We start from the raw sequence: 57671 nt of genomic DNA, 5'->3' as shown, positions 1-57671 counted from the left end.
ATCGGTAGCTTCACTTTTGCTAAGATTTTTACTGGTACCGTAGTGTCAATTATTTTAGCTTTCATCATCTTTGGTGGTGTTAAGCGTATCGCTAACTTCACACAGGTCGTGGTGCCATTTATGGCTTTGGCCTATGTCATTACTGCGTTTGTTATCATCCTGCTTAACATCAGTGAAGTACCACGTATTTTTGCCATGATCATTGGTGATGCGTTCACACCAATGGCAGGTATTGGTGCTGCGATTGGTTGGGGGGTAAAACGAGGTGTTTACTCAAACGAAGCAGGCCAAGGTACTGGACCGCACGCTGCGGCTGCCGCGAGTGTTGATCACCCTGCGCAGCAAGGTTTAGTGCAAGCCTTTTCTATCTACATTGATACTTTGCTGGTCTGTTCCGCAACCGCGTTCATGATTCTGATCACTGGTGCTTATAACGTACACGGCGGCGCAGAAGGTGCATTTTTAGTACAGAACATCGCGGCGGATATTAGTGCCAATGGCCCAGTATTTACCCAAATGGCGATTGAGAGCGCACTACCGGGCGTGGGTAAACCTTTTGTTGCGTTTGCTCTGTTCTTCTTCGCCTTTACCACGATTTTGGCATACTACTATATTGCTGAAACGAATATTGCTTACATTCGCCGCACCTTTAAAGTCGATGGCCTGATGTTCCTTCTTAAAGTAGTGATCATCGCAACGGTATTCTACGGCACAGTGAGAACCGCGAACCTTGCTTGGGCAATGGGTGATGTGGGCGTGGGTTTGATGGCGTGGCTAAACATAGTCGGGATTTTGATCATCTTCTTTATGGCTAAACCAGCTATTGCAGCACTCAAAGATTATGAAGAGCAACAAAAACAAGGTGTCGATGAGTATCTTTTCAACCCAGTAAAACTCGGCATTAAGAATGCGACATATTGGGAAGGAAAATATAAACGCAAAACGGGACAAGAACCAACTGTAGAAGAAAGCTCCGTGGGTGTTGAACAACCATCATCCTAACGGATTAGCTAAGCTCATCAGCAAAAAGCATTCAAGGTAAACGTAAAAAGGGTTAGCAAACGCTAACCCTTTTTCTTTTTCATCAACCCGTATTAGGCTGCGATTTCTTGTGTCGTCAACTTTTCGACAACAGCGTTTTGCGCTTTCTTTTCACCAATCGGTAAAATAACACGGCCATATTCATTATTCAGAACTTGAGCCATTGCAAAATAAATCGCACTTGCGCCACAGAAGATGCCTTCAAAGCCAGCAATCGTGCCGATAAGTTCGCTACCAGTGAAATCACGCGCAGCTAGTAAAGCAAATAGAATGGTCAGTGAGCCGAATACCACTTGTTTAGCACGTGGGTAGCACAATGAACCGATAAACATGAAACCAGTGAAAATGCCCCACAACGTTAAGTACCAACCCATAAAGTGAGCAGGGCTTGCTGGTAGTCCCATATATGGCATGACAATCAGGCCAACCAATGTGAGCCAAAATAGACCGTAAGAGGTAAACGCTGTGGTACCAAAAGTGTCACCACGTTTGAAACACATGATACCCACGATGACTTGACTTAAACCACCGTAGAAAATACCCATCGCCAAAATCATAGAGTCGATAGGGAAAAAGCCTGCGTTATGGATATTAAGCAGGATAGTCGTCATGCCAAAACCCATTAGGCCTAGCGGCGCTGGATTGGCCAATTTAGTAGACATTCGCGAGTACCTTAAAAAATGTTGATAAAAATTACGCGCGGATTTTAGTGGAGTAGCACACAAAATGGAAAGAACGTTAACGAAAACTAAGATTGTAAATTTAACTACTTGATTGTTCAAAAAGAGAGCAGAGCAACCGAATTCGATCGTGCTGCTCTCCTTTTGCTAAATGTCACTCTTTATTGACAGTTTATTTCATCCCAAAACCAGTTACTTTGCGTGGGTGATTCCCATACTCCGGGGTTGTTTTTAGCCATAAAACACTTTCCATTATGCGTAATTTTATCGCCATTTTTTGCAACAGTAACCCCTGCAACCCAGCTTGAAAAATCACTGCTTGGTGGCGTAGGCTCTGGCGTGACGGGCGGTTCAGGCTCGGTGACGACTGGCGGTGGCTCAACAGGGTCAGGTGTTGTGGGCGCGGTTGGTTCACCTGTAATAAGCTTCCAAGGATCACCTTGAGTGGGTTCATTACCTTGTGACCACCACTTAGCTTCATAAGTAGCGCCTTTATAGCTCACCTTATCGCCCGTGTTATATACCTTTGTCGCTTCCCAGCCGACGATGCCATCGACTGGCGGCTCTGGTGGCGTACCGGGATCAATCGCATCCACAACACGCACTTGGGGCCAGCTAGAATGTGAACCATAAAAGTTAGTCACACATTTTTCGTAATCACCAGCAACAAGGGCTGAATACGCGGTTTGGAAACCAACCAGTTCACATTCAAACGAGTAGCCACCTGGGCGATCAGAGTAATATTTCCAATTACCATCCCAGTTGGTATACAACACATCCGTCGCACCGTTCAAATTTAAGCTACCGTAAGGCGTTTGCTGCCAACAGGTATTCTTTTCATCAGACTCAATCGGTATTTGATAATGATCGGCTAGCCCTTCCCAGTAGCGAATACGATTAACCGGTTGACCTTTATCTTTGTTCTGCTCACCGCACTCAATGCCACCATTGATAACGTTAATTGTGGTGCCAAAACCATAGCCAATACCGGCATCGCTTTCACGTTGCGAAGGTGTCCATGTACGGTCAATTACGTGCAACATTGCCGGTTTCGGTGCTTGAGGTGTTAAGAAAAACCAAATCGCTGAAGCTAAATTCAACCAAGAATCCGCTACTAATCCGGGGTTATTGAGCAGTACTTTGGCATCACCATCAAACATCACTTCAGAAAAAGCGCCATAGTTGAAATGGTAAGAGAGCTGCTTCGCGCCACGACCAAAATAACCTTGCCCAGCGGCGCACGGCCAACGAGCATTTTGCCAATCATTTTGGCCACAACCGGTTGTGTAACCACTTTGCCCTTCAGACCAACCCATTTCACGCACATGAACCAATGCTTGCTGCCATTCTTCAAGCCTATTCGGATTATCAGATACGTTGTCTTTCGCAATGTGACCACCCGTTTCTTGTGAGAAATGAGCAAAAGCCGTCACAATGGATTTTTTACAAATTGCGTCAGAATCTCGGCCATCCGTATATTCGCCACAAAACGCGGGGAATTTGCCAATTGCCCGTAAGAAGCGTGTGTAGGTGTATTCGGGAGCCGCCATTTGAGTTAAGAAATCCCACTCGTACTGTGGAAAAACTCGTTCAACACGCTTGACGTTTTCAGGGTTAGAACTTAAACCCGGTACTATTGCTTCAACAATCGCATTCGAACGCATTTCTAGTGCTTTCGACCAGATGGCATACATAGGATCCGCTGTTTTGGCTTTTTCTGCCGCTTGCAGCTCTACTTTAGAGACAATATAACCCGCGGAATTTTCAGGGTCAGGTAAGATATTTAACGCGTAACTGTTTGCGGCTAAGACACTGCTAATCAGCACGGCTAAATGCTTTGTTTTCAACATATCAATCCCTTATTTTTTGCTTAGTGGGTACGGTGAAAATAGTATGGATAGCCGAGCCATTGTTGACAGTGAAACTTATTAATTAAATGTCAAAATGCGAGTGGTTTCATCATGATGTAAACCAATTATCGTACGGCGACATCGCCCTTTGAAGGCAAGTCGATAAATATGAAAAAGCCTCAAAAAAGCTTGAGGCTTTTAGAGTTCAATCTATTTTTCATCAGGTTAAGTGAACAACCAATGCCTCAAATTTCTCAAGCATCATCGCACCGGCAATGGCTTAGCGCACATGAGCGTGGCCAGTAAAAAAGTGATGAACTGGGCCGCGACCTTGGCCAACATCCAGTTCATCGGCATAGCCAATGGCTTGCGATATGTACTGCTTAGCCAAATACACGGATTTGTGCAGGTTATTTCCTTGAGCAAGATAAGAAGCGATCGCAGAAGAGAGCGTGCAACCCGTCCCATGGGTATTTTGAGTTGGAAAACGCTTCGCACTGAGTAATTCTGACGAAGATTGCATGATCAAAAGATCGTTGCTGTTTTCATCTTGTTCTAAATGCCCACCTTTTAGCAGCACCGCCTTTGCACCCAACGCTCGTAAATCAGCCACCATACAGCTCATTTCGACTCCAGATTGAGGAACCGGCTTGCCAGTAAGTACTGCTCCCTCAAATAAATTGGGGGTAATGATGTCAGCCAAAGGGATCAACATTTCTTTTAATGTACTGATTGCCGATTGCTCAAGTAATAAATCACCACTGGTCGCCACCATCACGGGGTCTATCACAAGGCTCTTGGGTTGGTATTGCTGCATTTTTTTGGCAACGATCTTGATGATACTGGCATCGGCTAGCATGCCAATTTTAACGGCCACGATCTTCAAGTCGCTAAAGACGGCATCTAACTGGCTTTCGATATGATCAAGTGGAATGGGGAAAATGGCGGAGACGCCTTGAGTATTTTGTGAAGTAATGGCGGTAATAACGGAACACGCGAAACTGCCAGTTGCCGATATCGCTTTGATGTCGGCTTGAATGCCTGCCCCTCCACCGCTATCAGACCCTGCGATGGTGAGTACAACAGGTATGTTTAATAGCGTCGTTTCTTGTGTGTGTTTCTGTATTGGTTGTGCCATGGTCGCTCCTATGACAAGACATACAGGAACTGACTTTGACCGTGGTTTGGAAAGTTCGGTAATCGAATTTACAAAGGTTAGCCGTTGTTATTCGGCTCGTGACAAAGTGCTCATAGTTCCCTACGTCAGTATTAACTGAATCAGGTTCGACGGGTCTCGAATTTCGATCTCAGCCGATGCAGAATCTGCATCGGCTCCCCGACTATTTCGCAGCAATCATAACAGGGCACTCACCGAAGGAGTACGCTTTTTTAGAGGAATTATTCCCACTCAATGGTGGCTGGTGGCTTACCTGAAATATCGTAAACCACACGAGAAATACCATTCACTTCATTGATGATACGGTTAGAAACCTTACCCAAGAACTCATAAGGCAGGTGCGCCCAATGTGCTGTCATAAAGTCAATGGTTTCCACTGCGCGTAGCGATACAACCCAATCGTATTTACGCCCATCACCCATAACGCCTACCGAACGAACAGGTAAGAAAACCGTGAAAGCTTGTGACACTTTGTTATACAGATCAGCGGCATGCAGCTCTTCAATGAAAATAGCATCGGCGCGGCGCAGCAAATCACAGTACTCTTTCTTCACTTCGCCCAACACGCGTACGCCAAGGCCTGGACCAGGGAACGGATGGCGGTAAAGCATGTTGTAAGGCAGACCAAGCTCTAGGCCAATCTTGCGTACTTCATCTTTGAAAAGCTCACGCAGTGGTTCAACCAATCCCATTTCCATATCATCAGGCAAACCGCCAACGTTATGGTGAGATTTAATAACGTGCGCTTTACCTGTTTTAGAGGCAGCCGATTCAATCACATCTGGGTAAATCGTGCCTTGCGCAAGCCATTTCGCATTTTTCAATTTCTTTGATTCTTCATCGAAGATATCAACAAACACATGGCCGATGATTTTGCGTTTCGCTTCCGGATCAGACTCACCTTGCAGTGCGTTGAGGAAACGCTCTTCTGCATTAACATGAATGATGTTTAAACCAAACTTGTTGCCAAACATATCCATTACTTGCTGAGCTTCATTCAGACGCAATAGGCCGTTATCAACGAATACGCAGGTTAATTTATCGCCAATCGCTCGGTGAGCCAGCATCGCCACAACTGACGAATCTACACCACCCGATAGGCCAAGGATCACCTCATCGTCGCCGACTTGCTCTTTAATACGAGCAACCGCATCTTCGATGATAGACTCAGCCGTCCATAGACGCTCACAACCACAAACGTTGAGAACGAAATTCTCAAGCATTTTTAGACCGTTTTTGGTGTGCGTGACTTCTGGGTGAAATTGCACGCCATAATATTTTTTCTCTTCATTCGCCATTGCCGCATAAGGACAAGTTTCCGTTTGCGCTGTTTTGACAAAATCAGCCGGAATTTGCACCACTTTATCACCGTGGCTCATCCAAACGTCTTGCGTTAGCTCAAGGTCGCTAAACAGGGCCGATTCACCCATTAGCTGTACAGCTGCATAACCAAATTCACGTTCCTCAGAACTGGCCACTTTTCCGCCCAACTGTTCAGCCATGGTTTGCATGCCATAACAAACACCAAATACAGGTACGCCAGAATCAAACACATATTGTGGCGCACGCGGAGAGTTGGCTTCAGTCACGCTTTCAGGGCCACCAGAAAGAATAATGCCATCTGGGTTGAATTCACGGATGTCTGCTTCTTCAACATCCCAGCTCCACAGCTCACAATAAACACCGATTTCGCGAACACGGCGGGCAACCAGTTGTGTGTACTGAGAGCCGAAATCTAAGATCAGAATACGTTGGTCATGGATATCTTTAGTCATTTAAGGTCAATCTCAATCATTAATGTAGTGGATGGGGAGCATCGCGCTCCCCATAAGCTTCAAGCTATTCGTGGTTCGTCATTAACCCAAGCGGTAGTTTGGCGCTTCTTTGGTAATTTGAACGTCGTGCACGTGTGACTCTTTCATACCTGCACCAGAGATACGAACAAACTCGGCTTTAGTGCGCAGATCTTCGATAGTGGCCGAGCCAGTTAAGCCCATGCTTGAGCGTAAACCACCCATTTGTTGATGAACGATCTCTTTTAGACGGCCTCGATAAGCGATACGACCTTCGATCCCTTCAGGTACAAGCTTGTCAGCCGCATTGTCAGATTGGAAATAACGATCAGAAGAACCTTGAGACATTGCACCCAGCGAACCCATACCGCGATAAGCTTTATATGAACGACCTTGGAACAAAATAACTTCGCCCGGAGCTTCTTCAGTACCTGCAAACATGGAGCCGACCATCACGCAAGATGCACCAGCAGCAATCGCTTTACAAATATCGCCAGAAAAACGAATACCGCCATCAGCAATCACAGGAATACCGTATTGATCAGCCACTTCAGCTGCATCAGAAATCGCCGTAATTTGAGGAACACCAACACCCGTTACAATACGCGTTGTACAGATTGAACCCGGGCCAATACCGACTTTGACCGCGCTTACGCCCGCGTCAATTAGAGCTTTCGCACCGGCACCCGTTGCAACATTGCCGCCGATAATATCGAGATCAGGATAAGCGGCGCGCGTTTCACGAATACGGTTAAGTACACCTTCTGAATGGCCATGAGAAGAGTCAATCAGTAGAACATCCACTCCCGCTTCCACTAATGCTTTTACGCGCTCTTCATTGCCAGCACCGGCACCAACAGCCGCACCAACACGTAAACGCCCTTGTTCATCTTTACAAGCATTCGGTTTGCGTTCTGCTTTATGGAAATCTTTCGCGGTGATCATACCAGTCAGTTTGAATTCATCATTCACTACCAAGACTTTTTCAACACGCGCTTTGTGCATGCGCTCTTGTACATCCTGACGAGATGCGCCCTCTTTAACTGTGGCTAAGCGATCTTTTGGTGTCATGACTGCTTCAACTTTTTTTGTTAAATCAGTAACAAAGCGAATATCGCGGCCGGTGATGATACCGACAAGCTCATTGTGATCGCTCACCACAGGGAAACCGGCAAAACCATGTTTCTCTGTCAAAGCAATCACATCTTGAATGGTTGCATCAGGGCGAACTGTTACTGGCGCAGTGACTACACCCGCTTCAAAAATTTTGACAAGACGGACTTGTTCAGCCTGCTCTTCAATGGGCATATTTTTGTGGATAAAACCAATACCACCCTCTTGGGCAAGAGCGATCGCAAGGCGAGCCTCTGTCACTGTATCCATAGAAGCTGAGATCATCGGAATGTTCAGTGCGATATTTTTGGTCAGCTGAGTATGGAGATCGGCTGTGTTTGGGAGAACGGTGGAGTGTGCTGGTACGAGAAGAACATCATCGAATGTCAGCGCTTCTTTGGCAATTCTTAGCATTTGCAATATCTCACAATTAAGAGGAGTGAATAAAAGGTAAATCCAAGTTGTCTCAATTTGCCCTAATACACAATGAACAGGATAAATCGATTTGGATTTGATATTGCGGTCGGATTATACGCCCGAGGCAATCGCTTGACCACTCATTTTTTCATTTTTAATTTGCATTCCAACCCTTGATATGTATTATATTGCCGCTAATTTCCATACCCTCGTCTAGGGGATTAGCCTTGCCTTCTTTGACCAACGAAAACATCTACACTGTCTCTCGTCTCAATGCTGAAGTACGCCTGTTACTTGAAAATGAAATGGGCATTGTGTGGCTCGTTGGTGAAATATCGAACTTCTCCGCTCCGGTTTCTGGCCATTGGTATCTCTCACTCAAAGATTCTCGCGCGCAGGTAAAATGTGCGATGTTCAAAGGCAATAATCGCTTTGTGACCTTCAAACCTAAAAATGGCCAGCAGGTACTTGTTAAAGCGCGTCTTTCTCTTTATGAACCCAGAGGTGACTACCAAGTCATTATCGAGAGCATGCAACCCGAAGGGGATGGTCGTCTCCAGCAAGAGTTTGAAAAGCTGAAGATGCAGTTGGCCGCAGAAGGGCTGTTTGCACAATCCAATAAGCGCCCCTTGCCGGAAAATCCTCAATGCGTCGGAGTTATTACTTCAAAAACTGGCGCAGCCCTGTTTGATATTCTTGATGTGCTCAAGCGGCGCGATCCAAGCTTGCCCGTCATCATTTATCCTACACTGGTTCAAGGCGAACAAGCGGCCATTCAAATTGCTCAAGCAATTGGTAGAGCAAATGCGAGGCAAGAGTGTGACGTATTGATTGTGGGTCGCGGTGGCGGTTCTTTAGAGGACTTATGGTGTTTTAACCACGAGATCGTAGCGCGCACAATTGCCGCTAGTCAGATCCCAATTATCAGTGCCGTCGGGCATGAAATCGATGTGACGATTGCTGATTTTGTGGCTGACGTACGTGCCCCAACCCCCTCCGCTGCTGCAGAATTAGTCAGCCGAGACAACAGTAATAAGCGACAAGCTTTCGCCTCATACCAGCACAAGCTACAAAGTGCGATGCGCTATTACACCAGTCAACAAGCGCATCATTTACGCGCTTTGGTTCACGCGCTAGAGAAACAGCACCCCACTTACCGCTTGCAGCGTCAAAGCCAGCAACTTGATGACACAGAAATGCGCCTACAGCGGGCGATACAGCGCTATATTTCGACTCAGCGTGAGCACATTGGCCAGCAATACCATCAACTGCAGTTGCATTCTCCCGTACAAACCTTAGCGAAGCAGCAGCATCGACTAGCCAAAAGCGAGCAACAATTGCTGGACGTAATGGAGAAAAAACTCCTGCGCACAGCACACCGTTTAACGCTAGCTGCAGAGAAGCTTGACGCAGTAAGCCCATTAGCGACACTAAAACGAGGCTATTCGATCACGCGAGATAGCTCAGGCAAAGTGATTCACCGCGCTCGTGATCTAAAAACCGGCGATCAATTGATCACGCGAATGGCGGATGGCGAAGTTTTCTCTACCGTTAATTAATCACTTAATCTTGTGCTTGAAACTCAAATCGAATCTTAGATTTTGATTTGAGCTCATTGCATGAGTTACAGAAAAAGTTTGCCGCGCCACACGCCTGCAATTTCTCCAGCTCAGAATCACACTCAGGGCAAAAACCAATTTTGTTAAAGTGATGTTTGCACTGAGCACAATGGTAACGCCCATCCCACGCCAGTGGATTTTGGCAACAAGGGCAAAGATTTTCCTGCATATAAATCCCATCTCTCTTTGTGTCTTTCACATAACATCTTTCACATAGTGTGATTTTGGTAGATGTTTTATATCGTTCGTTTTAATAGATAGCTCGTTTGCGTAGATAGATCGTGCATGTGATAGCCGACACTTCATCAAACGGCACGTATGGTCTCGGATTATCGAGAGTTCAGCTTTGATCTCTATCACAATACCTTTAGGCTCACCAACCACCTCATACACATTAGGCTATGATCGATAAAAGATCTCAGCCTGATCATTTGCTTTATCTGCTCCGTTCAGCGATCTACTCTCAAAAGAACATTTATATAACCACACACCGAAAGCATAAGTTACATATTCTGCATATGGATTTATAGCGATACAAAATTCCATTTAATAGCTAATAAATCAAAAAAAACAGAATATATTAAAATGATCTTTTGGCGAAATGTTCTACTCATTTTGTTTGATACTTATACAAAGCAGCAACGTTGCCGTGCTCTGTTTTTCACTCAATCATTTTGGTACTGCACTTCATTTCCAGACCGCCACGTTAGTGAGACTCTATCGCCAATGATAAATTTTAGGCAAAAAAATACCCAAGTCTAAGCTTGGGTATTTCAGTTATGAGGAAGGCTACTTGCTGCGTCCTTTCATCATCGTCATTAAGCGTTTACGTTTACGCTCTTGAGATAAGGTCAGCTTATTCACTTTTCCTTCAAATGGGTTATCACTGCTTTGGAACTGGATACGAATAGGCGTACCCATGATTTCTAAAGACTTACGGTAATAGTTCATCAAATAACGTTTGTAAGAATCTGGCAGCTCATTCACCAAGTTACCGTGTACAACGATAATCGGCGGGTTATAACCACCTGCGTGAGCGTATTTAAGTTTTACGCGGCGGCTACGAACCATAGGCGGTTGGTGATCATCGGTTGCCATTTTAAGAATGCGAGTCAATACCGATGTACCAACACGTGTTGTCGCCGATTTATACGCTTCTTGAACCGATTCAAATAGATGACCAACACCCGTACCATGCAATGCAGAGATAAAGTGGATACGAGCAAAATCGACAAAGCCTAAACGGCGGTCTAGCTCTTTCTTGACACGTTCTTTGACGTCGTTATCGAGCCCATCCCACTTATTGACTGCAAGCACTATCGAACGTCCGGCGTTTAGTGCAAAACCTAGCAAGCTAAGATCTTGATCTGAGATATTCTCACGAGCGTCAATGACTAACAGAACAACGTTTGCATCTTCAACCGCTTTTAAGGTTTTGACGACCGAGAATTTTTCAACCGTTTCGTTAATGCGAGTACGACGACGCACGCCAGCAGTATCAATCAATACATACTCGCGCTCATCACGCATCATCGGGATGTAGATGGAGTCTCGCGTCGTTCCGGGCATGTCGTAAACCACAACACGCTCTTCACCGAGAATGCGGTTAGTGAGCGTCGATTTACCGACATTCGGACGGCCAATGATCGCCAGTTTTATCGGCTGATCTTGCAGACGTTTGTATTCAGCTTCGGCTTCTTCTTCGGTGTAATCTAACTTTTCTTCTTCAGCATCTTCAAAGTCGGTTAGATCTTCGATTTCGCCTTCAGCCTGCTCGAGCATTTCCTCAGCAAGTGGATTCAAAGCTCGGTCGATAAGGATCCCAACACCACGGCCATGAGCGGCAGCAATTTGGTACATTTGATCGACGCCCAATTGCCAAAACTCAGCACTTGCAGCATCAGCGTCAATGCCATCCACTTTATTCACGACTAAAATAGCGCGCTTTTCAATCTTACGCAGATGTTGGGCGATCACTTCATCAGCCGCCGTTAAACCAGCGCGACCATCAACCATAAATAGCACAACATCAGCTTCATCAATCGCGGCCAATGACTGTTGAGCCATTTTCGTTTCTACACCCTCTTCACTACCATCAATACCGCCGGTATCGATAACAATGAAGTCGTGCTCACCCAATTTAGCTTGGCCATATTTACGGTCACGCGTTAAACCGGGGAAATCCGCCACCAACGCATCGCGAGTGCGAGTTAATCGGTTAAACAACGTAGATTTACCGACATTGGGACGCCCAACAAGAGCAACAACAGGAACCATACTAACCTCTACAATATTTTCTCTTATGTAGTTATAGGTAAACACTTGCTAGCAAGCATTAAATTTTTACCTATAACCACATCTATTTATTCAATAAAACGGCCCCTAACTGTTACCAGCCAGGAGCCGAATGTGAATTATATCACGATTTATTTTTTAATCGTCAGTTTCTTTACATTGCCATTACGGGTCATGCTGACATAACCATCATCGACAGCGAGAGGACTCACCGCAAAACCGCTCTTATCAACCAACTGTTGGGCAACGAATTCACCACTGCTGCGATCAATCCAATGTAGATACCCTTCACTGTCACCTAGCACAAGGTAGCCATTGATAATCGCTGGTGCAGTTAGCAAACGGTGTTCAAGCTGTTTGTTGCTCCAAAGTTCGGTACCGCTTCTTGTATCCACAGCCACCACATGATCTTTGTCGGTCACCACAAATAATCGGCCACCATCGCTAGCCATGTCTGTTGCTGAAGAGTAATTCCGCTTCCAAGCTGGTTTGCCCGAACGCAGATCAATGGCGATCAACTGGCCATTAAAACCAACCGCATACAGCATGCCGCCAATCACGATAGGTGAGGCATCAACATCGACTAGACGGTCAATTTCAGTGGCACCTTTAGGCATGCCAATCGGTTGTTGCCAAATCAACTGACCACGCTCAACGATAGCGGCAGCAAGACGGCCACCTGAGGTTCCCCAAAAAACACCGCCCGATACCGCAACAGGTTTGCTGTCACCTCTCAACGTTAAATTAGGAACTTCAGTACTGATGGTCCATTTTTGCTCACCCGTCGCTTGGTCTAAACTCACCAAAGTGCCACGACTGGTATTAACAATGATCATGTTCGCATCTGCAGCCGGAGCTGCTAGCACTTCACCGTCGACTTTAACTTGCCATACAAGCTCACCCGTAGCTTCATTAAGCGCAGTGACTAAACCGTTTTCACTACCAATGTAAATTTGGCTATAGGCCGCCGCTATACCGCCGGATAAACGCATAGTGCCATCTTGTTCAAGATCGGTTTTCCACAGCTCTTTACCCGTTTTAGGGTTCAAGGCTTTCACCAAACCATCACGACTAGCAATAAACACTTTGTCGTAAGCGTATTCTGGAGATAACTTTGAGAAGTAATGCCCTACGCCATCACCAATCGATGTGCTCCACTGAGTTGTGGGCGTAAATTCACTCGTTACCATTGGCACAGGAGCCATGATAATGGTGTCTTCTTCACTAGCACACCCTGCAAGTGCTCCAAGCACAACGGCAGAAACGAGCACTTTGTTGAACAACTTTTTCATCAACTTGTGCCCTTATTTGGCAAGATCGTCCAGTTTCATCTGTAGCGTTTGGCTTGCATCGTCAGCTTGTTGTGCTTCCGTGTATGCCGCATAAGCCGCGTCTGTGTCGCCTTTACGCAGTGAGATATCACCACGCAGTTCCGCAATGCGTCCCGCCCACCCTTTCTCTGTGATGGTCGTAAGATCAGCTAAGGCGGCATCAAACTGGCCTTGTTCCGCTTTAATACGGGCCACGCGATAGGTCGCTAACGGTAGAATAGCATCATCTTTGGTGTTTGCTTTTGCCCATTCAAGCTGCGCTAAAGCTTCATCAATTTGACCCGCTTCTACTTGAACTTTTGCAAGTTGTAGTGCGGCTAAGACGGCATATTCTGTACCTTTATTACTATCAATAAAGCTCTCAACAACCATCTCTGCTTCTGCGCCTTTTGCAGCTAACTGAGTTACCGCTTTGCTATAACTTTCAGAAGCGGCTTCTTGCGCAGCAATAACGCTATCTTGGTAGTAACGCCAACCAAACAAGCCACCAAGGCCAATTACAGCACCAAAGATCACGGCTTTACCGTTCTCTTTCCACCAATCTTTTATCGCTTCAACTTGTTGTTCTTCAGTATCGTAGAGTTCCACTTCCTGTCCTCTTTAATAGATGTCTCAAATGCGCTTGCTTACACAAGATGCGTCAGTTTGCTCGCGACTTCAGTTTGAGAAATCGTAATTTGTTCACCACCGATAAGATCTTTGAGAACTACTGTGCTTTCTGCGACTTCATCTTCGCCTAATACCAAAGCCACCGCAGCGCCCACTTTATCAGCACGTTTAAATTGTTTTTTGAAGTTACCACCACCAAAATGGTTCATAACACGCAGCCCCGGAACCTGTTCACGCAACTGCTCAGCAAGTTTCATTGCTGCCATCATAGTGCCTTCACCCGCACTGACCATGTACACATCGACACTGCGACGCACGTCGGTCAGTTCCAGTGTTTCCATCATCAGCACTAAGCGCTCTAACCCCATGGCAAAACCCACTGCCGGTGTCGCTTTGCCACCCAGTTGTTCTACCAAGCCATCATAACGTCCACCGCCACAAACCGTACCCTGAGCACCTAAGCTTTCGGTGATCCACTCAAATACGGTGCGGTTGTAGTAGTCTAGGCCGCGCACCAAGCGCTCGTTAACTTGGTATTCGATACCCGCAGCGGTAAGAAGTTCACATAAGCCTGCAAAATGTTGCTTGGATTCTTCATCTAGATACTCAGACAATTTGGGTGCGTCACCTAAAATCGCTTGAATATCTGGATTTTTAGTATCGAGTACTCGCAGTGGGTTGGTGTACATGCGACGTTTGGCATCGTCATCCAACACCTCTTGATGCTGCTCTAAATAGTCAATCAAAGCGGTGCGGTAATTGGCACGCGCTTCAAGAGAACCAATTGAGTTCAGTTCCAAACGAACATGTTTGTCGATGCCCAATTCACGCCACAAACGCGCGGTCATCATAATCAGCTCGGCATCAACATCAGGGCCATCCAGGCCAAACACTTCAACCCCACATTGGTGGAATTGACGGTAGCGCCCTTTTTGCGGACGTTCATGACGGAACATCGGCCCCATGTACCATAAACGTTGCTCTTGGTTGTAGAGCAAACCATTTTCGATACCAGAACGGACACAACCTGCGGTACCCTCTGGGCGAAGCGATAAACTGTCACCATTGCGATCTTCAAAAGAATACATCTCTTTTTCAACCACATCGGTCACTTCACCGATCGCACGGCTAAATAGATGTGTCATCTCAACGATAGGCATACGTACTTCATTGTAGCCATATGCACTAATCACGTTTTTCACTGTGCCTTCCACTTTTTGCCAAAGTGGAGACTGAGTTGGGAGGCAGTCGTTCATGCCTCGAATTGCTTGAATTGTTTTTGCCACAATACTTACCGTAAGGTCGTTGAGATTAATTTTGTTCGATTTGAGTCACGTTGATTCGGTTCTTCTCATCGAGAATAGAGGCCTTCGCGCGAATTTTCGCTTCGAGTTGGCTGACCAGATCATCGTTATCAAAACGCTCTTTCTGGCGGACGCCGTCTTCGTAGAATGCACTTTTCTTGTTGCTGCCAGCCAAACCAAGATGAGAAGCTTCAGCTTCACCTGGGCCATTAACCACGCAACCGATGATCGAGACATCCATAGGTGTCAAAATATCTTCCAAACGTTGCTCTAACGCATTGACTGTGGCGATCACATCAAACTCTTGACGTGAACAGCTTGGACAAGCGATGAAGTTAATGCCTCGCGAACGAATACGCAGCGATTTAAGAATATCAAAGCCGACTTTGATCTCTTCGATCGGATCCGCAGCCAGTGAAATACGCAGCGTATCACCGATGCCTTCGGCAAGCAGCATACCTAAGCCCACTGCCGATTTAACTGCACCGGCTCTTGCGCCTCCTGCTTCCGTAATACCAAGATGCAGAGGTTGGGCAATCTGTTTAGCCAGTAAACGGTAGGAATCAACGGCGAGAAAAACATCCGATGCTTTAACGCTGACTTTGAATTGATCAAAGTTGAGTCTTTCAAGAATATCGACATGACGCATCGCTGACTCGACTAAAGCGGCCGGTGTTGGCTCACCATATTTCATTTGGATCTCTTTTTCGAGCGACCCACCATTCACGCCAATCCGAATGGGTATGTTCTTGTCACGTGCGCAATCGACCACGGCGCGAATACGTTCTTCGTTGCCAATGTTACCAGGGTTGATACGCAAGCAATCAACGCCATATTCGGCGACTTTCAACGCAATGCGGTAATCAAAATGGATGTCAGCCACCAGCGGGATGGATACTTGCTGCTTGATCAACTTGAACGCTTCTGCCGCGTCCATTGTCGGTACAGAAACTCGTACGATATCAGCCCCGACTTTTTCTAACGCTTTAATTTGAGCGACCGTTGCCGCAACATCGGTAGTGCGCGTGTTGGTCATAGATTGAACAGCAATAGGAGCACCATCACCGATGGGCACATTACCGACATAAATACGCGTCGATGAACGACGCTTAATTGGAGATTCGTGTTGCATAGTATTTTCTAAGGTAAGGTGAATCGAGCGACTTTACCGGAAGTATACCCAGAAAGGTCTACAGGTTCACTTGCAAATGTCATTGAAACGCTTTCAGGCGCGCCAAGAATGATTTGAAACGGAGCTTCACCTTGCAAGGTTACGGTTTGCCCTGATTTTTTAATCCCAGTGGAAAGGGTTTTACCTGCTGCATCTTTCACCTGAATCCAACAATCTGCGCTGAATGTGAGTGTGAGAGGAGCGTATGGATTCGTTGCATCCTGCGGTGGCGTCTTCTCCAATACAGGATCGTCGCTCGCACTCAGGTCGGCTTCGGCTGTATCATCTTCAGGTGAAGGGATAAGTTCTGCAGCCTGAGTGTTGATTTCTACAGGGGCATCCACCGCTTCTGCTTCTACTTGAGATTCGTCAACCGTAGGCACTAATTCAGGAACGGTCGTGAAATCCTCATCTCGCAAACGCTCAACCGATGTCGACGTGATTGATGGTGAACTCTCAACCACAACATTCTCTTGTTCTTGGTTTTGCCACCACCATAATGAGGAAATACCAATAATAATGGCAAAAATACCCCATGTCAGCGTCATAATACGGCTATCGTGTTTCTCTCGCTTGGTTTTCTTTGAAAAACTTTGCATCGGTTGTTCAGCGACAACCGTAGGATAGCAATCATCAAAGGAAGCTAAAATAACTGACTCTTTGATCCCGACGGCCTTCGCATAGGAACGTAAATAACCGCGAGTAAACGTCGCCACTTGGTCCGAGGCGAAGTTATTCTCTTCTAAACTCTGAATGATAGAGAGACGTAACCGCAACCTATCGGCAACTTGCTTTTGCGTTAATCCCAACGCTTCACGCTTTGCCTTTAATAAAGTACCGGGTTGCACCGTGTCTGTTTTTACATCTGCAATAATCTGTTCTTGTTCAGTAGTCATCCGTTTTGTACATCTCATTATGTTATGGCTCGAATGGCACCGTCATCACTTTTATTGTTATTAGTTCGTAGTAATAAAATGGTGCATTCCAACACGGTGAAAAATTTGCATTCATTGATGCAGGCGACAGTTCAAATTTAACATTACGTCAGTTAGCAATTCTAATGGATATTTGACGTTAAACAACATGGCTTTAGGAAAGAAATTACAGCTAGGTCAATATTTTTCATAAAATTGACGTCAAAATCGCGGAAAATTATTTCAAATGGTAAAAATGCACAAAGCCAGAGGAATCTCTGGCTTTGCTTTATCATCCGATTTAGACCGATTTGACAGGAATGACATCGCCACCCATTTGTTTCATTTTGGTCCGTTTGGTTCTATCAATCACATCACCCACTAGCTGCCCACAAGCGGCATCAATATCATCACCACGAGTTTTACGCACCGTCACTGTGTGTTCATACTGCATCAGTGTTTTTTGAAAACGGTCAATACGTGAATTACTCGGTTTTTTATAAGGTGAACCGGGATAAGGGTTAAATGGGATCAGGTTAATTTTGCACGGCGTGCCTTTCATCAACTTAGCCAATTCGTGCGCGTGGTCCATATCGTCATTGACGTGATCCAGCAACACATATTCCACCGTAACCTTGCCACGGTTTGCATTTGAAGTGGCGATATAACGACGCACTGAGGCCAAGAAATCTTGAATATCCCAGCGATCATTGATCGGCATAATTTCGCTGCGTAATTTGTCATTGGGTGCATGCAATGAAATCGCTAATGCAACATCGATTTGCCCTGTCATTTGATCAAGACCAGAAACCACGCCCGAAGTCGACACGGTGACACGACGTTTTGACAAGCCAAAACCTAAATCATCCAGCATGATCTCTAACGCTGGGATCAAGTTTTTCATGTTGAGCAAAGGCTCGCCCATCCCCATCATTACTACGTTAGTAATCGGACGACGACCCGTCTCTTTCTCAAGGCCAATTTCTCTCGCTGCGCGCCAAACTTGCCCGATAATTTCAGACACTTTGAGGTTACGGTTAAAACCTTGCTGAGCCGTTGAACAGAATTTGCATTCCAGAGCACAGCCAACTTGGGAAGAGACGCACAAAGTCGCTCGGTCTTCCTCTGGGATGTAAACCGTTTCAACATCTTGATCTCCTACACGCATCGCCCACTTAATCGTACCATCAGACGAATGTTGTGCTTGTGAAACGATCGGCGCGCGAATTTCACAACGTTGTTGCAGTTGCTCACGCAGTTTCTTGTTGATATTGGTCATTTGTTCGAAGTCATCACAACCAAAATGGTAGATCCACTTCATGACCTGATCAGCGCGGAACGCTTTTTCACTGAGCTCTTCAGCAAAAAATTTACGCAGACCTTGGCGATCAAAATCAAGCAGATTGACTTTTTCAATAGTCATGTGGCCTCTCAACGACGGAAACAATAAATAAGGGCGCGAATTGTACAGCCTTTATGCAGTAACAACAAGGGTTGTACAACCCTTCAATTACTAAGTCATTCAATGCTTGGCGGATTGTTTTTACTCTACAGTTCCCAATCATACGAGTATAAAAAAGCCTCACAACGTGAGGCCTTAATCGAAAGAATTTGGGATAGAAAACGCCAAGATTAACGAGAGAAAATCTCTGATTCAGGGAAGAAAAAAGCGATTTCACGTGCCGCCGATTCAGGACTATCACTGCCATGAACTGAGTTATGGCGCATGCTTAATGCGTAATCAGCACGAATGGTTCCACATGCCGCTTCTTCTGGGTTAGTTTTACCCATTAATTCGCGGTAACGAGCAATAGCATCTTCACCTTCAAGCACTTGAGCCATGATCGGCCCTGAGGTCATAAATTCTTTTAGTGCTGGAAAAAACGCTTTGCCTTCATGCTCAGCATAAAAGCCGCTCGCTTGCTCTTCGTTCAAATGTACCATTTTCGCGGCGATAATACGCAAACCTGATTTTTCGATACGGTGATAGATTTCACCAATCAAGTTACGTTCTACCGCATCGGGTTTAATGATAGAAAATGTTCTTTCTAGAGCCATAAGGTTATCCTTTTTCTTTTGTTTTTTTAGTTATAGTGAACCGCCCAAAACAGAGAGTTGAGCGGTTTTTCATTATTGAGCTTGGTCGGTCAAAATGCGTGCTAATGTACGCACCCCCATTGCCGTTGCACCTGCGGCCCATTTATCGCTTGCTGATTTGCGGTAAGTACCGGCGCAGTCAAAGTGCAGCCACCCTTTTTTGTAATCTTCAACAAAGTAAGAGAGGAAGGCCGCTGCGGTACTTGCTCCCGGTGAATAATCACCTGAGCTGATGTTAGAGAGATCCGCAAAGCTTGAAGGCAACATAGAGCGATGAAACTCAGCCAAAGGCAGAGGCCATAAGCCTTCTTTCTCTTGGTGAGCTGCCACCAATGCCTGCTGGGATAAGCTCTCATCAAAGCTGAGTAGTGCATGGTAATCATTGCCGAGTGCATTTTTGGCGGCACCCGTTAATGTCGCGCAATCAATAATAAGCTGCGGTTTTTGCTCGTTGGCATAAATCAAGCCATCGGCCAACACTAGGCGGCCTTCTGCATCGGTATTCATTATTTCAACTGTGGTGCCATTTTTATAAGTGATGATATCACCCAGTTTCAAGGCGCGTCCGGAAACCATATTTTCTGCACAACACAAAATGAGTTTCACACGTTTATTAAAACCACGCATGATAGCCAAACCAAGACCACCGGTGATCGTTGCAGCGCCCCCCATATCTGCTTTCATCGCCGACATAAAGTTGGACGTTTTTAAACTGTAACCACCAGAATCAAAAGTAATGCCTTTGCCAATTAAGCAAGCAAAAACAGGAGCACTTTCTTTTCCTGTCGGATTGTAATCGAGTTGCAGCATAGCTGATGTGCGCTCGGAGCCACGCCCAACCGCATAAATACCTTCCCAACCTTCGGTGAGTAGATCTTTATCTTTGACAATACGGTAGCTGACATGCTCAGGGGCTAGCGATTTGATGAACTCAGCCGCCATGGTCGCTAACTGACGCGGCGCGACTTCTTCGGCGCTTTTATTGATGATATCGCGCGTCCATTCCGTCGCTTTAATACGATATTCTAACTCGGCTTGATCTGACTCACTCAGCGGTTGCCATTCTAGTGTGTTGAGTTTTTTCGCTTCACGATAACCTTGGTAGAAAGCCCAAATATTTTCTAAGTGCCAACCGTCACCTTGTAGGCTGATAGCTCTGATAGCTTGCCCATCAAGCTTACGTGCCGCGCGCTGAACCGCGCTGAGTTCATGCTCACTCTCAATAGCATGAATTGTGGCACCATTTTCTGAAAACGAAACAATCGCCTTTTCTCCCCACTGAGGCTGGGCAGCTTGTTGGCTGATAAATACGGACATCTTTGTAGACATGGTTTCTCCTTGCCTGAATATGGCCTCACCTGTGCCATTACGATTAAATAACCAAGGGATGTTAGCATTTTGTAGGGTCAAAATGTCAACTTGATAAAAAAACGGACCATTCGGTCCGCTCTTTTTAGTTAAAATTGTTAACTCTGTGATGTTTTACTGAATAACCATCATGTTAGCAATAGTCTTAGTCGATCTCTTCCATCCAACATAGAATAATCGCTTCGAGAATTTTTTCGTTGGAACGGTTTGGCTCATCATCAAACTCTTCCAGTTCCATCACCCACTGGTGTAGATCCGTAAAACGTACATTTTTAGGATCTACGTCTGGGTATTGCTCACAAAGCTCGATCGCAATGTCACGAGAATCGGTCCATTTCATTTTGCTTTCCTTTTACAAACAGTGAACGGGCGTTAATACGCTCAATAGGATTAATGATCTTCAGAAGCCAGATTGAGTGTGTACTTTGGAATTTCAACCACTAAATCTTCGTTAGCGACTCTAGCTTGGCAGCCAAGGCGAGATTCAGGTTCAAGACCCCACGCTTTATCAAGCATGTCATCTTCCAACTCATCACTCTCATCAAGTGAGTCAAACCCTTCGCGAACGATAATATGGCAAGTCGTGCATGCGCAGGATTTTTCACACGCATGTTCAATAGCGATACCATTTTTCAGCGCCACATCCAGTACGGTTTCTCCTGCTTGCGCTTCCAGAACGGCACCTTCAGGACAAAGCTCTTGGTGAGGTAACACAATAATCTTAGGCATAATTTTTCTCTTTAAATATCATCTACCGATTGACCAGCAAGTGCACTGCGAATGGATTTATCCATACGGCGTGAAGCAAAATCTTGGCTGGCTTTGTCTGTCTCTTTAATTCCTTGCTCGATGGCATCGGCGCTATCACCATTACGCAGCACAATTAAATCTTCTATCGCATTCAGAAGGATCTGCTTTTCTGACTCAGATAACAATTCATCACCATCGGCCTGTAAGGCAGAGATCAAACCTTCGATAACGCGATCGGCTTCTACACGTTGCTCTGCCAGAGCGCGAGTCTGCATATCTTGTTTGGCAAACGTCATCGAATCTCGCAGCATATTTGCTACTTCATTATCACTCAGTCCATACGAGGGCTTAACTTGAATTTCCGCCTGAACTCCCGTACTTTTTTCCATCGCTGTCACGGAGAGTAAACCATCTGCATCAACTTGATAAGTTACGCGGATATGCGCGGCACCCGCCGTCATTGGTGGAATACCTTTTAGTGAAAAACGAGCCAATGAGCGGCAATCGTCTACCATCTCACGTTCGCCCTGCACCGTATGGATGCTCATGGCTGTTTGACCATCTTTGAAGGTGGTGAATTCTTGAGCTTTCGCAACAGGAATGGTGGTGTTACGTGGGATGATTTTTTCCACTAAGCCACCCATGGTTTCAATACCCAGCGATAGGGGAATTACATCCAGCAGTAACATTTCTGAATCGGGTTTATTACCCACCAAAATGTCGGCTTGAATTGCTGCACCAATCGCGACAACTTCATCAGGGTTGATGCTAGTTAGTGGTGTGCGACCAAAAAATTCACCAACTAAATCTCGAACCAGTGGCGTACGAGTTGAACCGCCGACCATCACCACTTCCAACACTTCATCTGCAGTAATCTCGGCATCTTTGAGTGCTCGACGACACGATAGTAAGGTTTTTTTTACTAGTGGCGTGATGAGTTGGTTAAACTCATCGCGAGTTAAACGCCCTTGCCAACCCAGCACAGAAACCTCGACACTATCAGTATCAGATAAGGCAATTTTCGCTTCGGTGGCCGCATCAAGCAATGCTCGTTGCTGCTCTGCACTGAGCGGTTCAGCTAAGCCGATTTGGCTCAAAAAATGGTCAGCAATCAAATGGTCAAAATCATCACCACCGAGCGCGGAATCGCCACCAGTCGCGAGTACCTCAAACACGCCTTTCGACAGGCGTAAAATAGAGATATCAAACGTACCGCCACCTAAATCATAAACCGCAATCACACCTTCTTGCGCTGAGTCTAAGCCATAGGCAATCGCTGCGGCGGTAGGTTCATTGAGTAAACGCAGTACGTGCAAGCCGGCAAGTTGAGCAGCATCTTTGGTGCCCACGCGTTGCGCATCATCAAAGTAAGCAGGTACGGTAATCACCACGCCCGCTAATTCACCACCCAACGACTCTTCGGCACGCTGAGCAAGAGATTGAAGAATATCGGCGGAAACTTGAATCGGGTTCTTATCACCTTGAGCCGTTTGCAAAATAGGCAAACCGTTGTCACTGGCTTTGAAGCGATAAGGCAATGTGGGATAACGCGCCTGAATGTCAGCCAGTGAACGGCCGATCAAACGCTTCACAGAAATGATGGTATTAGCAGGATCAACTTGCGCGTGTGCTCTGGCATCAAAGCCTACGCAACGCTCTTGAGCCGAATAGTGGACCACCGAAGGGAGGATCGAGCGTCCTTGTTCATCAGCAAGCGTCGTCGCATTACCGCTTCGAACCGATGCGACTAATGAGTTGGTTGTCCCCAAGTCGATACCCGCTGCGAGTTTATGCTGATGCGGCGCAGAGCTTTGACCGGGTTCTGCAATTTGAAGTAATGCCATGGGTTGGTCCTTATTATCGAACTAGCCGAGTAACTGTTCTTCGACTCTTTCTATTTCATTTTTGAGCTTGGCAATAAATTTAAGCTTGCGAACCGTATCAGCCGCAAGGTTCCATTGAGCCTGATTAAGTTGTTGCTCAACCAAGGTAAGATGCTGTTTATACATCTTGCTAACTCTGTTTTCAAAATCGAATAACGCACTTTCAACATCAGACTGTGAGGCGATGGCTTCAAGCTCTTCTCGCAGCTCCATTTGCTCCATTAAAAACAGCGGATCTTGCATGGTTTGGTGTTCTGCGCGTAACTCTATGCCTTGTTCAAGCAACAAGTATTCTGCGCGACTGATCGGCGATTTTAATGTTTGATAAGCATCATTGATTTGTGAGGCGTTTTGCACAGCAAGCAGGCGATCTCGCTCAGACGCAGTGGCAAAGTTGTCGGGATGAAACTGTTTTTGCAGCGCACGAAACTGAGAAGAAAGAAGGCTACCATCCAGTGCAAACTGACTTGGTAGCCCAAATAATTCAAAATAGTTCATTAACACATTGCTCCTAGTGCTCGACACTAGGCTCAAGTGAGCCTAGTCACGCCGAAAGCCAATCCGTTACACGTTGAAGCTTTCACCACAACCACATTCGCTTTTTGCATTCGGGTTGTTGAACTCAAAACCTTCGTTTAGCCCTTCTTTGACATAGTCAAGCTGTGTGCCATCAAGATAGACGAGGCTTTTCGAATCGATAATCACTTTGACACCATGATCTTCAAACACTTCGTCTTCTTCGTTAACGTCATCAACGAATTCAAGCACGTAAGCCATACCCGAGCAGCCTGTTGTTTTCACTCCAAGACGTAAACCTACGCCTTTGCCTCGGTTATCTAGGAATGCTCGAACGCGATGCGCTGCTGTTTCAGTTAAGGTAATGGCCATACTACAACCTTAGATTCTTAGTTTGAACTTATGGGAGTGAACCATCATTCACTCCCTTAATATTATTGTTGGTGTTTCTTTTTATAATCGGCAACGGCAGCTTTGATCGCATCTTCCGCCAAAATCGAACAGTGAACTTTCACTGGTGGAAGCTCTAGCTCTTCCGCGATTTCAGAGTTCTTAATCGCTGCCGCTTCGTCAATGCTCTTGCCTTTCACCCATTCAGTAACCAGTGAGCTCGAAGCAATCGCGCTACCACAACCGTAGGTTTTAAATTTTGCATCTTCAATGATGCCTTCTGGCGTCACTTTAATTTGTAGCTTCATTACGTCGCCACAAGCTGGAGCGCCAACCATACCACTACCAATGGTTGGATCTTCTTTATCAAAAGAGCCAACATTACGTGGGTTTTCATAGTGATCAATTACTTTTTCGCTGTATGCCATGATAGTTACCTCTAATCCTCTATTTCCTTGGGAATAAACCAGTGCCTTTTAAAGGACTAGTGATGCGCCCATTCAACGGTGTTTAAATCCACACCCTCTTGATACATATCCCATAGAGGAGACATGTCACGTAATTTGCTTACGGCTACGCGGATTTGTTCAACGGCGTAGTCCACTTCTTCTTCGGTCGTAAAACGGCCAAATGAGAAACGAATCGAGCTGTGCGCCATTTCATCGTTCAAACCAAGCGCACGCAGTACATATGACGGCTCTAAGCTGGCCGACGTACAAGCACTACCTGATGATACCGCTAAGTCTTTTAAAGACATCAGTAGCGATTCGCCTTCAACAAAGGCAAAACTAATATTCAGGTTGTGCGGAACACGCTGATCTAAATCGCCATTCACACTCACGGCTTCCATGTCTTGTACACCAGCGAGTAGACGATCACGCAATGCTTTTGCGTGGTCAAAATCTTTTTGCATGTCTTGCTTAGCAATGCGGAATGCTTCACCCATACCTACGATTTGGTGCGTTGGTAATGTGCCTGAACGGAAACCACGTTCATGGCCGCCACCGTGCATTTGTGCTTCAAGACGGATACGAGGTTTACGGCGAACATATAATGCGCCAATCCCTTTAGGTCCATACGCTTTATGCGCAGAAAGGGAGATAAGATCCACTTTCATTTCTTGCACATCAAGGGGAATTTTACCGGCAGATTGCGCTGCATCTACGTGGAAAATTATCTTGCGTTCACGGCAAAGCTCACCGATCGCCATGATGTCCTGAATTACGCCAATTTCATTGTTCACGTGCATGATCGACACCAAAATTGTGTCATCACGCATTGCCGCTTCTAATTTTTTTAGATCAATCAAGCCATTCGATTCTGGCTCAAGATAGGTCACTTCATAACCTTCACGCTCAAGCTGACGACATGGATCAAGCACCGCTTTATGCTCGGTTTTACAGGTAATGATATGCTTACCTTGCTTTGCATAGAAATGCGCCACACCTTTGATCGCGAGGTTATCTGACTCTGTCGCACCGGACGTGAATACGATTTCGCGAGGATCAGCATTAAGCAGTTCAGCAATTTGCTCACGCGCAGTGTCTACGGCTTCTTCTGCCTGCCAGCCATAACGGTGCGATCGCGATGCTGGATTACCAAAAACACCATCCATCGTCATGTACTGAACCATCTTTTCAGCCACGCGAGGGTCAACTGGACAGGTAGCTGAATAGTCAAAATAAATAGGCAGTTTCATTTTCTACTCCAATGTAAACATTGCCGCTATGAGCGGGCATTAAGACCTACGGGCACCGAGCCGATAATCACGGTATTGGTATTTTTATTGGTTAACCCGTGGTTCACCGTCAGGCCCAAGCCTTGGCGGTCAGAAATTTCTAGTACTTCATTATCAATCATTAACTCGCCAAGAGTAATGTTGTTCAGAAAGTCACTAATGCGAGAGCTAAGATCTCGCCATAACGTATGTGTTAAGCAGCGAGTACCACCTTGGCAGTCGGCTCTTCCATTACATTTTGTTGCATCAACTGATTCATCAACAGCGGCAATCACAGTACCAATCGAAATTGAGCAGGCATCTGCACCTAAGCGGTATCCACCACCTGGACCACGTACACTAGCAACTAGCCCCGCTTTACGCAGTTTAGAAAACAGCTGCTCAAGGTAAGAGAGCGAAATGCCTTGCCGTTCGGAAATATCCGCCAGTGGCACTGGGGTTTGTTGCGAATGCAGAGCCACATCTAACATGGCTGTAACCGCATATCTTCCTTTAGATGTAAGTCTCATATCACCGTATCCACATTGATTATGTGGTTGGAATTTTTCCATACCTGACTAAATAGGTCAAGTATTTATTTGACTAATTTAGTCAAGTATTTAACCCTATTATTAATATGGATAATTATTGATTGCTGCGATGCTTCTCAATTGAGGTCAACACACCACGTAATATATTGATTTCTTGAGACTCTGGACGCGAACGAGAAAATAGCCGACGGAGTTTATTCATGATCTGTCCCGGCTGTTCCTTTGAAATAAACTGTGTCTGTATCATTACCTTTTCAAGATGCTGATAGAACATTTCTAATTCGTGATGCAGAGGATACGCTTCTTCTGGCTGGGCTTGATAACCTTTTTTTTCATTATTTAGATAGGCAACACGCACCTCATAACTCAATGTTTGTACGGCCATAGCAAGGTTTAACGAACTGTATTCAGGATTAGCCGGAATGCATACATGAAAATGGCATTTTTGCAGTTCATCGTTGGTCAGCCCGGTTTTTTCTCGGCCAAACACTAAAGCAACCGGGTATTGCTGCCCTTCTTGCGCCAATTTTTCACCACATTCACGTGGTTCAAGCATTGGCCATTCTAAAGTTCGTGAGCGTGCACTTGACCCAACCACCAGGCCACAATCTGCGACAGCCTGCTCTAGCGTATCCACGACCTCCGCATTTAAAGCAATGTCGCTTGCTCCAGCAGCTAGAGCGATCGCTTGAGCGTCTACCTCGCATTGAGGCGAAACCAAAATCATTTTACTTAGGCCCATGACCTTCATCGCTCGGGCAGCAGAACCAATATTTCCTGAATGAGATGTCCCTACTAAAATGATTTTTACATTGTCTAGCATTACGTTGTACGCCACTCTATTTTAAACGACAGAATACTAACATAAACCTGACTAAAATGGTCAGGTCCTTTAGCTACACATGAACAACCGAGCAAAAAATAGCCACTTCCTTTTTAATAAAACTTTGTTATACTGCTGCCCGCTTTTTCGTTCTTTAACATCCGTTGGGAAAACTGTATGCATCCAATGCTAAACATTGCTATTCGCGCTGCGCGAAAAGCTGGTAACCATATTGCTAAATCACTAGAAAATACTGAGAAAATCGAAACAACTCAGAAAGGGACTAATGACTTTGTTACTAACGTAGACAAAGAAGCAGAAACTATGATCATCGATACAATCAAAAGTTCTTACCCAGAACACAGTATCGTTGCTGAAGAAAACGGGCTTATCGACGGTAAAGATAAGGACGTTCAATGGATCATCGACCCACTGGATGGCACAACAAACTTCGTCAAAGGTTTACCCCACTTCGCCGTTTCCATCGCGGTTCGCATTAAAGGCAAAACAGAAGTTGCTTGTGTTTATGACCCAATGCGCAATGAGCTGTTTACCGCTCAACGTGGTGCTGGTGCGCAATTAAACAACTCACGCCTTCGTGTTAAACAGTTAAAAGATCTTCAAGGCACTATTCTCGCTACTGGTTTCCCATACAAACAAAAGCAACATGCCGAATCTTTCATGAAAATCATGTCTGCACTGTTTGTTGAATGTGCTGATTTCCGTCGTACTGGTTCTCCTGCGCTTGATTTATGTTACCTGGCTTCAAACCGTGTCGATGGTTACTTTGAACTGGGTTTAAGACCTTGGAATTTAGCCGCTGGCGAGCTGATCGCTCGTGAAGCAGGCGTTATTCTTACCGATTTCTCTGGCGGTACTGAATACATGAAATCGGGCAACATTGTAGGTTCAAGTGCCCGTGGTGTTAAAGCGATTCTGAAACACATTCGTGATAACGGTAACAGCGCTATTCTTAAATAGGTTGCACTAAATACCATCAACACCGTCAAAATTGATTCAAGCCTCGTATAGCAATATACGAGGCTTTTTTAGTTTCGTTTTATACTTTGCTACTTAGAGTGACCGCGGTGTGGGATGGGGTAGAAAAAAGCCGCAGAATATTCTGCGGCTTTGGCTATTTAAGAAACTTTCAGGCTGCTAAGGAAGTTCGTCGAACTCCGCACCCTCTTTTTCCACTTGAGGTGGAAGTAGGTGCTCACGGGTAATTCCTAATTTCAATGCCAACGCTGATGCGACATAGATAGATGAATAAGTACCCACGGTGATACCGAGCAGTAAAGCGGTGGCAAAACCATGTATGTTCGCCCCACCTTGCACAAAGAGTGCGATCACCACCAGCAAGGTGGTTCCCGATGTAATCAAAGTCCGGCTCAAGGTTTGGGTAATTGAGCTGTTCATGATCTCGGCTGAATCACCTTTACGCAATTTACGGAAGTTTTCACGGATACGGTCAAATACCACAATCGTATCGTTGAGCGAGTAACCGACAACGGTCAGCAAAGCGGCAACAATCGTTAAATCAACCTCAATTTGCATGATAGAGAAGATGCCAAGCGTGATGATCACATCGTGTGCCAGTGACATCACCGCGCCCGCAGCGAGCCGCCATTCAAAACGAACAGAGACATAAAGCAAAATACAGATGAGCGAAGCCAAAATCGCTAAGCCTCCGGCTTCAGCTAATTCATCGCCCACATTCGGGCCAACGAACTCAATGCGGCGCATCTCGACACTTTTTCCTGTCCCCTCTTTAATAGCAGAAAGAATTTGATTGCCTAACGTCTCGCCAACCATGTCAGCTCGTGGACGAAGGCGAACCATCACTTCGCGCGCGGAACCGAAATTCTGCACCGTCGCATCGCCAAACCCTTTCGCTTCCAAAGCACTGCGGATATCTTCAAGATTAGCTGGGTGTTCAAACCCAACTTCAATCAAAGTCCCGCCGGTGAAGTCCAGTCCCCAGTTCAACCACTTGGTTGATAAAGTGAAAATAGACGCACCAATCATTAACAGAGAGAATAAAAACGCAAATTTAGACCAACGCATAAAGTCGATCGTTTTATCTGCTTTTAGAATCTGAAACATAGTAATTCCTAGCCTTAGATCGACAATTTTTTAATGCGTTTACCACCATATAACAGGTTCACAATACAGCGAGTCCCGATAATAGCGGTAAACATTGAGGTTAAAATACCGATAGAAAGTGTGACGGCAAACCCTTTGATGGCTCCAGTACCCACAGCAAATAGAATGATTGCCGTAATCAACGTAGTGATGTTGGCATCAGCAATGGTACTGAACGCGTTAGCATAGCCTTGGTGGATAGCTTGTTGTGGGTTTCGTCCATCACGGAGCTCTTCACGAATACGCTCGAAGATCAGAACGTTAGCATCCACGGCCATACCAACCGTCAATACGATGCCCGCAATACCCGGCAAGGTCATTGTCGCCCCTGGGATCATCGACATCACACCAATAATGAGCACAAGGTTCGCCATCAATGCAATATTGGCAATCAAGCCAAAACCACGGTAGTAAAGCAGCGTAAAGAGCATCACCGCAACCATACCCCAGATGCAGGCTTGAATGCCCATATCGATATTTTGCTGCCCCATTGATGGACCAATGGTACGCTCTTCAACAATAGAGATTGGCGCAATTAACGCACCTGCACGCAGTAAAAGTGCAAGGTTTTGAGCTTCTGCAGCAGAATCAATTCCCGTGATACGGAAGTTACGCCCAAGAGCCGACTGAATCGTTGCTTGGTTGATCACTTCTTCATGCTTATCCAGAATCACTTTGCCATCAGGTGTCCGACGGCCGCTGTCTTTGTACTCTGCAAATACCGTTGCCATAAGCTTGCCAATGTTCTTTTTAGAGAACGCCGACATCTTATTTCCGCCTTCGCTATCTAACGAAATGTTCACTTGCGGGCGACCATATTCATCCATGCTAGAGCTGGCATCCGTGATACTTTGACCACCTAGAATCACGCGTTTTTTCAAGACAACCGGGCGACCATTACGATCAGATTTGATTTCACTCCCAGCAGGAGCACGACCAGAAGCCGCGGCGGCTAAATCAGCCTTGTCATCAACTTCACGAAACTCAAGAGTCGCGGTTGCGCCAAGAATCTCTTTAGCACGAGCGGTATCTTGAACCCCCGGTAACTCAACCACAATGCGGCTGGCACCTTGACGCTGCACTAAGGGTTCAGCGACCCCTAATTCGTTAACACGGTTACGCAAAATCGTGATGTTCTGCTCAACGGCGTAATTTCGAACTTCCTGCAAACGCTGCTCAGTAAATTGAGCAATCAGCGCAAATCGACCGTCAGCCTTAGACGTAGTAAAAGTCATATCAGGATGTTTCGACGTTAATGCTTGCTGTGCTTGCTCTAATTGCTCATCGTCACGCAAAGTGACTTCCACTCGGTCGTTGCCCACTGAGCGAATGGCGCGGTAGCGAATTTTGTCATCACGCAGTTCGCTGCGAAACGCTTCTTCTTGCTGGCCAATCAATTTTTCCATTGCGGCATCCATATCCACTTCCATTAAGAAGTGAACACCACCACGCAGATCAAGGCCAAGCTTCATCGGTGCCGCGCCAATCGATTCCAACCAAGAAGGCGTTGAAGGAGCAAGGTTAAGTGCAACAATTGTATCTTTGCCTAACGCTTCACTCACCACATCACGCGCACTGATTTGAGTATCGGTATCGTTAAATCGAACAAGAATTGATCCATTCTCTAGAGCAATGGATTTATGAGAAAGGCTCTCTTTATCAAGAGCTTTGGTGACAGCATCCAGCGTTGACATATCAACAGAGGCGCCACGCGCCCCTGTAATTTGAATTGCCGGATCTTCACCGTAAATATTTGGAAGTGCATATAAAGCAGAGAGAGTGATGGCGAACACCACTAACAAATACTTCCATAACGGATAACGGTTTAGCACAGCAAGGATCCTTTAGCTGTTATAAAGACTTAAGCGTACCTTTTGGTAGCACCGCTGTAATGAAATCTTTTTTGATCACAATTTCATTGTTCACATTCAGTTCGATAGAGATGTAATCGCTGTCTTCTGCGATTTTAGTGATTTTACCCACTAAACCGCCACTGGTTAACACTTCATCACCTTTAGTCATGGCGGCCATCAAACTTTTATGCTCTTTAACACGTTTGGCTTGTGGGCGGTAAATCATGAAGTAGAAAATAACCGCAAACATACCAAGCATGATCAGCATTTCATAACCGCCACCTTGTGATGCACCTTCACCTGCTGCGTGTGCTACAGAAATTAAACTCATTGAAAACGTCCTCTAAAATATTGTTGTGTAATGTAATTCTAATTGGGCTGCGTTGGCTTAATTTCAAGTTTATCACTTCACAAATCAAGCAAAACGCAGCAAAACCGTTATTGGCCCATTGGTGGAACTTCACGATTGCGACGAGCATAAAACTCCTCAACAAACGCGTCGAAACGATCTTCTTCAATCGCTAAACGAATGCTTGCCATCAGGCGTTGGTAATAACGTAAGTTATGAATAGTATTTAAACGCGCACCCAGAATTTCGTTACAACGATCCAGATGGTGTAAATACGACTTCGAATAATTTTTGCAAGTGTAACAGTCACAATGCGGATCCAGCGCAGTTGTATCGGTTTTATGTACTGCATTACGGATCTTGATCACACCACCCGTCACAAATAGATGGCCATTACGTGCATTTCGCGTTGGCATCACACAGTCAAACATATCGATACCGCGACGTACCCCTTCCACTAAGTCTTCAGGTTTACCGACACCCATCAGGTAGCGTGGTTTGTCTTCTGGCAATTGTGGACAGGTGTGCTCAAGTACACGGTGCATGTCTTCTTTAGGTTCACCCACCGCTAAGCCACCAACCGCGTAGCCATCAAATCCGATCTCAGTTAAACCTTTCACGGAAACATCACGCAAATCTTCGTAAACACTGCCTTGCACGATACCAAATAGCGAGTTGGTGTTCTCTAATTTGTCGAAATGGTCACGTGAACGCTGCGCCCAACGTAAAGACATCTCCATTGATTTTTTCGCTTCGTCGTGCGTCGCAGGGTACGGCGTACACTCATCGAAAATCATCACAATGTCAGAGCCCAGATCTTTTTGAATTTCCATCGACTTTTCTGCGTCCATGAAAATCTTGTCACCATTGACTGGGTTACGAAAATGCACCCCTTCTTCTGTGATTTTGCGAATATCACCCAAGCTAAACACTTGGAAACCACCTGAATCGGTGAGGATCGGGCCTTGCCAATTCATAAAATCATGCAAGTCGCCGTGCATTTTCATCACTTCTTGGCCAGGGCGCAGCCACAGGTGAAAAGTATTACCGAGCAAAATTTCTGCGCCCGTCTCTTTTACTTCTTCCGGTGTCATGCCTTTTACTGTGCCGTAAGTACCTACAGGCATGAATGCCGGTGTTTGCACAGTGCCACGTTCAAAGGTTAATTGCCCACGGCGAGCATTTCCGTTTTTCTTTTTAAGTTCGTATGTTAACTTCACGAAGCCTCCAATGTCAGAGAAACAGTCTGACGTATCATGATTAGGTGCAAGCACCCCTCTAGAGCGGTCGCCAATTCCTAGCGAAAAACGAAGCGGAGCTTCTTCTCCTAGCGTAATGCTAGCACTCGTTAATTGGTGTTCTTGGTGATAAACATCGCATCACCATAACTAAAGAAACGATATTGATGTTTCACGGCATGCGCGTACGCGGCCATAGTATGCTCATAACCTGCAAAAGCGCTGACGAGCATAATCAGTGTCGACTCTGGTAAGTGGAAGTTAGTGATTAAGCAATCCACCAACTGATACTCATAACCAGGGAAGATGAAAATTTCAGTGTCACCGAAAAAAGGAACCAGCTCAGTGCCCTTTTTAAGCGCATCTTGCGCGGCACTTTCCAGTGAGCGCACCGACGTAGTTCCAACAGCGATCACTCGGCCACCACGCGCTTTCGTCGCGTTGACGGCATCGACTACCTCTTGTGGCACTTCAACATATTCTGCATGCATATGGTGATCGTGAATATTGTCGACTCGTACTGGCTGGAAGGTTCCAGCGCCAACATGCAAAGTTACGTAAGCAAATTCGACGCCTTTCGCTTTGATTTGCTCAAGCAGAGCCTCATCGAAATGCAAACCGGCGGTCGGTGCAGCGACAGCTCCCGGTTTTTGGTTGTATACGGTTTGATAACGCTCTTTATCAGCATCTTCATCAGGGCGGTCAATGTAAGGCGGCAACGGCATATGGCCAATCTCGTTTAAGATCTCCAGTACCGTCCTTGACGCTGTAAAATGAATCTCGAACAGCGCATCATGGCGAGCCACCATGTGTGCATGATATTCGTCATGCTCTCCTAAATACAACTCACTGCCCGGTTTTGGCGGCTTAGATGAGCGAACATGAGCTAAAATCGTCTGTTCATCCAACATTCGTTCGACCAATACTTCCAGTTTGCCGCCTGAAGCTTTGCGCCCAAACATGCGAGCCGGGATGACACGTGTATTGTTAAAAACCAATAAATCGCCGGGCTGAACTCGGTCAAGAACGTCTTTAAATGAGCCATCCGCCAGTTCACCGCTGTTACCGTCTAATTGCAGTAAGCGACTCGCCGTACGTTCAGCCGTTGGGTAACGAGCAATCAGCTCATCGGGAAGTTCAAAGTGAAAGTCTGAAACTTGCATAGTTCTTATCTTGTTCGTTTTGAGTGGATGACGTAATTTTTTTAAGCGCCGTAGTATATACGTAAACACCTTCGCTCGTCAGACCCAGATCTAAATTTAATGTAATTAAACATGAAAATGGCACCCAATCTTTACGCATCAATCAAAGTAAAAATAGCGGGAGCTCTCAGATATTTTGCGCAGAAAAAACTATAGTTGAATCAGGTCAATAATAAAAAGGAGCTCGTTATGATCAAAATTGAAGACATGATGACTCGCAACCCCCATACCCTGTTGCGTACACACACGTTAGCCGATGCTAAGCACACTATGGAAGCGTTGGATATTCGCCATATCCCTATCATCGATCCACACAAAAAACTACTCGGTATCATTACTCATCGAGATATTCTTGCCGCGCAAGAGTCGAGCTTAAAAAACATCCCTGAAGATCAATCATATACACTGACAACGCCGTTATATGAGGTGATGCATACTGAAATTATGACGGTTGACCCGCGAGCGGGGTTAAAAGAGAGTGCTATCTACATGCAAAAACATAAAGTAGGCTGCTTACCCGTTGTAGATAAAGGCCAACTAGTGGGCATTATTACTGACACGGACTTTATTGGGGTAGCTGTTACCTTACTTGAGCTACAAGAAGAGAGTGAACCGGACGAAGTCGATATTGAATAACGCTCACTCCCTAATATAAGTACCTCACATAAAAAAGAGCGGCTTACGCCGCTCAAAGATGTTACACAGATAATGATTGGGAAGTATAACTAATTAAAATTGGTCTTCTTCGGTAGAGCCCGTTAACGCGGTCACGGAAGAGCTGCCACCTTGGATGGTATTGGTCATCCGGTCAAAGTAACCCGTTCCCACCTCTTGTTGGTGTGCAACAAAGGTATAACCTCTTGATGCTGCTTCAAACTCTGGACGCTGAACTTTCTCAACGTAATGACGCATACCTTCGCCTTGCGCGTAAGCATGTGCTAACTCAAACATGTTGTACCACATGTTATGAATGCCCGCTAAGGTGATGAATTGATATTTGTACCCCATGTCCGACAACTCTTGCTGGAAACGAGCAATGGTGTCTGCATCCAAGTTTTTCTCCCAGTTGAAAGAGGGAGAACAGTTATAAGCCAGCAGTTGATCTGGGTATTGCGCTAGAATTGCTTCGGCAAATTGGCGGGCTTCATCCAAATCAGGCTTAGCGGTTTCACACCACACGAGATCAGCATACGGCGCGTAAGCGAGACCGCGTGAAATCGCTTGCTCAATCCCAGCATTCACGCGATAGAAACCTTCTTGAGTACGCTCACCTTGGATAAAATCACGATCGTATGCGTCGCAATCCGAGGTCAGTAGATCCGCCGCGTTTGCATCAGTACGAGCAATGACCAAAGTGGTTGTCCCTGATACGTCAGCGGCCAAACGTGCCGCAATCAATTTTTGAACCGCTTCTTGAGTCGGAACCAGAACCTTGCCGCCCATGTGTCCGCATTTTTTTACTGACGCCAACTGATCTTCAAAGTGCACACCGGCCGCCCCTGCTTCAATCATCGACTTCATCAACTCGTAAGCATTGAGTACGCCACCAAAACCGGCTTCAGCATCAGCAACAATCGGTAAGAAGTAATCAATACCACCTTCATCTTCCGGTGATTTTCCGGCCGCCCACTGAATTTGATCGGCACGACGAAACGAGTTGTTGATGCGCTTGACCACCGATGGAACAGAATCGACTGGATAGAGCGATTGGTCTGGGTACATGGTGGAAGCGGTGTTGTTGTCTGCTGCTACTTGCCAGCCGGAGAGATAAATCGCCTCAATTCCCGCTTTGGCTTGTTGTACCGCTTGACCACCTGTCAATGCACCCAAACAGTTCACATAACCTTTTTTGGCACTGCCGTTAACCAGTGACCACAATTTATCAGCGCCACGTTGGGCCAAGGTGTTGGCTGGAGTGATTGAACCGCGCAGGTCAACCACTTCAGCAGCAGTATAAGTACGCTTTACATTTTTCCAGCGTGGGTTGGTTGCCCAATCTTTTTCTAGAGCTTCGATTTGTTGGCGGCGAGTTAATGTCATGGTCTATCCCTCTTATTTTGATGCGCAAGCGCACTGTCATCCTTTTCTCAGCAGTACGACCTATTCTGCTTTTGAAAACAGCTTCACGTTATTGGTTGTCAGTAATTGGTTATTGGTTATTAGTTATTGGTTATTGGTTTCAAATCTCATCAATCTAGGTAGTCATAACCCGGAACGGTGAGAAAATGTGTCAGCTCATCGCTGGTAGTTAAGCGAGCCATCAATTGTGCCGCTTCGCTAAAGCGTCCTTGTGCAAATCGCTGCGTGCCGATTTCCTGTTTCACGACTTCAATTTCTTGCGCAAGATACTGCTCAAAAAGCGCTTTGGTAACAATCTGACCGTTATCCAAGGCTTTTCCATGCTTGATCCATTGCCATATTGACGCTCGAGAAATCTCTGCGGTCGCCGCATCTTCCATCAACCCATAAATGGGGACACAGCCATTGCCGGAGATCCATGCTTCGATGTACTGAAGTGCAACTCGAATATTATGACGCATGCCATGCTCGGTACGTTCCCCTTCACACGGGGTCAATAGCTCATTGGCATAAATCGGCGCATCAGACAGACGCGTAACATCTAATTGGTTACAACGCTCGCCAAGTACTTGGTCAAAGACCGCTTTTGCCGTATCCGCTAAACCGGGATGGGCAACCCAAGTACCGTCATGACCATTATTGGCTTCGAGCAATTTATCGTGATGAATTTTATCGAGAACCAACTGATTTTCTTGGGGATCTTTAGCTGGAATGAACGCGGCCATACCGCCCATCGCAAATGCGCCACGCTTATGGCAGGTGTAGATCAGTAAGCGTGAATAGGCGTTAAGAAACGGCTTTTCCATTGTGACAACTTGGCGATCTGGTAGCACCCGATCCGGATAATTTTTCAATGTCTTGATATAACTGAAAATGTAATCCCAGCGGCCACAATTTAAGCCGACAATGTGTTCTTTAAGCGAGAACAATATTTCGTCCATCTCGAACACGGCGGGTAAGGTTTCAATCAATACGGTGGCTTTAATGGTGCCAGTTTCTAACCCAAAATACTCTTCGGTAAAATGGAAAACATCACTCCACCACTTTGCTTCTTGATAGGCCTGAAGTTTTGGAAGATAAAAATAAGGGCCACTGCCTTTTTTAAGCAATGATTTGTAGTTGTTGTAAAAGTAGAGTGCAAAATCAAACAGCGAACCCGGAATACTTTGCCCTGCATATTTAACATGCTTTTCTTTAAGGTGCAGACCGCGTACCCGACAAATGAGCACCGCTGGGTTATCTTTAAGCTGGTAGCACTTACCATTGTCAGAATTGGTATAGCTAATGGTTCCTTTAATGGCATCACGCAAATTGACTTGCCCATCCAGCACTTTATCCCATGCTGGTGACATCGAATCCTCAAAATCGGCCATGAACACTTTGACGTTAGCATTCAATGCATTGATCACCATTTTTCGGTCGGTTGGCCCCGTAATCTCCACTCGACGATCTTGTAAATCGTGTGGGATACCGAGAATTTTCCAGCTACCTTCGCGAATATCTTGCGTATCCTTGAGAAAATCCGGCAGTTCTCCGTTATCAATACGTGTTTGTCGCTCTTCTCGTGCATCCAGCAGCGAATCGACACGGCTTGCAAATTTAGCACACAGAGTGGACAAGAAGATTTGGGCTTCTGAAGGGAAAATAGCTTGGTGATGTGGGCCAACGGCACCAACAACCTCAAGCTTGGCTTCGTGGTGTTCTTTGCTGAGTGCTAACTCTGTTTCTGGGGTCTGTGCAAACATAACGTTCTTCCTTAAAACCATTCCAACTACATTTGTAATTTAAAAACCACAAATTCAAATGCTCATTTTTTGCTATCCACTGACTTATCTCTACCGACACTTTCTCTCAGTCAATCCAATATTTCAAGCCTAACCAAGCTAGACATAAGTCTTACAAAACCTTATTAAACCTTACATCAACTCATCATTCAGCAAAAGAGACAAAGTTAATGAAAGGTTAAAAACAAAGTTTTATCCCGTTTCAAACCTATGTTTGATTTCCTTGTTAAATATGAAAGTTATTACGTTATTTTATTACACAACTCAAAAAGGCAGATTTTAGTTTTAAACAGACGTTCGAAATGATGTGAGACGCAGTAAGGCTTGAATTTACGACTAACCGAGCGAGACAGATGGCTTCTTTTTAAACGCAAGAGAAAATAGGATGTGTAAAATTGTGGCTGTAAAGATTTTTGATTTTATGAAAACTTCATCAAGAATTGTTTGTAAAATTTTACAAGTTTAAAAACACTAACAGAATAAAAAACTGAAAAAAGCCACATTAAAAGTGACTTTTTGATTTTTTAGGCAAAGGAAAGAGTAAGACTAATTGCTAAAGTAAACCAGAAACCACATCCGCTAACTGCTTAAAAGTGTGAGTTCGCGATGAACTTGGCCGCCAGACTAAACCAATCTCTCGATACGCTTGCTGGCCAGGAGGCTCGATGACCACTAAATTTTGGTTTTCAACTAAGCCATGATTGATTGCCATTTGTGGAATGAAAGTCGTCCCTAAACCATTGGCGACCATCTGCACTAAGGTATGTAAACTGGTTGCGGTAAATGGATTAATTTTCTCTTTGGCGGTCAACTTGCAAGCCGACACAGCATGATCCGTTAAACAGTGCACATTTTCGAGCAAAAACACCGATTCATCAGGCAGGTCAGCATACTTGATTGGCACACGGATGCTATCCATTTGATGACGGCTAATCACCATTTTGAATGGATCAATCCCCACGACTCGGCTCTCCATTTTGCCGATATCGACAGGCAAAGCCAAAATCAACACATCAAGCTCTCCATGACGCAGTGCAGCCAAAAGGTTCGTCGTCGTATCTTCTCGTAATAATAAGTTCAACTTCGGAAAGCGGACATTCACTTCTTGCACTAAATCACACAGTAAAAATGGAGCAATGGTTGGAATACAACCCAGCTTAAGCTGACCTTGCATCTCATCGCCTTGGCAAACCTTGCCGAGTTCCACTAAATCTTGTCCTTTGGCAAGTAACTCTCTTCCTTGGCTAACAACCAGCTCTCCCGCTTGAGTAAACACTAACGGAGCTTTCTTATCCTTTTCATAAAGCGGGCAACCTATTAATTCCTCTAAATTTTGGATCCCTTTACTTAGGGTAGATTGACTAACAAAACAACGTTCAGCGGCATCACTAAAGTGCCGTGTTTCGTAGAGTGTTACTAAATAGTGCAACTGCTTCAAACTGGGCCATTTATTCATCGTTCTACTACTATCTTATTTGAGTGCCGTTTCTGATTCCGTCATTAGAGCTCATCGCTTTTTTCGATGAGACTAATCTATTTATTTCGCTTTTTACTATCCTACAATCTGTACTATAGTTTGTCTCGTTCAAAAACGGACTGGACCAGTGCTCATCACTGGTTTGGAACTAAACCTTATTCTTAGGAGCAAAAAAATGGTACTAGTTGGTCGTAAAGCCCCTGATTTTACTGCAGCAGCTGTTCTTGGTAACGGTGAAATCGTTGATAGCTTCAACTTCGCAGAATTTACTAAAGGTAAGAAAGCGGTTGTTTTCTTCTACCCACTAGACTTCACTTTCGTTTGCCCATCAGAGCTTATCGCTTTTGACAAACGCTTCGAAGATTTCCAAGCGAAAGGCGTTGAAGTAATCGGTGTATCTATCGATTCTCAATTCTCTCACAACGCATGGCGTAATACCGCTATCGAAAACGGTGGCATTGGCCAAGTAAAATACCCGCTAATCGCTGACGTGAAGCACGAAATCTGTAAAGCGTACGATGTTGAGCACCCAGAAGCAGGCGTTGCTTTCCGTGGTTCTTTCCTCATCGACGAAGATGGTCTTGTACGTCACCAAGTTGTGAACGACCTACCACTAGGCCGTAACATCGACGAAATGCTACGTATGGTTGATGCGCTTAACTTCCACCAAAAGAATGGTGAAGTGTGCCCAGCACAGTGGGAAGAAGGCAAAGCCGGTATGGATGCATCTCCAAAAGGTGTTGCAGCATTCCTAGCTGAGCACTCAGACGACCTAGGCAAGAAATAATTCTCCTTAGCCCGCGCTCAACTCGGGTCAATGGTTGGACATATAATAAAGCGTAAAACGCATCGCCAATCAGTTAAGAAGTAAAGTCCTTATCCAAGCCCAAAGCTAACGCTTTGGGCTTTTTCGTTGTCGTTCATTTAGCGAAAATGAGGCAGCATTGGTTGGTAAACTTTACCCCTATTTCTCACCTCAATCACACAGACGTCACTACTCTAACTTGCTAACATTAACCAAATTTTTCCAGCAGGATTTTACTATGAATATTCAAGTTGAAGTGTGTATTGATAATATTGAATCGCTACACAACGCCATTAAAGGCGGGGCTACTCGCATTGAATTGTGTTCGTCGCTCGCATTGGGTGGACTGACGCCCAGCTTTGGTTTAATGAAAAAGGCCGCACAAATATCGAGCGTTCCTGTTTACGCGATGATTCGTCCGCGTCAAGGCGACTTTCTTTATGATCAGGATGATCTCGATTCGATGTTGATCGATATCGAGATGGCAAAACAGGCGGGACTAGACGGCATCGTCTTTGGTATTTTGAATCCGAATCGCACCATCAACCTTGAAGCAAGCTTACTGATGATGCAAGCCGCGCAAGAGTTGGGTACCACTTTCCACCGTGCGATTGATCAATGCCACAGCTATGAACAAGCGATTGAAGACATTGCAAAATTAGGGTGTGAGCGTGTACTTACTTCAGGGTTAGCGCCAGATGCCTATGCAGGACGAGCCGTAATTGCACACATGGTGAAACTGGCGAATGGTCGATTCTCTATTATGGCTGGGGCTGGCTTAAACGCATCAAACGTGACTGACATTATCCGTGAAACGGGCATCACTGAAGTGCATTTGTCCGGCAAAACCACGCGTGCAAGTAGCATGGATATGATCGCCAATGCGGTGAAAATGGGCCAAGAGTCTGTCGATGACACCCTCATCCCAATTACCGATCCGGCTAAAATCCAAGAGGTATTACGCCAGCTTTCTTAACTTCGGCGACCGTTATGTCTTGATGTAAGGTGAATAACTTTCCTTCACCTTACTTTACCCAAAAGGCTATTTGAGAATGTCATCAATCGATTGTTTACCTAAGTGGCGCACATCCTTACCTTTGACAAAATAGATGATGTATTCGCAGATATTCTGGCAGCGATCGCCCACGCGTTCGATAGCTCGTGCAGACCACATGACTTGTAATATATGTGGGATATTTTTAGGATCTTCCATCATATAGGTCATCAGTTGGCGGACCACGGCTTCATATTCGGCATCCAGCTTATCATCCAAGCGGTACACTTCAGCAGCCGATTCAAGATCCATCCGCGCAAAAGCGTCTAACACTTGGTGCAACATTGCAATGGCTTGTCGGCATAAAGGTTCAAGAGAAACTCGAAATTTGCTCTCTTTAGGTGAAGGGCTTTCGATAGTGACGTAGGCAATTTTGGTGGCAACATCACCAATTCGTTCAAGGTCGGTAATGGTTTTGATGATCGCCATGATCAAGCGTAGATCCTTGGCTGTCGGTTGTCGCTTAGCGATAATACGCGTGCAAGCCTCATCAATAGAGACTTCCATCGCATTCACTTTGTGATCATCCCGAACGACTTTTCTGGCCAGATCGGCATCATCTTTATGCAATGCTTGCATCGCAAAAGAGAGTTGTTGCTCCACCAGCCCGCCCATCGTCAATACATGAGTGCGAATCGATTCAAGTTCAACATTGAACTGTCCTGAAATGTGGCGACCTAGATGCATCATCGTTCCTTTTGAATATCGCTATTGACGAAAGTATTAACCATATCGACCAGTAATATAGTCTTCCGTCTGTTTTTTCAATGGGGAGGTGAAAATAGAGTCAGTATCCGCATACTCAATCAATTTTCCCATATGGATAAAAGCCGTATGATCGCTCACTCTTGCCGCTTGTTGCATGTTATGCGTCACAATCACCACTGTGTATTTGGTTTTGAGATCGTTAATCAACTCTTCGATGGTCAAAGTAGAAATAGGGTCTAACGCGGACGTTGGCTCATCAAGCAACAGCACCTCTGGCTCAATAGCAATCGCTCTGGCGATAACTAAGCGTTGCTGCTGCCCACCCGAAAGGCCAAATGCATTTTCATGTAGGCGATGCTTCACTTCATCCCATAACGCAGCGGCTCTTAAAGCTCGCTCAACGGAGTCATCTAAAGTACGGCTATTTTTAATTCCCTGTAGACGAAGTCCATACACCACGTTTTCATAAATGGATTTCGGAAATGGGTTGGGTCGTTGGAATACCATCCCCACTCGGCGGCGCAACGTGGCAACATCCACATCTGGGTGATAGACGTTTCTACCATGCAGTTTGACTTCACCTTCAACTCGACACCCTTCGACCAGATCGTTCATCCGGTTAATACAGCGCAGTAAGGTTGACTTACCACAACCGGAAGGGCCGATAAACGCCGTTACTTGTCCTTTGGGAATACGCATTGAGATATGGCTCAGCGCACAAGTCTGTTTATAGAACAGATTCAGATCTTCAATCGCAATCGCCGTTTGTTGATCGCTCAGATTATTAACATCTAACGGGGCGTGATAACCCAAAGTTTGATTGATGGAAAACATAATTAATCTTGCCCTAACGTTCGATACTTCTCACGCAAGTTATTGCGGATACTGATGGCCGTTAAATTCAGTGCCACAATCACTGTCACCAATAAAAATGAAGTGGCGTACACCAGTGGCCTAGCCGCTTCGATGTTGGTCGTTTGGAAACCAACATCGTAAATATGAAAACCTAAATGCATGAATTTTCGCTCAAGATGTACAAAGGGAAATTCGCCATCCACAGGCAAACTTGACGCCAGTTTGACCACACCCACCAGCATCAAAGGGGCAACCTCACCCGCGGCTCGCGCAATGGCGAGAATAAGCCCAGTAATAATCGCAGGGCTTGCCATCGGCAATACTATGCGCCAAATCGTCTCAAAATGGGTAGCGCCCAATGCTAACGAGCCATGGCGTACTGCGCTGGGAATCCGTGTTAACCCTTCTTCCGTCGTCACAATCACTACGGGGAGAGTTAACACCGCTAATGTGAGCGCCGACCACAGTAAGCCAGGAGTGCCAAAAGTGGGGGCCGGTAACCTTTCGCTATAGAGTAGCGTATCAATCGATGAGCCTATGGTGTAAACAAAAAAACCAAGACCAAATACTCCATAAACAATCGATGGCACACCAGCAAGGTTGATAACCGCAACACGAATGATACGAGTAAACAGATTCTCTTTTGCGTATTCGTGCAGATAAATAGCCGCCACAACACCAAGTGGCATGACGATAATCGACATCAACAACACCAACAGCACTGTACCAAAGATGGCTGGAAATACACCGCCTTCAGAGTTCGATTCTCGGGGATCTTCTGATAGGAAGAGCCACACCTGCTTTCCCCACTGGACCAATTTTTGCCCCAAAGTCATATCATTGGGATACCAAATATCGAGAATTTGGCTAAGTGGAATCGCCACTCGTTGCCCACTCATCTCTTCAACAATCAACGACGGCCCATTCATTTGCTGGCGCAGCGCATCTAACTTTTGTTCGGCAATAGCTAATTGGCTATCCAAATCCTGCTTTTTATGAAAATAGTGATCTAAATAGGTTCGTTCTAGCTTTCCATTGAGTTCTTTACGACGCTTCTCTAAACGTAATTTTTCGGCGGCAAAGCCAATGACTCTGATCTCTTGGTCAATCACATCGTCAATTTGCTCTCTCAATAACGCGACATCCTGCATTCCTGCAGCGAGCATGGTTTGAACATCCGAACTCTCGCTTCCATCGGTTTGCACATAAGCAATCGGCTTGCCATAAAACTGTCCGTTACTCTTGCGTTCTATTACCGCCCACCCGCTAGGCATTTGTTTATCCGACAGTTTAACATCCAGTATCGAAACAAAGTCCGCATGATTTCGTTCTCGGTTAGCGACTTTGATACTGAGCCGCTTCACTTCCCCAGCATCCAGTATGGCTTTGGGCCACGTAATGTCTAATGCTCTTAAGTGTGTTAATGGCACATTTTCCTCAGAGTAGAGCTGACCAACCAGTGCTTGCCCCTCTTGAGTTTGCCATTGATAAAGTGGCGTCGGCCAAAAATAGGTTAATCCTTTCCAACCAATAAACAGGAGCAAGCCCAATACCGAAATCAGGCTGATGCTGACAGCACCGCCTGTTAACCATATCCAAGGTGAACCTGATTGAAACCACTTAAACATTTGTGATGATTTTTCCCAATTGATTACAAAGCACCTTGATTACAAAGCGCGATATTTGGCACGCAACCTTTGTCTGACCCATTCAGCAATCGAGTTCACACAAAAGGTGAACATGAGTAGCAATAGTGCCGCTAAAAAAAGCAACCGATAATGGGAGTTCCCCACTTCCGACTCTGGTAACTCAACTGCAATCGTTGCCGATAAGGTGCGCATCCCTTCTAAAATATTCCAATCTAAAATGGGTGTATTACCCGTCGCCATAAGAACGATCATTGTTTCTCCGACGGCTCGCCCCAAACCCATCATGATCGCCGAGAATATGCCAGGACTTGCCGTTAACAACACGACTTTGGTTAATGTCTGCCAAGGTGTTGCGCCTAATGCTAATGACCCATCAGAAAGATGTTTAGGTACGGAAAAGATCGCATCTTCCGCAATAGTGAAAATGGTTGGAATGACGGCAAAGCCCATCGCAAAACCAACCACCAGCGCATTACGCTGATCAAAATCGATGCCGTTTTGCGCGAGATAAATCTGAATATCGCCATCAAATAGCCAAACTTCAATTTGGCTGCTATACGAAAAGATAACCACTGCACTAACGACTAATACGGGGATTAGTATCAATGCGTGCCACCCATTTGAAAAATTTCGCACCCATGCTCTCGGTAACAGGTGCCAACCTAGCCCAACAAGTAACATCACAATGGGTAAAAATAGCAGCAGCGCTCCGACCGCCGCGAGATGGCTTTCAATTAATGGTGCAAACCACAACCCCGCTAAAAAACCAATAATGACGGTTGGTAACGCTTCCATCAATTCAATCGACGGCTTCACCACTCGGCGCATTCTCGGTGACATAAAATAAGCCGTGTAAATCGCGCCAAACACCGCAATCGGTATTGCAAATAACATTGCGTATGCTGCGGCCTTAAGAGTGCCAAAGGCTATCGGTACTAGGCTAAACTTAGGCTCAAATTCATCGTTCGCTGACGTCGATTGCCACACATATTGAGGCTCTGGATAACTTTCGTACCACACTTTTTGCCACAATGATGAGAGTGATATTTCAGGATAATCATTATCCACTTTTGCCACGCTGATCTTCTGCTCGCTTAACGTAGCGAGATAAAGCTCATTATTGGACATGGCGGCCAATTGAGGGGCTTTGTTGTACATCCTCTCAAACAACACCAGTTTTTCACTGGTCGTATAGTGACTTTGGATTGTGCCATTAGGGTAGAAACTGTAAAAACCTTTGCGATAAGTATCCGGCAGTAACAGCGTCACCTGCGGCGCTAATTTAAACTTACGAATCTGAGTCAGTTGACGTTCTTCATTTTGCAGCACATCAAACCATTGTGACACTAAGCCGTTACGGTGAGTCACCAGTAGCGAATAAGCACCGGACAATAAGTTGATTTGTGTCACGGCTCGATCAGAATTACCTTGGCTTAAATCAACCACTTCTCGCACGAAATAACCTTGACGACTCTTAACGGCAACAACCAATTCGGACCCAGAGCGAAGATAAAGCGTTTTACCATCTGGCGTAAAAAGCAATTGGTCCAAAGAAGGAAATGAGCCTTGAAACACAAAGCGCTGAATTGGCTCAACGTTATCACTCGTTAAGGTTTGTACTATCACCTCATCATTATCGAGATAAGAAGCAAAGAAAAGTGCCTCATCAGTAACGGCGAAGGCAAACTGGCGTAACGTTTGCGTTTTATGAGTCAGCCGAAATGTAGAAGGTAAACTGACGCGCTCAAGATAAGGAGAAAACTGGCGACCTTCCACGCTATGCAGATAACTGAATTTAGGGCGAGCAATAAAGACCTCTCCCGCCACATTGCTAGCGGCAAACCATCCATCCAGCGGGGGAGCTTGGCTAAAAAGATCAACGCGAATAGGGAGACTATCCGACCACAATGCGTGTTCCGTTTTGCCGTCCAAGGGCCAAAAGTTCATGCTGCCGTCAAGGTCAACAACAAAGGCATTCTCGCCGTATTCATCTATGGCCAAAAATTGAGGATTGGAAGTGGTTATACTCACTTGCGCCACGTTCCTTTCAATTTTTGCGCTACCAAAAAGAGGGAAAACAACCATCGCAAGATAGACAAAAATCAGCACTAAAGCGCCAAGTACACTCACGCCACCAAAACTCACTGCAAGGCGAACCAAACGGTCTTTTATCAACCGTTTTCTGTCACGTTCCTTCAATGAAAATTCACTTGGTGCCATTGCTCTCTCTACCCTTTTTCCTGTCTGCGTATAATATGTAATTTTCGTGACAAGTATATTACAACTCGCAATAAACGACTGAAAATAAAACAACTATACTCAACTTGCCTACTTGAAATAAAAATGTCACATAAAAGGCATAGTTTGCATAATCATCAATACCCGAATTGATTGCTGTGCAGAATCGCACAATCAGCACACAGAGGGTGAGTCAGTAAAAAACGTCAATTGAGTTAAAAGGTAACATGAATGAGTACGGACAAGTTGTATATCGACAAGGAATTGAGCTGGCTTTCGTTTAATGAACGCGTATTGCAAGAAGCCGCAGATAAAACCGTGCCTTTAATCGAGAGAATACGGTTTTTAGGTATTTTTTCTAACAATCTGGATGAGTTCTATAAAGTTCGCTTTTCCGATGTAAAACGGCAAATTTTGATCAACCGAGAACGTGGTGGTAACGATACTACCAAGCATTTGCTGACACGAATGCAAAGTAAGGCATTCAAACTCAACCAAGATTTCGACAATCTCTATAATGAGCTTATTTTAGAAATGGCACGTCGCCGTATCTTCTTGGTTAATGAAACGCAGTTGGATGAGACTCAGAAAAAATGGATCACTAAGTATTTCCATAAAGAAGTGCGCCCGCATATTACACCGCTGCTCATGACTGACGACATTGATGTCATGCAATTTTTGAAGGATGAATACGCCTATATTGCCGTTGATCTCAAACACAATGACCGCAGCCAATATGCGCTGATTGAAATCCCGACAGACCACCTACCGCGCTTTGTCATGGTGCCGGAGCAAAAGGGCAAACGCCGCAAAACCATCATCTTATTGGACAACATCATTCGCCACTGCCTCGATGAGATTTTCCGCGGATTTTTTGACTATGAAGAGCTCACGGGTTACGCGATGAAAATGACACGTGATGCGGAATATGACTTGCGACGGGAAGTCGAATACAGTTTGTTAGAACAGATGTCAGAAGGGTTGAATCAACGCTTAAGTGCTATGCCCGTACGCTTTGTTTATGAACGAGAAATGCCGACAAAAATGCTTAAATTTTTGTGCGAAAAACTCAAAATATCGCACTATGATAGCCTTCTTCCTGGTGGTCGTTACCATAACTTTAAAGATTTCATTGGGTTCCCAAACGTGGGGCGTGACTATTTAGAAAACAAGCCGCTACCACCCATGCAATGTGCTGACTTTGAAGGTTTTGCCAATGCATTTGATGCGATTCGCGCTCAGGATATTCTACTTCACTATCCTTACCACTCATTTGAACACATTACCGAGTTGGTAAGACAAGCCTCGTTTGATCCCAAAGTGATCAGCATCAAAATCAATATTTATCGTGTTGCCAAAGATTCTCGCTTAATGAACTCGCTCGTCGATGCGGTACACAATGGCAAACGGGTGGTGGTAGTGGTTGAGTTACAAGCACGGTTTGATGAAGAAGCCAACATTGAATGGTCACGTATTTTAACCGAAGCGGGGGTCCAAGTAATTTTCGGTGCTCCCGGATTAAAAATTCACTCTAAATTGCTGCTCATTAGCCGCAAAGAACAGGACAACATCGTTCGCTACGCGCACATAGGCACGGGCAACTTCCATGAAAAAACCGCCCGTATCTATACGGACTTTTCACTACTAACCGCCGACAATGAAATTGCTACCGAAGTACGAAACGTGTTTGGCTATATTGAAAACCCTTACCGCCCAGTTAAATTTAGCCATCTCATTGTGTCGCCAAGAAACTCTCGTATTCAGCTTTATCGATTAATCGACAGTGAAATCGCCAATGTGAAACTTGGCAAAAAAGCCGCAATCACTTTAAAGTTAAATAACTTAGTGGATAAAGGGTTAATCAATAAACTGTATGGCGCAAGCAGCGCGGGCGTACAAATTAAGATGATCGTCCGGGGCATGTGTTCGCTGGTTCCGGGAATTGAGGGCGTGAGTGACAATATCAAAATCATCAGCATCGTTGATCGCTTTTTGGAACACCCTCGTGTCATTATTACGCACAATGATGGCAACCCGCTGGTGTATATCTCCTCTGCCGACTGGATGACGCGCAATATCGATCATCGTATCGAAGTAACGACACCAATTCGTGACCCACGTTTGAAACAGCGTATGATTGACATTATGAATTTACAATTTACCGATACAGTGAAAGCGCGCTGGATAGACAAAGAGATGAGCAATAATTATGTAGAACGTGGTAACCGTAAAAAAGTGCGTTCACAATTTGCCATCTACGACTATCTTAAGAATGTAGAAAGACAGACCAGAAAGAGCAAAGAACCCTTACATGACAATCAACCCAACTAATACTATTCGCGATATTGCGGCCATCGATTTAGGCTCTAACAGCTTTCATATGGTGGTGGCCAAAGTCGTCGATCAAGATCTGCAACTGGTGAGCCGCCATAAGCAACGTGTACGCTTGGCGGCTGGGTTAGATGAACAAAAAAATTTGGATGCCGATGCCATAGAGCGAGGACTTGAATGCTTAGCGATGTTTGCCGAGCGGTTGCAAGGTTTCGAACCTGAAAACGTGCGCATCGCGGCCACGCATACGCTGCGTCAAGCCAATAATGCTCATACATTCTTGCAACGAGCCAAACAAGTACTGCCTTTCCCTATTGAAATCATTCCCGGAGCTGAGGAAGCACGCTTAATTTATTTAGGCGTGGCACATACTCAACCTCAAGCAGCGTCTATGTTGGTGGTGGATATCGGTGGCGGTAGTACCGAGATGGTGATTGGCCAAGGGTTTGATCCAGACCTAATCAACAGCAAGCAAATGGGATGCGTCAGCTATACCGACCGTTACTTCGCTGATGGTAGGCTTTCAAGCAGAAACTTCGCTCATGCGATATTAGCCGCCGAGCAAAAAATCGAATCTATTGCGGCGAAATATCGCAAAAAAGGGTGGGAAGTCGCCTTCGGCTCGTCAGGAACCATCAAAGCCATTCACGAAGTACTGATTGGTTTGGGCTTTGATGATGGCATCATCACGCTTGAGCGAGTCAATAAACTCATTGAAAAACTCTGTGAATGGCAAAGTATTGATGAGATCGAACTCAGCGCATTGACTGACGATAGAAAACCCGTTTTTGCTGCGGGAGTTGCCATTTTAAGCGCGGTTTTAAAATCGCTGCGTGTGAAAGAGATGCATTTTTCTGATGGTGCATTACGAGAAGGTTTGCTTTATGAGATGGAAGATCGGTTCAAGTATTCCGATATCCGTTTACGCACCACTGAAAACCTCGCGATGAAGCATCTAGTCGACTTAGAGCATGCCGCTAAAGTCAAAGGCCATGCAAAAGAGTTTCTACAGAATGTGACCCCAGAGCTAGGATTGAAAAAAGGCAGCGAACTGTTTGATCTTTTGGAGTGGGGAGCGTTATTGCATGAGGTGGGATTGAGCATCAACTTACAAGGCTTTCACCGACACTCTGCTTATATCTTGCGTCACACCAACATGCCCGGTTTTAACAGCGAGCAACAGCAAGTGCTATCGACCTTAGCGCGCTTTCAACGCAAATCCCTCAAGCTGCAAGAAATGAATGATTTCACCTTGTTTAAGAAAAAGCACATTATTGGCCTCATCCGCGTGTTGCGTTTAGCGATTGTTGTCAATAGCCAACGTAATGATGATCCTCTTCCTGAGCTGACGCTCAGCGCAAAAGATGATGAGTGGAAACTAGAATGTGAAGATGCCAATTGGTTAGAAAATAATAAATTATTACATGCGGATCTGATGTGCGAACAACAGTATTGGCGAAGTGTCGGTTGGCAGCTCAATGTTTAATTTGAATTGGGTTTGATTAAAAATAGCGAGCGAACAGCTCGTTATTTTATGCCCACTTTAGCTAGTTCTTGCATAGCAAACTCGGCACTGACAGGCACATAACCATCTTTCCCAACAATCGCTTGTCCTTGCTTAGAAAAAATGAAACGGATAAATTCTCGCTGCATGGGTGCTAGATCCTGATTAGGATGTTTATTCACATACACATACAAATAGCGAGATAACGGATAAGCACCTGATAGAATATTTTCATAACTTGCGGCAATAAACTGATCGCCTTGTTTGGCTATCGGAATCAATTTCACACCAGAAACCTGATAACCAACACCAGAATAACCGATAGTATTGATCGATGAAGCAACCGATTGTACAACCGATGCCGATCCCGGCTGCTCGTTTACTCCCTTTTTGAAATCGCCACCACACAGTGCATTTTGTTTGAAATAGCCATAAGTTCCCGACACCGAATTTCGGCCAAACAGTTGAATTCCCCGCTTGGCCCAATCCTCATCAACGCCCAATTGCACCCAAGTATTGATCGGTTGTGTTGCACCGCAGCGCAACGTGGATGAGAAAATACTGTCTAATTGAGTAAAATTAAGCCCTTTGATTGAATTATCTCGATGTACAAAAATACCAATGGCATCTATCGCAACCCGCAATGCCGTCGGCTTATAACCGTGAGCGCGTTCAAATGCTTCAATCTCACGACCACGCATCGGGCGACTCATTGGGCCAAATTGCGCCGTTCCTTCAGTTAAAGCAGGAGGCGCGGTGGAGGAACCTGAGGCTTGTACTTGAGCATTGATATTGGGGTAGATCGTCTTAAACTCTTCAACCCAGAGCGTCGTCATTCCTGCCAGAGTGTCTGACCCCACTGAAAGTAAACTACCTGCAACACCGTTAGTTTTTGAGTAATCCACGAGCGGCTGAGCGCTCACGGCGTTCGTGGTAACCAGCAAGTAAAAATAGAGAAAGGCTGTAAATATGCGATGTGTCATGACAGCACAACCAAACGTTTAGGCAAAATAAAAGAGAATTTGCTGCCAACGCCCACTTCACTGTGAATCTGCAAATGCGTGTCATGATGTGACAATGCATGCTTAACAATCGCGAGCCCAAGCCCACTTCCTCCGGTATCTCGTGAACGTGCTTTATCGACACGATAAAAACGTTCCGTTAAACGATGTAAATGCTGTGGCTCAATCCCTTCCCCTTTATCCACCACGTCTAAACAAGCACCTTGCGCGTTTTGATACCAACGCACATTAATTTCCGCTCCCGGAGGCGTATATTTGACGGCGTTATAAACAAGGTTTGATATAGCACTGCGCAGTTGATCTTCATCGGCCAATACTTTAAGTCGCTTATCGACATCAAAATGCAGTCGGTGATGATGATCGCCACTTAAACTGATCGCTTCTTTTTCAAGTACTTCCAACATAGCCGGAACATCAACCACTTCATCCAGCTCATGCATAGGCGCCGCTTCAATTTTTGACAACGTCAGCAGTTGATTGACTAAACTGTTCATACGGTTTAACTGCTCAGTCATCACTCCATGTGCCTTAGGCCACATCGGCCCTACCAGCATGTCAGGGTCTTCTGTCATCTCAAGATACCCTTGCAACACCGTCATCGGCGTTCTCAGTTCATGAGAAACGTTAGCAAAGAAATTTCGGCGCATGCCTTCTAGCTGTTTCAACTGAGTGACATCACGCACAACCATCAAATGCTCACCTTCTGTGTAAGGCACAATACGCAGCTCTAACATGCGCTCAACATTAAGTGGAGAGCGCATTTCAAGTGGTTCTGTGAAATCATCTTTTTGCAGATATTTGATAAAATCAGGGGCGCGCAATAAATTTGAGATAGGTTGACCAGCATCGTCTGGCCAGCGAAAACCGAGCAGGTGTTGTGCAAGTCGGTTACACCAAACAATGTTCCCTTCGTCACGGAACACAACCACCGCATCGGGTAGCGATTCAGCTCCGTTACGAAAGCGGCGGATCAAATTGGTCAGTTCTTTGCGTTTTTTACGTTGGCGTTGCTGTAAACGGTAAATCCCATTAAACAGGTATTCCCAATTTCCAGTCCCGGAAGGCGGCGTTAAACGTTTTTCATCCCACAACCAAGCCGACAAGCGCATTTGGTTATGCAAATGCCAAATCAGTTGCAACGCCGTAGCCGCTAGCAGCAGCCAAGCCATATGGCCAAAGATCCAGCCAACGATAATCCAAGGAGAGTAAAAAAAAGCCAGCTCCCAAGCCAGCCTTTTCCACGTTAAACGTTCAACCATTTCGTACCTTAATTAATCCTTTATGTTCTGGATGAAAAGCGATAACCGGCACCACGTACTGTTTGAATTAATTTATCGTGGCCAGCCTCTTCTAACGCTTTTCTCAGACGGCGTATATGAACATCGACCGTGCGGTCTTCAACATAAACATTGGTACCCCACACATTGTTCAATAACTGCTCACGGCTATAGACGCGTTCTTGGTGCGTCATAAAGAAGTGTAGCATTTTGAATTCCGTCGGCCCCATCTCTAAGGCATTATCATTAGCCGTTACTCGATGAGAGACAGGATCTAACTTCAATCCTTGCACGTCGATCACATCTTCCAGTGCTGTCGGTGTGACGCGCCGGATAACCGCTTTCAAACGAGCTACCAACTCTTTAGGCGAAAAAGGTTTGGTTATGTAATCATCCGCACCCACTTCAAGGCCGCGAACTTTATCTTCTTCTTCACCACGGGCGGTTAACATCACAACCGGAATGTTGCGTGTTAATTCTTCACGCTTCATATGCTTAATAAAGTTGATACCACTCCCGCCGGGCAACATCCAATCTAATAACACAAGATCGGGAAAGGGTTCAGCCAGTTTACTCACCGCCGTGTCGTAATCTTCCGCTTCAACAGCTTGATAACCTTTTTGCTCAAGCACGAAACACAACATTTCGCGAATGGGTGCTTCGTCTTCAACAACCAGAATCCTTCTAGACATTTGAATAACCTTTCTATGTAATCAACGCTATGCATTATGGGAAACAATTATGACACTTTTGTGACCTTTGCAAACAATTTTTCATATAAGTTTCTTATCAAGTTCATGATTATATTTTGAAATTGATTTAAGACTTTAGCTTTCAAATCCCCTATCATGTTGCGTCTTCTAATTAAGTAAGAGAAAGAATATGTGGTTTAAAAACTGTATGGTTTATCGTGTTAATCGCGATGTAGAATTCAACGCCGATCAGCTCGAAAAACAACTGGCCGAATTTCGTTTTACGCCATGCGGCAGCCAAGATAAGCAAAAATTTGGTTGGGTTAACGCAATGGGTAAACACGGCGACATGATGACCCACGTTTCTGAAGACCGTATTCTGATCTGCGCGAAAAAAGAAGAAAAGATGTTACCTGCTTCGGTCATTAAAGATTCTTTGAATGCCAAAGTTGAAGCGATGGAAGTGGAAGAAGGGCGACCTCTCAAGAAAAAGGAGAAGGAAAGCCTCAAGGAAGATATTGTCATCGATCTCCTACCTAGAGCATTTAGCCGCAGCAATCTCACCTTTGTGCTTATCCTACCCAAGCAAGGCTTCATTTTAGTCGATGCCGCAAACTACAAAAAAGCTGAAGACGTTTTGGCGCTGCTACGCAAAACCATGGGTAGCCTACCCGTAGTACCTGCGATCCCAGAACAAGCGGTAGAAACAACACTTACTCAGTGGGTTAAAAGTGGCGAACTACCACAAGGGTTTAGCTTGTTGGATGAAGCTGAATTAAAGTCGTTATTAGAAGATGGCGCAGTGATCCGCTGTAAGAAACAAGAACTGACAAGCGATGAGATCTTAAGCCATATTGAAGCCAATAAAGTTGTCACTAAACTGGCATTGAACTGGCAAGATCGCCTGAGCTTTATTCTGGCTGAAGATTGTAGCATTAAGCGTTTGGCATTTAGCGATGAGCTCAAAGAACAAAATGAAGATATTCCACGAGAAGAGCAAGCGGCTCGCTTTGATGCCGATTTCTCATTAATGTGTGGTGAAATGTCGGCATTTTTGCCTAACTTATTTGACGTTCTCGGCGGCCTTCCTCACCCGAACGCTTAACAAAAGCATCATGCAAAAGCCCAATGCCCTTAAAAGTGTTGGGCTTTTTTGTATCACTTACGATCCCTACTAGGCATAAGGTTATTTTTAACGTAAAATTTGCGCCCCTCCAATACCATCAGGTGGTATTGGCCTGACTTGAGATCAGATTAGAGAAAAACAATGAGCACACATACCCCTTTTGTCCCCGAGCTACTATCACCGGCGGGCAGTCTAAAAAACATGCGTTATGCGTTTGCTTACGGTGCAGATGCCGTTTATGCCGGCCAACCTCGTTATAGCCTTCGTGTACGCAACAACGAATTTAACCATGAAAACCTGCAAATCGGTATCGATGAAGCACATGCTTTGGGTAAAAAATTGTACGTGGTTTGTAATATTCAACCCCACAACTCAAAACTTAAGACATTCATCCGAGATCTAAAGCCTGTGGTTGAAATGGGACCAGATGCGCTCATTATGTCTGACCCTGGGCTTATCATGATGGTTCGTGAAGCATTTCCTGAAATGCCTATTCACCTTTCAGTTCAAGCCAATGCTGTTAACTGGGCAACAGTTAAGTTCTGGGCATCACAAGGCGTTGAACGAGTGATTCTATCACGCGAACTTTCGTTGGAAGAAATTGAAGAAATTCGTGAGCAATGTCCAACGACCGAACTCGAAATTTTTGTTCATGGCGCATTATGCATGGCTTATTCAGGTCGCTGTCTATTGTCTGGCTACATTAATAAACGTGATCCAAACCAAGGAACATGCACCAATGCATGTCGTTGGGAATACAAAGTTGAATCAGCCAAAGAAGACGAAACAGGTCAAATTGTCGAGAAATTTGATCCAGCAGCAGTTCAAACTATCGAGATACAAGAAGAGCGCCCTGATAATACACTTGGTTTAGGCAAACCGATTGATGATGTGGTTTTGCTTTCAGAAAGCCATCGTCCAGAAGAGAAGATGGCCGCTTTTGAAGACGAACATGGCACCTACATTATGAACTCAAAAGATCTACGAGCCGTACAGCATGTAGAACGATTGACGAAAATGGGCGTGCATTCATTAAAAATAGAAGGCCGTACTAAATCTTTCTATTATTGCGCTCGTACAGCTCAAGTGTACCGCAAAGCAATTGATGACGCAGTTGCAGGTAAACCATTTGATGAAAGCCTGATGGGCACTTTAGAAAGCCTTGCACACCGTGGCTATACCGAAGGTTTCTTGCGACGCCATACACACGATACTTATCAAAACTACGACTATGGCTATTCAGTCTCAGATTCACAGCAATTTGTTGGCGAATTTACGGGTAAACGTCGTGGTGAAATGGCTGAAGTTGAAGTTAAAAACAAGTTTATCTTAGGTGATAGTTTAGAGCTGATGACCCCAAAAGGGAATGTTGTCTTCAGACTTGAAGCAATGGAAAACCGCAAAGGTGAAACTGTTGATGACGCAAAAGGAAATGGTCACTTTGTTTATATCCCGGTTCCTGAAGAGTTGGATTTAAACTTTGCTCTGTTAATGCGTAACTTGAATGCTGGCCAAGATACTCGTAATCCCGTAGGCAAGTAGTTATGGCATTATTGATCACCAGTAAATGCATTAACTGTGATATGTGTGATCCGGAATGCCCAAATGGCGCGATCTCTATGGGCAACCGGATCTATGAAATTGATCCTAATCTATGTACTGAATGCAAAGGACATTACGACAAGCCCACCTGTCAATCCGTATGTCCGATAACAAACTGCATCATTACCGATCCAGAACACATAGAAACTGAACATCAACTACTTGAAAAATTCGTCGTTATTCAAGGTTTAGCCTAATCATTGTAAAAGAGCCCAATCGTTAAGATTGGGCTCTTTTTTATCGGTGTGTTAAGCCTTTACTGTTGAGATAGTTCAACATATGAGGTCGAGATTCTTGTGCTAATTTAGCCGTTACCTCTGTAGACCAAGCCGCTTGCTTGGTATTGGAAGAACGCGTCTGATAATAAGCCCTCATCGTCTCATCATATTGCTCTATTTCAGCATAACTCAAAGCATGGTAGGTATTCTCATGAACAATTACCTCAGGAGATAAACGAGGTTTTAGTTGTGGATTCTGAGCCGGATACCCCAAACACATACCAAATAACACTGCGCAATATGGAGGAAGCTCTAATAACTCATCCACTTCTTTAGGTGAATTTCTTAATCCGCCAATATAAACACCACCCAATCCCATCGATTCTGCCGCCAATAAACAGTTTTGTGCCATGATCCCAGCGTCTACAGCGCCAATCAAAGTGAGTTCAATCAGCTCTGGTTTTACCTCAGGATTAATGGCGTAATGACGTTGGTAGTCAATGCAGAACACTAAAAACTCAGCAGCGCTTGCAACATAAGCTTGGTTGCCCGCCAGTATAGCCAACTGCTCGCGTTTATCTTTATCTGTAACACGAATGATTGAATTAACCTGCAATAGGCTCGATGATGATGCCGCAATACCAGCAGAAATAATTGTACTCAGCTGATCTGGAGTTATCTTCTGATCGGTAAAAGATCGGATAGAACGATGTGCAAGAATAGTTTCAATGACTGGATTCATCTTATATTTTTCCCTACGAGGATATTGCCACTATCTTAGCAAGCATTACCTACTGATGCCGTAAAAATGCAAACTTAAAATTAGCACAGAAAAGATCGGTTTAATGCAGTATGGGGGCGATACTTTTATTGAAGTTATTGAAGAACAGGAATGTTCTAAAAAATAATAAGGAGATGAAAAATAGTAAAAAGCCTCAGCATTTCTGCGGAGGCTTGATAGATGGCAGGGGTGGAGAGATTCGAACTCCCAACACGCGGATTTGGAATCCGCTGCTCTGCCAGTTGGAGCTACACCCCTAAAACTTTATCTTAC

The 57671-nt window shown here is 45.2% G+C and carries 51 protein-coding genes, 1 tRNA gene and 1 riboswitch (1 of these 53 running past the window's edge); of the genes, 11 read left to right on the top strand and 41 right to left on the bottom strand.

Going from position 1 to position 57671, the window contains the following annotated elements:
* Nucleotides 1-1002, top strand: the 3' portion of a protein-coding gene (locus tag AACV12_RS00945; RefSeq protein WP_017043180.1) for an alanine/glycine:cation symporter family protein. The gene continues 543 nt to the left of window position 1, outside the view; 1002 of the gene's 1545 nt are visible here — the last part of the coding sequence; its start codon lies off the left edge, out of view; it ends in the stop codon at nt 1000-1002.
* Nucleotides 1003-1094: 92 nt separating this feature from the next.
* On the opposite strand, the gene AACV12_RS00940 is transcribed toward AACV12_RS00945, so the two are convergent.
* The 5 genes from AACV12_RS00940 to guaB form a co-directional block, all read right to left on the bottom strand.
* Nucleotides 1095-1703, bottom strand: coding sequence for an acetate uptake transporter (locus AACV12_RS00940; protein WP_094144566.1), 609 nt, complete (start codon nt 1701-1703; stop codon nt 1095-1097).
* Between the two features lie 179 nt (nt 1704-1882).
* Nucleotides 1883-3571, bottom strand: coding sequence for a chitinase (locus tag AACV12_RS00935; RefSeq protein WP_170901269.1), 1689 nt, complete (start codon nt 3569-3571; stop codon nt 1883-1885).
* Nucleotides 3572-3851: 280 nt separating this feature from the next.
* A complete protein-coding gene (gene thiD / locus AACV12_RS00930; protein ID WP_170901267.1) occupies nt 3852-4709 on the bottom strand; it encodes a bifunctional hydroxymethylpyrimidine kinase/phosphomethylpyrimidine kinase in 858 nt (285 codons plus the stop codon).
* 100 nt (nt 4710-4809) lie between these two features.
* Nucleotides 4810-4920, bottom strand: a riboswitch (TPP riboswitch).
* Nucleotides 4921-4969: 49 nt separating this feature from the next.
* Nucleotides 4970-6523: a glutamine-hydrolyzing GMP synthase gene (guaA, locus tag AACV12_RS00925; RefSeq protein ID WP_094128335.1), complete on the bottom strand. Its 1554-nt coding sequence runs from the start codon at nt 6521-6523 to the stop codon at nt 4970-4972.
* 81 nt (nt 6524-6604) lie between these two features.
* Complete coding sequence (guaB, locus tag AACV12_RS00920; protein WP_026028100.1) at nt 6605-8068, bottom strand: IMP dehydrogenase; 1464 nt, start codon at nt 8066-8068, stop codon at nt 6605-6607.
* A 230-nt stretch (nt 8069-8298) separates the two neighbouring features.
* On the opposite strand from guaB, the gene xseA reads away from it, so the two are divergent.
* Nucleotides 8299-9630 carry an exodeoxyribonuclease VII large subunit gene (xseA, locus tag AACV12_RS00915; RefSeq protein WP_170901265.1) on the top strand — a complete coding sequence of 444 codons (1332 nt, stop codon included), beginning with the start codon at nt 8299-8301 and terminating at the stop codon, nt 9628-9630.
* A 4-nt stretch (nt 9631-9634) separates the two neighbouring features.
* On the opposite strand, the gene AACV12_RS00910 is transcribed toward xseA, so the two are convergent.
* The 19 genes from AACV12_RS00910 to trmJ form a co-directional block, all read right to left on the bottom strand.
* Nucleotides 9635-9859 (bottom strand): zinc ribbon domain-containing protein, encoded by a 225-nt coding sequence (locus AACV12_RS00910; protein ID WP_199871416.1) that lies wholly within the window; start codon nt 9857-9859, stop codon nt 9635-9637.
* Nucleotides 9860-10479: 620 nt separating this feature from the next.
* Nucleotides 10480-11967 (bottom strand): ribosome biogenesis GTPase Der, encoded by a 1488-nt coding sequence (gene der, locus AACV12_RS00905; protein WP_026028098.1) that lies wholly within the window; start codon nt 11965-11967, stop codon nt 10480-10482.
* A gap of 149 nt (nt 11968-12116) precedes the next feature.
* Complete coding sequence (gene bamB / locus AACV12_RS00900; RefSeq protein WP_026027694.1) at nt 12117-13277, bottom strand: outer membrane protein assembly factor BamB; 1161 nt, start codon at nt 13275-13277, stop codon at nt 12117-12119.
* A gap of 12 nt (nt 13278-13289) precedes the next feature.
* Nucleotides 13290-13904: a YfgM family protein gene (locus AACV12_RS00895; RefSeq protein ID WP_013857490.1), complete on the bottom strand. Its 615-nt coding sequence runs from the start codon at nt 13902-13904 to the stop codon at nt 13290-13292.
* Between the two features lie 38 nt (nt 13905-13942).
* Nucleotides 13943-15211, bottom strand: a complete 1269-nt coding sequence (gene hisS, locus AACV12_RS00890; RefSeq protein WP_019282105.1) for a histidine--tRNA ligase — start codon at nt 15209-15211, stop codon at nt 13943-13945.
* A 25-nt stretch (nt 15212-15236) separates the two neighbouring features.
* A complete protein-coding gene (gene ispG, locus AACV12_RS00885; protein ID WP_010320399.1) occupies nt 15237-16361 on the bottom strand; it encodes a flavodoxin-dependent (E)-4-hydroxy-3-methylbut-2-enyl-diphosphate synthase in 1125 nt (374 codons plus the stop codon).
* A gap of 8 nt (nt 16362-16369) precedes the next feature.
* Nucleotides 16370-17314 carry a cytoskeleton protein RodZ gene (gene rodZ, locus AACV12_RS00880; RefSeq protein WP_081245283.1) on the bottom strand — a complete coding sequence of 315 codons (945 nt, stop codon included), beginning with the start codon at nt 17312-17314 and terminating at the stop codon, nt 16370-16372.
* A gap of 301 nt (nt 17315-17615) precedes the next feature.
* Nucleotides 17616-18737 (bottom strand): bifunctional tRNA (adenosine(37)-C2)-methyltransferase TrmG/ribosomal RNA large subunit methyltransferase RlmN, encoded by a 1122-nt coding sequence (locus AACV12_RS00875; RefSeq protein WP_026028096.1) that lies wholly within the window; start codon nt 18735-18737, stop codon nt 17616-17618.
* Between the two features lie 209 nt (nt 18738-18946).
* Nucleotides 18947-19372, bottom strand: a complete 426-nt coding sequence (ndk, locus tag AACV12_RS00870) for a nucleoside-diphosphate kinase (protein ID WP_013857494.1) — start codon at nt 19370-19372, stop codon at nt 18947-18949.
* A gap of 72 nt (nt 19373-19444) precedes the next feature.
* Nucleotides 19445-20740, bottom strand: coding sequence for an aminopeptidase PepB (gene pepB / locus AACV12_RS00865; protein WP_026028095.1), 1296 nt, complete (start codon nt 20738-20740; stop codon nt 19445-19447).
* 184 nt (nt 20741-20924) lie between these two features.
* Nucleotides 20925-21119: a Fe-S cluster assembly protein IscX gene (gene iscX, locus AACV12_RS00860; RefSeq protein WP_010320404.1), complete on the bottom strand. Its 195-nt coding sequence runs from the start codon at nt 21117-21119 to the stop codon at nt 20925-20927.
* Between the two features lie 50 nt (nt 21120-21169).
* On the bottom strand, nt 21170-21508 hold the full coding sequence (gene fdx / locus AACV12_RS00855; protein ID WP_010320405.1) for an ISC system 2Fe-2S type ferredoxin: 339 nt from the start codon (nt 21506-21508) through the stop codon (nt 21170-21172).
* Between the two features lie 11 nt (nt 21509-21519).
* Nucleotides 21520-23373: a Fe-S protein assembly chaperone HscA gene (gene hscA / locus AACV12_RS00850; protein WP_088720947.1), complete on the bottom strand. Its 1854-nt coding sequence runs from the start codon at nt 23371-23373 to the stop codon at nt 21520-21522.
* Nucleotides 23374-23394: 21 nt separating this feature from the next.
* Complete coding sequence (gene hscB, locus AACV12_RS00845; protein WP_170901261.1) at nt 23395-23910, bottom strand: co-chaperone HscB; 516 nt, start codon at nt 23908-23910, stop codon at nt 23395-23397.
* A gap of 66 nt (nt 23911-23976) precedes the next feature.
* The gene (iscA, locus tag AACV12_RS00840) at nt 23977-24300 is read right to left on the bottom strand and encodes an iron-sulfur cluster assembly protein IscA (protein ID WP_010320408.1); all 324 of its coding nucleotides are present in this window, start codon (nt 24298-24300) and stop codon (nt 23977-23979) included.
* Nucleotides 24301-24362: 62 nt separating this feature from the next.
* The gene (gene iscU, locus AACV12_RS00835; RefSeq protein WP_010320409.1) at nt 24363-24746 is read right to left on the bottom strand and encodes a Fe-S cluster assembly scaffold IscU; all 384 of its coding nucleotides are present in this window, start codon (nt 24744-24746) and stop codon (nt 24363-24365) included.
* 56 nt (nt 24747-24802) lie between these two features.
* Nucleotides 24803-26017, bottom strand: coding sequence for an IscS subfamily cysteine desulfurase (locus tag AACV12_RS00830; protein WP_013857499.1), 1215 nt, complete (start codon nt 26015-26017; stop codon nt 24803-24805).
* Nucleotides 26018-26043: 26 nt separating this feature from the next.
* The gene (gene iscR / locus AACV12_RS00825; protein ID WP_026027698.1) at nt 26044-26565 is read right to left on the bottom strand and encodes a Fe-S cluster assembly transcriptional regulator IscR; all 522 of its coding nucleotides are present in this window, start codon (nt 26563-26565) and stop codon (nt 26044-26046) included.
* 115 nt (nt 26566-26680) lie between these two features.
* Nucleotides 26681-27409 carry a tRNA (cytosine(32)/uridine(32)-2'-O)-methyltransferase TrmJ gene (gene trmJ / locus AACV12_RS00820; protein ID WP_026027699.1) on the bottom strand — a complete coding sequence of 243 codons (729 nt, stop codon included), beginning with the start codon at nt 27407-27409 and terminating at the stop codon, nt 26681-26683.
* Nucleotides 27410-27586: 177 nt separating this feature from the next.
* On the opposite strand from trmJ, the gene suhB reads away from it, so the two are divergent.
* A complete protein-coding gene (suhB, locus tag AACV12_RS00815; RefSeq protein WP_013857502.1) occupies nt 27587-28390 on the top strand; it encodes an inositol-1-monophosphatase in 804 nt (267 codons plus the stop codon).
* A 177-nt stretch (nt 28391-28567) separates the two neighbouring features.
* Here suhB and secF read toward each other — a convergent pair whose 3' ends face one another.
* The 5 genes from secF to queA form a co-directional block, all read right to left on the bottom strand.
* On the bottom strand, nt 28568-29515 hold the full coding sequence (gene secF, locus AACV12_RS00810) for a protein translocase subunit SecF (protein WP_013857503.1): 948 nt from the start codon (nt 29513-29515) through the stop codon (nt 28568-28570).
* 14 nt (nt 29516-29529) lie between these two features.
* A complete protein-coding gene (secD, locus tag AACV12_RS00805; protein WP_017044259.1) occupies nt 29530-31386 on the bottom strand; it encodes a protein translocase subunit SecD in 1857 nt (618 codons plus the stop codon).
* A 19-nt stretch (nt 31387-31405) separates the two neighbouring features.
* The gene (gene yajC, locus AACV12_RS00800; RefSeq protein ID WP_013857505.1) at nt 31406-31738 is read right to left on the bottom strand and encodes a preprotein translocase subunit YajC; all 333 of its coding nucleotides are present in this window, start codon (nt 31736-31738) and stop codon (nt 31406-31408) included.
* Nucleotides 31739-31845: 107 nt separating this feature from the next.
* On the bottom strand, nt 31846-32976 hold the full coding sequence (gene tgt / locus AACV12_RS00795; protein WP_026027700.1) for a tRNA guanosine(34) transglycosylase Tgt: 1131 nt from the start codon (nt 32974-32976) through the stop codon (nt 31846-31848).
* Nucleotides 32977-33104: 128 nt separating this feature from the next.
* On the bottom strand, nt 33105-34157 hold the full coding sequence (gene queA / locus AACV12_RS00790; RefSeq protein ID WP_170901259.1) for a tRNA preQ1(34) S-adenosylmethionine ribosyltransferase-isomerase QueA: 1053 nt from the start codon (nt 34155-34157) through the stop codon (nt 33105-33107).
* 228 nt (nt 34158-34385) lie between these two features.
* Here queA and AACV12_RS00785 point away from each other — a divergent pair, with 228 nt between their 5' ends.
* Nucleotides 34386-34832 (top strand): CBS domain-containing protein, encoded by a 447-nt coding sequence (locus AACV12_RS00785; RefSeq protein WP_088728656.1) that lies wholly within the window; start codon nt 34386-34388, stop codon nt 34830-34832.
* Between the two features lie 93 nt (nt 34833-34925).
* Here AACV12_RS00785 and aceA read toward each other — a convergent pair whose 3' ends face one another.
* The 3 genes from aceA to AACV12_RS00770 form a co-directional block, all read right to left on the bottom strand.
* Nucleotides 34926-36236, bottom strand: a complete 1311-nt coding sequence (gene aceA, locus AACV12_RS00780) for an isocitrate lyase (protein WP_013857509.1) — start codon at nt 36234-36236, stop codon at nt 34926-34928.
* Nucleotides 36237-36385: 149 nt separating this feature from the next.
* On the bottom strand, nt 36386-38020 hold the full coding sequence (gene aceB / locus AACV12_RS00775) for a malate synthase A (protein WP_170901257.1): 1635 nt from the start codon (nt 38018-38020) through the stop codon (nt 36386-36388).
* A 592-nt stretch (nt 38021-38612) separates the two neighbouring features.
* The gene (locus AACV12_RS00770) at nt 38613-39515 is read right to left on the bottom strand and encodes a hydrogen peroxide-inducible genes activator (RefSeq protein ID WP_013857512.1); all 903 of its coding nucleotides are present in this window, start codon (nt 39513-39515) and stop codon (nt 38613-38615) included.
* Between the two features lie 196 nt (nt 39516-39711).
* Between AACV12_RS00770 and AACV12_RS00765 the strand changes: the two genes are divergently transcribed.
* Nucleotides 39712-40323, top strand: a complete 612-nt coding sequence (locus AACV12_RS00765; protein ID WP_010320425.1) for a peroxiredoxin C — start codon at nt 39712-39714, stop codon at nt 40321-40323.
* Between the two features lie 157 nt (nt 40324-40480).
* Complete coding sequence (locus AACV12_RS00760) at nt 40481-41317, top strand: copper homeostasis protein CutC (RefSeq protein WP_170901255.1); 837 nt, start codon at nt 40481-40483, stop codon at nt 41315-41317.
* A 66-nt stretch (nt 41318-41383) separates the two neighbouring features.
* Here AACV12_RS00760 and phoU read toward each other — a convergent pair whose 3' ends face one another.
* From phoU to AACV12_RS00740, 4 genes are read right to left on the bottom strand one after another with little or no spacing between them, the layout of a single operon-like run.
* On the bottom strand, nt 41384-42082 hold the full coding sequence (gene phoU, locus AACV12_RS00755; protein WP_170901304.1) for a phosphate signaling complex protein PhoU: 699 nt from the start codon (nt 42080-42082) through the stop codon (nt 41384-41386).
* A gap of 36 nt (nt 42083-42118) precedes the next feature.
* The gene (pstB, locus tag AACV12_RS00750) at nt 42119-42937 is read right to left on the bottom strand and encodes a phosphate ABC transporter ATP-binding protein PstB (protein WP_010320428.1); all 819 of its coding nucleotides are present in this window, start codon (nt 42935-42937) and stop codon (nt 42119-42121) included.
* 2 nt (nt 42938-42939) lie between these two features.
* Nucleotides 42940-44586 carry a phosphate ABC transporter permease PstA gene (gene pstA / locus AACV12_RS00745; RefSeq protein ID WP_064624534.1) on the bottom strand — a complete coding sequence of 549 codons (1647 nt, stop codon included), beginning with the start codon at nt 44584-44586 and terminating at the stop codon, nt 42940-42942.
* A gap of 39 nt (nt 44587-44625) precedes the next feature.
* On the bottom strand, nt 44626-46827 hold the full coding sequence (locus AACV12_RS00740) for an ABC transporter permease subunit (protein WP_094132127.1): 2202 nt from the start codon (nt 46825-46827) through the stop codon (nt 44626-44628).
* A gap of 249 nt (nt 46828-47076) precedes the next feature.
* Between AACV12_RS00740 and ppk1 the strand changes: the two genes are divergently transcribed.
* Both ppk1 and ppx read left to right on the top strand, forming a co-directional pair.
* Complete coding sequence (gene ppk1 / locus AACV12_RS00735; RefSeq protein WP_013857518.1) at nt 47077-49176, top strand: polyphosphate kinase 1; 2100 nt, start codon at nt 47077-47079, stop codon at nt 49174-49176.
* Nucleotides 49157-50662, top strand: a complete 1506-nt coding sequence (ppx, locus tag AACV12_RS00730; RefSeq protein ID WP_017046241.1) for an exopolyphosphatase — start codon at nt 49157-49159, stop codon at nt 50660-50662. Before ppk1 ends, ppx begins: the two co-directional genes overlap by 20 nt.
* Nucleotides 50663-50703: 41 nt before the next feature.
* Here ppx and AACV12_RS00725 read toward each other — a convergent pair whose 3' ends face one another.
* The 3 genes from AACV12_RS00725 to phoB are packed head-to-tail and all read right to left on the bottom strand — an operon-like array spanning nt 50704 to nt 53671.
* Nucleotides 50704-51663, bottom strand: a complete 960-nt coding sequence (locus tag AACV12_RS00725; RefSeq protein WP_170901253.1) for a PstS family phosphate ABC transporter substrate-binding protein — start codon at nt 51661-51663, stop codon at nt 50704-50706.
* Complete coding sequence (gene phoR / locus AACV12_RS00720) at nt 51660-52961, bottom strand: phosphate regulon sensor histidine kinase PhoR (RefSeq protein WP_013857521.1); 1302 nt, start codon at nt 52959-52961, stop codon at nt 51660-51662. The genes AACV12_RS00725 and phoR overlap by 4 nt, the downstream gene beginning before the upstream one ends.
* Before the next feature lie 20 nt (nt 52962-52981).
* Entirely contained in the window at nt 52982-53671 is a 690-nt protein-coding gene (gene phoB, locus AACV12_RS00715; protein WP_013857522.1) for a phosphate regulon transcriptional regulator PhoB, read from the bottom strand.
* 190 nt (nt 53672-53861) lie between these two features.
* Between phoB and rdgC the strand changes: the two genes are divergently transcribed.
* The 3 genes from rdgC to AACV12_RS00700 all read left to right on the top strand — a co-directional run bounded on the left by rdgC (nt 53862) and on the right by AACV12_RS00700 (nt 56596).
* Nucleotides 53862-54776 (top strand): recombination-associated protein RdgC, encoded by a 915-nt coding sequence (rdgC, locus tag AACV12_RS00710; RefSeq protein WP_170901251.1) that lies wholly within the window; start codon nt 53862-53864, stop codon nt 54774-54776.
* 162 nt (nt 54777-54938) lie between these two features.
* Nucleotides 54939-56339, top strand: a complete 1401-nt coding sequence (gene trhP, locus AACV12_RS00705; RefSeq protein ID WP_064624528.1) for a prephenate-dependent tRNA uridine(34) hydroxylase TrhP — start codon at nt 54939-54941, stop codon at nt 56337-56339.
* A gap of 2 nt (nt 56340-56341) precedes the next feature.
* Nucleotides 56342-56596, top strand: a complete 255-nt coding sequence (locus tag AACV12_RS00700; RefSeq protein WP_013857525.1) for a YfhL family 4Fe-4S dicluster ferredoxin — start codon at nt 56342-56344, stop codon at nt 56594-56596.
* 40 nt (nt 56597-56636) lie between these two features.
* On the opposite strand, the gene nfsA is transcribed toward AACV12_RS00700, so the two are convergent.
* Together nfsA and AACV12_RS00690 are read right to left on the bottom strand one after the other, a co-directional pair.
* Nucleotides 56637-57359 (bottom strand): oxygen-insensitive NADPH nitroreductase, encoded by a 723-nt coding sequence (gene nfsA, locus AACV12_RS00695; RefSeq protein ID WP_064624526.1) that lies wholly within the window; start codon nt 57357-57359, stop codon nt 56637-56639.
* 220 nt (nt 57360-57579) lie between these two features.
* A tRNA-Trp gene (locus tag AACV12_RS00690) sits at nt 57580-57656 on the bottom strand.
* Nucleotides 57657-57671: the final 15 nt, after the last annotated feature.

The organism is Vibrio sp. 2-2(8) (assembly GCF_963888495.1).
In the GTDB taxonomy this organism is placed as follows: domain Bacteria; phylum Pseudomonadota; class Gammaproteobacteria; order Enterobacterales; family Vibrionaceae; genus Vibrio; species Vibrio anguillarum.
Note: the sequence above shows the minus strand (reverse complement) of the source record. Positions and strands in the feature narration are given on the sequence as shown.

Coding starts and splice junctions, on each gene's coding strand:
- AACV12_RS00940 (WP_094144566.1), bottom strand. CDS start 1,703: ATGTCTACTAAATTGGCCAATCCAGCGCCGCTAGGCCTAATGGGTTTT.
- AACV12_RS00935 (WP_170901269.1), bottom strand. CDS start 3,571: ATGTTGAAAACAAAGCATTTAGCCGTGCTGATTAGCAGTGTCTTAGCC.
- thiD (WP_170901267.1), bottom strand. CDS start 4,709: ATGGCACAACCAATACAGAAACACACACAAGAAACGACGCTATTAAAC.
- guaA (WP_094128335.1), bottom strand. CDS start 6,523: ATGACTAAAGATATCCATGACCAACGTATTCTGATCTTAGATTTCGGC.
- guaB (WP_026028100.1), bottom strand. CDS start 8,068: ATGCTAAGAATTGCCAAAGAAGCGCTGACATTCGATGATGTTCTTCTC.
- AACV12_RS00910 (WP_199871416.1), bottom strand. CDS start 9,859: ATGCAGGAAAATCTTTGCCCTTGTTGCCAAAATCCACTGGCGTGGGAT.
- der (WP_026028098.1), bottom strand. CDS start 11,967: ATGGTTCCTGTTGTTGCTCTTGTTGGGCGTCCCAATGTCGGTAAATCT.
- bamB (WP_026027694.1), bottom strand. CDS start 13,277: ATGAAAAAGTTGTTCAACAAAGTGCTCGTTTCTGCCGTTGTGCTTGGA.
- ispG (WP_010320399.1), bottom strand. CDS start 16,361: ATGCAACACGAATCTCCAATTAAGCGTCGTTCATCGACGCGTATTTAT.
- rodZ (WP_081245283.1), bottom strand. CDS start 17,314: ATGAGATGTACAAAACGGATGACTACTGAACAAGAACAGATTATTGCA.
- AACV12_RS00875 (WP_026028096.1), bottom strand. CDS start 18,737: ATGACTATTGAAAAAGTCAATCTGCTTGATTTTGATCGCCAAGGTCTG.
- ndk (WP_013857494.1), bottom strand. CDS start 19,372: ATGGCTCTAGAAAGAACATTTTCTATCATTAAACCCGATGCGGTAGAA.
- pepB (WP_026028095.1), bottom strand. CDS start 20,740: ATGTCTACAAAGATGTCCGTATTTATCAGCCAACAAGCTGCCCAGCCT.
- iscX (WP_010320404.1), bottom strand. CDS start 21,119: ATGAAATGGACCGATTCTCGTGACATTGCGATCGAGCTTTGTGAGCAA.
- fdx (WP_010320405.1), bottom strand. CDS start 21,508: ATGCCTAAGATTATTGTGTTACCTCACCAAGAGCTTTGTCCTGAAGGT.
- hscA (WP_088720947.1), bottom strand. CDS start 23,373: ATGGCATTACTTCAAATTGCAGAACCCGGTCAAAGCTCTGCGCCGCAT.
- hscB (WP_170901261.1), bottom strand. CDS start 23,910: ATGAACTATTTTGAATTATTTGGGCTACCAAGTCAGTTTGCACTGGAT.
- iscA (WP_010320408.1), bottom strand. CDS start 24,300: ATGGCCATTACCTTAACTGAAACAGCAGCGCATCGCGTTCGAGCATTC.
- iscU (WP_010320409.1), bottom strand. CDS start 24,746: ATGGCATACAGCGAAAAAGTAATTGATCACTATGAAAACCCACGTAAT.
- AACV12_RS00830 (WP_013857499.1), bottom strand. CDS start 26,017: ATGAAACTGCCTATTTATTTTGACTATTCAGCTACCTGTCCAGTTGAC.
- iscR (WP_026027698.1), bottom strand. CDS start 26,565: ATGAGACTTACATCTAAAGGAAGATATGCGGTTACAGCCATGTTAGAT.
- trmJ (WP_026027699.1), bottom strand. CDS start 27,409: ATGCTAGACAATGTAAAAATCATTTTAGTAGGGACATCTCATTCAGGA.
- suhB (WP_013857502.1), top strand. CDS start 27,587: ATGCATCCAATGCTAAACATTGCTATTCGCGCTGCGCGAAAAGCTGGT.
- secF (WP_013857503.1), bottom strand. CDS start 29,515: ATGTTTCAGATTCTAAAAGCAGATAAAACGATCGACTTTATGCGTTGG.
- yajC (WP_013857505.1), bottom strand. CDS start 31,738: ATGAGTTTAATTTCTGTAGCACACGCAGCAGGTGAAGGTGCATCACAA.
- queA (WP_170901259.1), bottom strand. CDS start 34,157: ATGCAAGTTTCAGACTTTCACTTTGAACTTCCCGATGAGCTGATTGCT.
- AACV12_RS00785 (WP_088728656.1), top strand. CDS start 34,386: ATGATCAAAATTGAAGACATGATGACTCGCAACCCCCATACCCTGTTG.
- aceA (WP_013857509.1), bottom strand. CDS start 36,236: ATGACATTAACTCGCCGCCAACAAATCGAAGCTCTAGAAAAAGATTGG.
- aceB (WP_170901257.1), bottom strand. CDS start 38,020: ATGTTTGCACAGACCCCAGAAACAGAGTTAGCACTCAGCAAAGAACAC.
- AACV12_RS00770 (WP_013857512.1), bottom strand. CDS start 39,515: ATGAATAAATGGCCCAGTTTGAAGCAGTTGCACTATTTAGTAACACTC.
- AACV12_RS00765 (WP_010320425.1), top strand. CDS start 39,712: ATGGTACTAGTTGGTCGTAAAGCCCCTGATTTTACTGCAGCAGCTGTT.
- phoU (WP_170901304.1), bottom strand. CDS start 42,082: ATGCATCTAGGTCGCCACATTTCAGGACAGTTCAATGTTGAACTTGAA.
- pstB (WP_010320428.1), bottom strand. CDS start 42,937: ATGTTTTCCATCAATCAAACTTTGGGTTATCACGCCCCGTTAGATGTT.
- pstA (WP_064624534.1), bottom strand. CDS start 44,586: ATGTTTAAGTGGTTTCAATCAGGTTCACCTTGGATATGGTTAACAGGC.
- AACV12_RS00740 (WP_094132127.1), bottom strand. CDS start 46,827: ATGGCACCAAGTGAATTTTCATTGAAGGAACGTGACAGAAAACGGTTG.
- ppk1 (WP_013857518.1), top strand. CDS start 47,077: ATGAGTACGGACAAGTTGTATATCGACAAGGAATTGAGCTGGCTTTCG.
- ppx (WP_017046241.1), top strand. CDS start 49,157: ATGACAATCAACCCAACTAATACTATTCGCGATATTGCGGCCATCGAT.
- AACV12_RS00725 (WP_170901253.1), bottom strand. CDS start 51,663: ATGACACATCGCATATTTACAGCCTTTCTCTATTTTTACTTGCTGGTT.
- phoR (WP_013857521.1), bottom strand. CDS start 52,961: ATGGTTGAACGTTTAACGTGGAAAAGGCTGGCTTGGGAGCTGGCTTTT.
- phoB (WP_013857522.1), bottom strand. CDS start 53,671: ATGTCTAGAAGGATTCTGGTTGTTGAAGACGAAGCACCCATTCGCGAA.
- rdgC (WP_170901251.1), top strand. CDS start 53,862: ATGTGGTTTAAAAACTGTATGGTTTATCGTGTTAATCGCGATGTAGAA.
- trhP (WP_064624528.1), top strand. CDS start 54,939: ATGAGCACACATACCCCTTTTGTCCCCGAGCTACTATCACCGGCGGGC.
- AACV12_RS00700 (WP_013857525.1), top strand. CDS start 56,342: ATGGCATTATTGATCACCAGTAAATGCATTAACTGTGATATGTGTGAT.
- nfsA (WP_064624526.1), bottom strand. CDS start 57,359: ATGAATCCAGTCATTGAAACTATTCTTGCACATCGTTCTATCCGATCT.